At 63.2% G+C, this 43,281-nt stretch carries 46 protein-coding genes, 3 tRNA genes and 1 pseudogene; 27 read left to right on the top strand and 23 right to left on the bottom strand.

The genetic code is table 11. The annotated features are described in order from the left end of the window. Positions 1-150: 150 nt before the first annotated feature. The gene (locus tag DQG18_RS15320) at positions 151-447 is read left to right on the top strand and encodes a hypothetical protein (protein ID WP_116655120.1); all 297 of its coding nucleotides are present in this window, start codon (positions 151-153) and stop codon (positions 445-447) included. 199 nt (positions 448-646) lie between these two features. On the opposite strand, the gene DQG18_RS15315 is transcribed toward DQG18_RS15320, so the two are convergent. The 3 genes from DQG18_RS15315 to DQG18_RS15305 form a co-directional block, all read right to left on the bottom strand. Next, a complete protein-coding gene (locus DQG18_RS15315; RefSeq protein WP_116655119.1) occupies positions 647-946 on the bottom strand; it encodes a hypothetical protein in 300 nt (99 codons plus the stop codon). 98 nt (positions 947-1,044) lie between these two features. Continuing rightward, positions 1,045-1,665 (bottom strand): hypothetical protein, encoded by a 621-nt coding sequence (locus DQG18_RS15310; RefSeq protein ID WP_116655118.1) that lies wholly within the window; start codon positions 1,663-1,665, stop codon positions 1,045-1,047. Next, positions 1,662-2,045: a hypothetical protein gene (locus DQG18_RS15305; protein WP_116655117.1), complete on the bottom strand. Its 384-nt coding sequence runs from the start codon at positions 2,043-2,045 to the stop codon at positions 1,662-1,664. The genes DQG18_RS15310 and DQG18_RS15305 overlap by 4 nt, the downstream gene beginning before the upstream one ends. Before the next feature lie 179 nt (positions 2,046-2,224). On the opposite strand from DQG18_RS15305, the gene DQG18_RS15300 reads away from it, so the two are divergent. Both DQG18_RS15300 and DQG18_RS15295 read left to right on the top strand, forming a co-directional pair. Beyond that, positions 2,225-4,414, top strand: coding sequence for a sensor histidine kinase (locus DQG18_RS15300; protein ID WP_116655116.1), 2,190 nt, complete (start codon positions 2,225-2,227; stop codon positions 4,412-4,414). Beyond that, on the top strand, positions 4,414-5,061 hold the full coding sequence (locus DQG18_RS15295) for a response regulator (RefSeq protein WP_116655115.1): 648 nt from the start codon (positions 4,414-4,416) through the stop codon (positions 5,059-5,061). The genes DQG18_RS15300 and DQG18_RS15295 overlap by 1 nt, the downstream gene beginning before the upstream one ends. 90 nt (positions 5,062-5,151) lie before the next feature. On the opposite strand, the gene DQG18_RS15290 is transcribed toward DQG18_RS15295, so the two are convergent. Together DQG18_RS15290 and DQG18_RS15285 are read right to left on the bottom strand one after the other, a co-directional pair. Then, positions 5,152-5,397, bottom strand: coding sequence for an EF-hand domain-containing protein (locus DQG18_RS15290; RefSeq protein ID WP_116655114.1), 246 nt, complete (start codon positions 5,395-5,397; stop codon positions 5,152-5,154). 186 nt (positions 5,398-5,583) lie between these two features. Further along, positions 5,584-5,901: a hypothetical protein gene (locus tag DQG18_RS15285; RefSeq protein ID WP_116655113.1), complete on the bottom strand. Its 318-nt coding sequence runs from the start codon at positions 5,899-5,901 to the stop codon at positions 5,584-5,586. Between the two features lie 201 nt (positions 5,902-6,102). Between DQG18_RS15285 and DQG18_RS15280 the strand changes: the two genes are divergently transcribed. Beyond that, positions 6,103-6,858: an SDR family NAD(P)-dependent oxidoreductase gene (locus DQG18_RS15280; protein WP_116655112.1), complete on the top strand. Its 756-nt coding sequence runs from the start codon at positions 6,103-6,105 to the stop codon at positions 6,856-6,858. 110 nt (positions 6,859-6,968) lie between these two features. After that, entirely contained in the window at positions 6,969-7,151 is a 183-nt protein-coding gene (locus DQG18_RS15275) for a CsbD family protein (protein ID WP_116655111.1), read from the top strand. A 536-nt stretch (positions 7,152-7,687) separates the two neighbouring features. On the opposite strand, the gene DQG18_RS15270 is transcribed toward DQG18_RS15275, so the two are convergent. After that, complete coding sequence (locus DQG18_RS15270) at positions 7,688-8,218, bottom strand: gluconokinase (protein ID WP_245958499.1); 531 nt, start codon at positions 8,216-8,218, stop codon at positions 7,688-7,690. A gap of 180 nt (positions 8,219-8,398) precedes the next feature. Here DQG18_RS15270 and gndA point away from each other — a divergent pair, with 180 nt between their 5' ends. Next, a complete protein-coding gene (gndA, locus tag DQG18_RS15265; RefSeq protein WP_116655109.1) occupies positions 8,399-9,811 on the top strand; it encodes an NADP-dependent phosphogluconate dehydrogenase in 1,413 nt (470 codons plus the stop codon). Between the two features lie 15 nt (positions 9,812-9,826). Here gndA and DQG18_RS15260 read toward each other — a convergent pair whose 3' ends face one another. The 3 genes from DQG18_RS15260 to DQG18_RS15250 all read right to left on the bottom strand — a co-directional run bounded on the left by DQG18_RS15260 (position 9,827) and on the right by DQG18_RS15250 (position 12,756). After that, positions 9,827-11,200 carry a TCR/Tet family MFS transporter gene (locus DQG18_RS15260; protein ID WP_157970204.1) on the bottom strand — a complete coding sequence of 458 codons (1,374 nt, stop codon included), beginning with the start codon at positions 11,198-11,200 and terminating at the stop codon, positions 9,827-9,829. A 116-nt stretch (positions 11,201-11,316) separates the two neighbouring features. Beyond that, entirely contained in the window at positions 11,317-12,495 is a 1,179-nt protein-coding gene (locus DQG18_RS15255) for an FAD-dependent oxidoreductase (RefSeq protein ID WP_116655107.1), read from the bottom strand. 15 nt (positions 12,496-12,510) lie between these two features. Beyond that, positions 12,511-12,756, bottom strand: a complete 246-nt coding sequence (locus tag DQG18_RS15250; RefSeq protein WP_116655124.1) for a zinc-finger domain-containing protein — start codon at positions 12,754-12,756, stop codon at positions 12,511-12,513. Positions 12,757-13,085: 329 nt separating this feature from the next. Between DQG18_RS15250 and DQG18_RS15245 the strand changes: the two genes are divergently transcribed. From DQG18_RS15245 to DQG18_RS15235, 3 genes are all read left to right on the top strand, one after another. Beyond that, positions 13,086-13,844 carry an alpha/beta fold hydrolase gene (locus DQG18_RS15245; protein WP_116655106.1) on the top strand — a complete coding sequence of 253 codons (759 nt, stop codon included), beginning with the start codon at positions 13,086-13,088 and terminating at the stop codon, positions 13,842-13,844. 99 nt (positions 13,845-13,943) lie between these two features. Beyond that, complete coding sequence (gene cysE / locus DQG18_RS15240) at positions 13,944-14,765, top strand: serine O-acetyltransferase (protein WP_116655105.1); 822 nt, start codon at positions 13,944-13,946, stop codon at positions 14,763-14,765. Positions 14,766-14,939: 174 nt separating this feature from the next. Further along, positions 14,940-15,158 (top strand): DUF3126 family protein, encoded by a 219-nt coding sequence (locus DQG18_RS15235; protein WP_116655123.1) that lies wholly within the window; start codon positions 14,940-14,942, stop codon positions 15,156-15,158. 160 nt (positions 15,159-15,318) lie between these two features. On the opposite strand, the gene DQG18_RS15230 is transcribed toward DQG18_RS15235, so the two are convergent. Continuing rightward, entirely contained in the window at positions 15,319-15,993 is a 675-nt protein-coding gene (locus DQG18_RS15230; protein ID WP_116655104.1) for a hypothetical protein, read from the bottom strand. Between the two features lie 139 nt (positions 15,994-16,132). On the opposite strand from DQG18_RS15230, the gene DQG18_RS15225 reads away from it, so the two are divergent. Continuing rightward, positions 16,133-16,459 (top strand): DUF6949 family protein, encoded by a 327-nt coding sequence (locus DQG18_RS15225; RefSeq protein ID WP_116655103.1) that lies wholly within the window; start codon positions 16,133-16,135, stop codon positions 16,457-16,459. Between the two features lie 76 nt (positions 16,460-16,535). Here DQG18_RS15225 and DQG18_RS15220 read toward each other — a convergent pair whose 3' ends face one another. Both DQG18_RS15220 and DQG18_RS15215 read right to left on the bottom strand, forming a co-directional pair. Beyond that, positions 16,536-17,159 carry a transglutaminase-like cysteine peptidase gene (locus DQG18_RS15220; protein ID WP_116655102.1) on the bottom strand — a complete coding sequence of 208 codons (624 nt, stop codon included), beginning with the start codon at positions 17,157-17,159 and terminating at the stop codon, positions 16,536-16,538. A gap of 200 nt (positions 17,160-17,359) precedes the next feature. Beyond that, positions 17,360-17,743, bottom strand: a pseudogene (locus DQG18_RS15215) (cell wall hydrolase); the annotation flags it as partial. A 260-nt stretch (positions 17,744-18,003) separates the two neighbouring features. Here DQG18_RS15215 and DQG18_RS15210 point away from each other — a divergent pair. Next, positions 18,004-18,810, top strand: coding sequence for a CPBP family intramembrane glutamic endopeptidase (locus tag DQG18_RS15210; protein ID WP_157970203.1), 807 nt, complete (start codon positions 18,004-18,006; stop codon positions 18,808-18,810). 223 nt (positions 18,811-19,033) lie between these two features. Here the strand turns inward: DQG18_RS15210 and DQG18_RS15205 are convergent, their stop codons facing one another. Then, entirely contained in the window at positions 19,034-19,666 is a 633-nt protein-coding gene (locus DQG18_RS15205; RefSeq protein WP_425454230.1) for a PilZ domain-containing protein, read from the bottom strand. Between the two features lie 108 nt (positions 19,667-19,774). Next, entirely contained in the window at positions 19,775-20,425 is a 651-nt protein-coding gene (locus DQG18_RS15200; protein ID WP_116655099.1) for a PAS domain-containing protein, read from the bottom strand. Between the two features lie 188 nt (positions 20,426-20,613). Here DQG18_RS15200 and DQG18_RS15195 point away from each other — a divergent pair, with 188 nt between their 5' ends. Continuing rightward, positions 20,614-21,363: a rhomboid family intramembrane serine protease gene (locus DQG18_RS15195; protein ID WP_116655098.1), complete on the top strand. Its 750-nt coding sequence runs from the start codon at positions 20,614-20,616 to the stop codon at positions 21,361-21,363. Here the strand turns inward: DQG18_RS15195 and hisI are convergent. Both hisI and folE read right to left on the bottom strand, forming a co-directional pair. Continuing rightward, positions 21,354-21,800, bottom strand: a complete 447-nt coding sequence (gene hisI, locus DQG18_RS15190; protein ID WP_116655097.1) for a phosphoribosyl-AMP cyclohydrolase — start codon at positions 21,798-21,800, stop codon at positions 21,354-21,356. The two genes, DQG18_RS15195 and hisI, sit on opposite strands and share 10 nt — an antisense overlap. A 207-nt stretch (positions 21,801-22,007) precedes the next feature. After that, on the bottom strand, positions 22,008-22,637 hold the full coding sequence (gene folE / locus DQG18_RS15185) for a GTP cyclohydrolase I FolE (RefSeq protein ID WP_116655096.1): 630 nt from the start codon (positions 22,635-22,637) through the stop codon (positions 22,008-22,010). A 194-nt stretch (positions 22,638-22,831) separates the two neighbouring features. On the opposite strand from folE, the gene DQG18_RS15180 reads away from it, so the two are divergent. The 3 genes from DQG18_RS15180 (at position 22,832) to thrS (ending at position 25,713) form a co-directional block, all read left to right on the top strand. Further along, complete coding sequence (locus tag DQG18_RS15180) at positions 22,832-23,260, top strand: iron-sulfur cluster assembly scaffold protein (protein WP_116655095.1); 429 nt, start codon at positions 22,832-22,834, stop codon at positions 23,258-23,260. Then, positions 23,260-23,571 (top strand): membrane protein insertion efficiency factor YidD, encoded by a 312-nt coding sequence (gene yidD, locus DQG18_RS15175; protein ID WP_116655094.1) that lies wholly within the window; start codon positions 23,260-23,262, stop codon positions 23,569-23,571. The genes DQG18_RS15180 and yidD overlap by 1 nt, the downstream gene beginning before the upstream one ends. Before the next feature lie 171 nt (positions 23,572-23,742). Further along, positions 23,743-25,713, top strand: coding sequence for a threonine--tRNA ligase (gene thrS, locus DQG18_RS15170; protein WP_116655093.1), 1,971 nt, complete (start codon positions 23,743-23,745; stop codon positions 25,711-25,713). A 249-nt stretch (positions 25,714-25,962) separates the two neighbouring features. On the opposite strand, the gene DQG18_RS15165 is transcribed toward thrS, so the two are convergent. Further along, positions 25,963-26,979 carry a hypothetical protein gene (locus DQG18_RS15165; RefSeq protein WP_116655092.1) on the bottom strand — a complete coding sequence of 339 codons (1,017 nt, stop codon included), beginning with the start codon at positions 26,977-26,979 and terminating at the stop codon, positions 25,963-25,965. A gap of 121 nt (positions 26,980-27,100) precedes the next feature. Here DQG18_RS15165 and DQG18_RS15160 point away from each other — a divergent pair, with 121 nt between their 5' ends. From DQG18_RS15160 to DQG18_RS15150, 3 genes are all read left to right on the top strand, one after another. Then, a complete protein-coding gene (locus tag DQG18_RS15160; protein ID WP_116655091.1) occupies positions 27,101-27,691 on the top strand; it encodes a nitroreductase family protein in 591 nt (196 codons plus the stop codon). A gap of 314 nt (positions 27,692-28,005) precedes the next feature. Further along, positions 28,006-28,821, top strand: coding sequence for a transglycosylase SLT domain-containing protein (locus DQG18_RS15155; RefSeq protein ID WP_116655090.1), 816 nt, complete (start codon positions 28,006-28,008; stop codon positions 28,819-28,821). A 228-nt stretch (positions 28,822-29,049) separates the two neighbouring features. Continuing rightward, entirely contained in the window at positions 29,050-30,261 is a 1,212-nt protein-coding gene (locus DQG18_RS15150; RefSeq protein WP_116655089.1) for a DUF2336 domain-containing protein, read from the top strand. Between the two features lie 174 nt (positions 30,262-30,435). Here DQG18_RS15150 and DQG18_RS15145 read toward each other — a convergent pair whose 3' ends face one another. The 3 genes from DQG18_RS15145 to DQG18_RS15135 all read right to left on the bottom strand — a co-directional run bounded on the left by DQG18_RS15145 (position 30,436) and on the right by DQG18_RS15135 (position 32,630). After that, on the bottom strand, positions 30,436-31,212 hold the full coding sequence (locus DQG18_RS15145; RefSeq protein ID WP_116655088.1) for an NAD kinase: 777 nt from the start codon (positions 31,210-31,212) through the stop codon (positions 30,436-30,438). Between the two features lie 50 nt (positions 31,213-31,262). After that, positions 31,263-31,338 (bottom strand) — tRNA-Thr (locus DQG18_RS15140). A 53-nt stretch (positions 31,339-31,391) separates the two neighbouring features. Further along, positions 31,392-32,630, bottom strand: a complete 1,239-nt coding sequence (locus tag DQG18_RS15135) for an ROK family protein (protein WP_157970202.1) — start codon at positions 32,628-32,630, stop codon at positions 31,392-31,394. A 280-nt stretch (positions 32,631-32,910) separates the two neighbouring features. Between DQG18_RS15135 and xylF the strand changes: the two genes are divergently transcribed. The 3 genes from xylF to DQG18_RS15120 all read left to right on the top strand — a co-directional run bounded on the left by xylF (position 32,911) and on the right by DQG18_RS15120 (position 36,219). Continuing rightward, positions 32,911-33,951, top strand: a complete 1,041-nt coding sequence (xylF, locus tag DQG18_RS15130) for a D-xylose ABC transporter substrate-binding protein (RefSeq protein ID WP_116655086.1) — start codon at positions 32,911-32,913, stop codon at positions 33,949-33,951. 155 nt (positions 33,952-34,106) lie between these two features. Beyond that, on the top strand, positions 34,107-35,420 hold the full coding sequence (locus DQG18_RS15125) for a sugar ABC transporter permease (RefSeq protein ID WP_116655085.1): 1,314 nt from the start codon (positions 34,107-34,109) through the stop codon (positions 35,418-35,420). A gap of 13 nt (positions 35,421-35,433) precedes the next feature. Then, entirely contained in the window at positions 35,434-36,219 is a 786-nt protein-coding gene (locus tag DQG18_RS15120; RefSeq protein ID WP_116655084.1) for an ATP-binding cassette domain-containing protein, read from the top strand. Positions 36,220-36,226: 7 nt separating this feature from the next. Here DQG18_RS15120 and DQG18_RS15115 read toward each other — a convergent pair whose 3' ends face one another. Beyond that, the gene (locus tag DQG18_RS15115; RefSeq protein WP_245958498.1) at positions 36,227-36,622 is read right to left on the bottom strand and encodes a DUF4260 domain-containing protein; all 396 of its coding nucleotides are present in this window, start codon (positions 36,620-36,622) and stop codon (positions 36,227-36,229) included. Between the two features lie 266 nt (positions 36,623-36,888). On the opposite strand from DQG18_RS15115, the gene DQG18_RS15110 reads away from it, so the two are divergent. The 3 genes from DQG18_RS15110 (at position 36,889) to DQG18_RS15100 (ending at position 39,460) form a co-directional block, all read left to right on the top strand. Then, positions 36,889-38,016 (top strand): S-(hydroxymethyl)glutathione dehydrogenase/class III alcohol dehydrogenase, encoded by a 1,128-nt coding sequence (locus DQG18_RS15110; protein ID WP_116655082.1) that lies wholly within the window; start codon positions 36,889-36,891, stop codon positions 38,014-38,016. A 2-nt stretch (positions 38,017-38,018) separates the two neighbouring features. Continuing rightward, complete coding sequence (locus DQG18_RS15105) at positions 38,019-38,477, top strand: YaiI/YqxD family protein (protein WP_116655081.1); 459 nt, start codon at positions 38,019-38,021, stop codon at positions 38,475-38,477. Positions 38,478-38,605: 128 nt separating this feature from the next. Next, positions 38,606-39,460, top strand: a complete 855-nt coding sequence (locus tag DQG18_RS15100) for a polysaccharide deacetylase family protein (RefSeq protein WP_116655080.1) — start codon at positions 38,606-38,608, stop codon at positions 39,458-39,460. Positions 39,461-39,479: 19 nt separating this feature from the next. Here DQG18_RS15100 and rlmB read toward each other — a convergent pair whose 3' ends face one another. Beyond that, the gene (gene rlmB, locus DQG18_RS15095) at positions 39,480-40,232 is read right to left on the bottom strand and encodes a 23S rRNA (guanosine(2251)-2'-O)-methyltransferase RlmB (RefSeq protein WP_116655079.1); all 753 of its coding nucleotides are present in this window, start codon (positions 40,230-40,232) and stop codon (positions 39,480-39,482) included. Positions 40,233-40,409: 177 nt separating this feature from the next. Between rlmB and DQG18_RS15090 the strand changes: the two genes are divergently transcribed. The 3 genes from DQG18_RS15090 to DQG18_RS15080 all read left to right on the top strand — a co-directional run bounded on the left by DQG18_RS15090 (position 40,410) and on the right by DQG18_RS15080 (position 41,966). Further along, positions 40,410-40,494: transfer RNA gene (locus DQG18_RS15090), tRNA-Tyr, on the top strand. A 55-nt stretch (positions 40,495-40,549) separates the two neighbouring features. Continuing rightward, positions 40,550-40,623, top strand: a tRNA-Gly gene (locus tag DQG18_RS15085). Between the two features lie 446 nt (positions 40,624-41,069). Then, a complete protein-coding gene (locus DQG18_RS15080; RefSeq protein WP_245958497.1) occupies positions 41,070-41,966 on the top strand; it encodes an alpha/beta hydrolase in 897 nt (298 codons plus the stop codon). Positions 41,967-41,968: 2 nt separating this feature from the next. On the opposite strand, the gene DQG18_RS15075 is transcribed toward DQG18_RS15080, so the two are convergent. Beyond that, the gene (locus DQG18_RS15075; protein WP_116655078.1) at positions 41,969-43,144 is read right to left on the bottom strand and encodes a pyridoxal phosphate-dependent aminotransferase; all 1,176 of its coding nucleotides are present in this window, start codon (positions 43,142-43,144) and stop codon (positions 41,969-41,971) included. Positions 43,145-43,281 lie beyond the last annotated feature (137 nt).

Below are 43,281 nucleotides of genomic sequence, written 5' to 3'. Positions count from 1 at the left end.
CCTGAAGGGCGCGAACCAGTTGCCTTTGCTCATCGAAGGCGTCACATTCACCGACGGCGTAGCCACCAGCGTCGCCGAAAATCGCGCCGCTTGATCAGGCCGTATCACCCAAAATCCCGCATAGCTCTGCTGCGGGTTGCCTTCTTCGGTATGATTTTCGGCCTGCCGAGCGCCTATTCGTTCGGCTTCCCGGCGGCGGTCGCGGTCGGTGTGGTCATGGCGCTTTGGGACTGGCGGTTCCGGGTTCTCTCCTGGCTGGCTGTCGGCGGGGCAGCATTCGCCGTATGGCTTGTGCCGTTTCTTTTCTGGGGAGACCAATTTGCAGCCGATGGAATCAGGCTGAGCCGCACAAGCGGGATGCTCCCCGCCTACATCGGCGCCGCCATCGTCTGCACCTGGACCGCGCGTCGACTGTTCGGCTCGGTCAGGTCGTCAGATGGTAGATGAGGTAAATTGCTGCGCCGAACAACAGTGCGCCTGCCATCATGAATAAAGTCGTTCGGCGACCCTTTTCGAGTTCAACGCGCGTTGAGCGCGGGCGCGCCGATCCATTCGGGCCATTCCCGGGCCGGAAACAGGCCCGCCGCAATCGGCCCCTCAGACTCTGGCAACCTTTTTCCGAACGGTCATATGATGCGCCGAAACGTCATAGGCGCCAGCAATAGTTGTCTGCAGTGTTCCAGGTACCGCCGATGGCGCGGCATTGACTCTGGGTTGAAGCCGAACTCTGCATGAGGCCGGGGCTGCCGCCAGAGGGCTGGTTTGCCTGTTCGCTCGGCGATCCCTCGAACTGGCCCCAGAATCCGTCCCATCCAGCCTGCTGGCGGTCCACGAAGGCCTTGCGCCGGGCCATTTCCTCGGGATCGTTGAGAACGCTGTTTGCACAACCGGCGGTCAAAAGCGTTGCGCCAGTGAGCAGCGCCGAGATCAGGATACGTGGTGCCATTGGTCTCCTCCAATATGGACTTTGATCCATCTATCCGGGTTGCGGGCCATTTTCGCCCCCCTGTTCAGGGGGGGATCGATCCAGGTGTGTTCTGGAGATCACCACTCTACCCGGCTCGGTGGTGGATTGGCGTTGTGCAGCGTTGCAGGGTCCAGTGGCCGAGGGCCACCGGAACGGATGACCGGCCAGAGCATCGGCAGGTAGATCGCGGCGAGCGCCATGAAGGCCAGGATGGCAAGATATATCCGCCCCTGGGCGATCATCAGCCCCGCGCCACCGAGAATGATGGCGATAGCCAGCGCCGCCACGATGCAGGTTGCGATCCATTCGCTCCGGCCCGCTCCTGATTCAAGTATGGTGCCCGGGTTGGCTTTCTTCAGCCGCCGCGCCAGCGTGAAGGTCAGCGCACGGAAGGTAGCCTCACGCCGTTGGAGACGGCCCCAGGAGTGGCGTTCTTGCTTCGTCCAGCGCGGCCAGTAGCGGTCGCAGAGCTTGTGGACCCGGCCGGTTTTCTCGATCAGCACACAGCGCGCCGGCGCCCCTGTATCATCGGGCGGGTTGAGGCGCATGAATGCCATGTCCGCGAGTTGTGCCTGCCCTTCGTCGGCACCGATGCGCCAATGCAATGCGGCGCCCTCCAGCCAATAGGCACGACGCCTGTGGAACGGGCCGGGACGAAAGACATGGCCGTGTCGGCTCAGTTCGTGCGCATCGCTCATTGCATGCCGTCCGGTTGTCCCAGCCAGTCGAGGCCGTAAGCCATCTCGCAGTTCTCGATGAGATTGATGAGCGCCAGTGGACCGTCCTCATCTCCCGAAGCCAGGGTTTCCGCGAGAATATCCTGCATGAGCCTGAAGGTGAGCGTGTTGAACTGGTCGTCGGTTGCGCCCGCAAGCTCTGGTTCCGATTGGCGCGCCGCCTGATATACGATCGGTACGCGCCGCATGGCTTCGGCCTGATGCTCGGGATAGATCGTGCCCTGCAGCACAAAGGCGGCGGCGCAATCCATATGTTCCTCCAAGGTTTGTGCCGGGGCCGCCTGGGTGTACAGCATGCCGGAAAGCATGACGGCGGTTACCCCGATATGACGGATCGTCATCGGTGTCCTCCTGACAAAAGCCGTTGCGGTTTGAAAACTATTGGACGACCATCGCCTCTGATCCCCCCTATTCAGGGGGTCATCAAATTTTGGGCGCTTCTTAGGTTGCGGACAAAACGCGGTTAGAGTGCAACAGTCGGTGCCGCCGGATTCTCGTACAAAAGGGAGATGCGCTTCTGTTGACCCGCTTTACGCCCAATCTCCTGCTTTCCGCCGCCGTTGCGGTCAGCGTGATGCTGGCCGCGTTCATGGTCGGGTTGGCGATGGATCAGCGCTGGCTGGGATTGAGGCTGGCGATCGAACCCGGCCTCGCCATTCCCGTCGCTTTCGAAGGACTGTGGATCGATGGCGTCGAGCAGGGCAGCCCGGCGGTCGATCAGCCGGGCGCGGGGATACCGGCGTCCGTGGCTTCCCTTGTGGCAATCACCGGAATCGACGGAACCACGATCCGTATCGCTCCGGGCGATCTCATCGAGGAGCCCGATACGCTCGAAACCTATGCCGACATGCGGGCCTTTTTCGCGCGGCAGGGCGAGATCGCCGCGATCCTGCGGCAAGCGTCTGTCGCGGCAAGTGTCGCGTTTCTGGACGAGGTTCGGATCTATACGCTTTTCCCACAACGCCAGCGGCCCGTCGCATCGCTGCCGCCGGCCTTCTGGATGCAGATCGGGGTGGGGTTGGCCGGTTTCTGGATCGGGGCATGGATCTGGGGGCTGAGGCGTGGCGAATGGGCGGCGCGGTTCCTGGCCATCGCCGGTACCGGGCTCATGGTCTCGGCCTTCCCGGCTGCGGTCTATTCCACGCGGGAACTGGCGCTTCCGGGCGCGCTGTTTTCCACGCTTTCGGCCTTCAATCATATCGGTGCCCTCACCTTCGGGGCGGGCATGATCGGGCTTTTCCTCGTTTATCCGCGCAGGCTGGTTCCGGCGCGCTGGCTCGCGCTGCCGGTCGCTATCCTCGGTGTCTGGCAGGTCGTCGATATCCTGCAACTGGCTGGCGGGCCGGGTGTGGGCTTCCATCTCCCGGTCGTTCTTGCGATGCTCGCCATTACGGCTCTGGTCGCCATCCAGTATTGGGCCGCGCAGGGCAATCCGCGCGACCGCGCTGCGCTGACCTGGCTCGGCCTGGCGGTTATCGTCGGTGCGGGCGCCTTCGTTGCGACCGTCATCACGCCCAATCTGCTTGGATTCGGCGCCACCATCTCCCAGGGCGAGGCTTTCCTGTTTTTCCTGCTCGCCTATGTCGGCGTTGCGCTGGGGGTTGCGCGGTTCCGGCTTTTTCAGCTCGACGAATGGGCGTTTCGCATTCTTTTCTATGTCATCGGGGTGTTCCTGCTCCTCGGTCTCGATGCGCTCCTGATCGTCACCATCGTCGATGAACGTGCACCGGCCTTCGCACTATCGCTGCTGATCGTGGCGCTGACCTGGCTTCCCTTGCGCGATGTGCTGGCTCGCCTCGTGCTGCGCCGTGGCGAACCTGCGGACAGAAATCTGTTCCGGCAGGTGATGGATGTGGCGCTTACCCCTCCGGGGCGCGATCAGCATGCGCGCTGGCGCGCGCTGCTGGAAGAGGCGTTCCGACCGCTTTCCATAACCCGAAGCGGCAATATGACGATGCCGGGGCTTATCGATGACGGTCTGGCGCTGGCCGTGCCCGGTCCTGGAGGGCTGCCGGGCTATCGGCTGGACTACGCAGGCGGGGGGCGGAGGCTGTTTTCTCCGCGCGATGTCGATTTGGCCGCCGAGCTTTCCGCCATGCTCGCCAACGCGCTCGACAGCCGTGAAGCCTATGAAAAGGGTGTCGCCGAGGAGCGCGTGCGCATCGCCCGCGATATTCACGACAATATCGGCGTGCAACTGATGGGCGCACTCCATAGCAGGGACTACGGCCGCAAGGACCTGATGATCCGCGAGACGCTGACCGACCTGCGCGACATCGTGAACAATGCCTCCAGTCCCGATCTGTCGTTCGATGAGATGCTGGCCGATCTGCGTTCGCAAATTTCCGAGCATCTTTTCGCCGCCGGTGTGAAGATGGATTGGCGGGCGCAAAATGGAGCGTCGACAATATTGCCGCTTGCGACGGCGCATACATTGCGCTCGATCGTCCGCGAGGCGGTGCAGAACGCGCTCAAACATGCCGGCGCGACCTCGATCCGCATTGCCGTCACCCTCGACGACGGCGCTATCGCGGTCTCGGTGGCCGATGACGGCGAAGGTTTCGATCCCGATGCCGTTCGGGGTGGCAACGGCCTTGCCAACATGCGGGCTCGGGTGACAAGTCTGGGTGGCCGGTTTCATATTGAAAGCACGGCTGGCGGCACCCGCGTCGAGGCGCAGTTTCCAATCGATGCAGTACGGAAGAACTGATGACGAAGATACTTATTGTCGAGGATCTGAGCGAAACGCGCCGCTGGCTGACCGAGATCGTCTGTGCGGCGTTTCCCGATTGCGACATTCACGATGCGCCCAGCATGCGCGCCGGGATCGCCCAGGCCGCCGCGCGCGATTATGACGTGGCGCTGATCGACCTCGGCCTGCCTGACGGTTCGGGCCTCGACGTGTTGCGCAATCTGCGCCTGCTGCGCCCCGAAACGGTCTGCGTCGTCACCACGGTCATGGGCGATGATGCTTCCATAGTCGGCGCGTTGTCGGCCGGTGCGCAGGGCTATCTGCTCAAGGAGCAGCCTCAGGATCTGCTGATCCGCCAGCTCAAGCAGATGGCCGAAGGCATCCCCGCGCTTTCGCCCTCGGTGGCGCGCCGGATCATGGAGCATTTCCGCAGGACCGGCCCGGCCGCCCCGGACGACGATCTGACGGCACGCGAGCGCGAGGTGCTTGGGCTGATCGGGCGCGGCCTGCGCAATGGCGAGGTCGCCGGCACACTGGAGATCTCGGAAAACACCGTGGCGGGCTACATCAAGGGTATCTATCGCAAGCTTGGCATTTCCTCGCGCGCCGAAGCATCCTGGCATGCGGCAAGGCTTGGATTGAGCGAAAAATCTCCTGGACGATAGAAGAACGCACGCCTTTGCCCCCGGACATTGGGGTCGGCTGTCTTGGGGACACGATGCCGCCGTTCTGGCGGCATCGTGCCGTTGGAGGGCCTACTCGGCTGCAGGCGCTTCCAGGAGAGCTGTGAATTCTTCGCGCGAGAGCGCGCCGTCGCCATCGGCGTCCAGAAGCGTGAAGTCGTCCTGGGTGATGGCGGGAAGCGCCACCTGGAGTTCCTCAAAGCTCACGGCGCCGTCCATATTGGCGTCGAGCGTGTCGAAATCGACGGCGCCCTGCGCAAAGGCCGGTGCGGCGAGGGAAAGGCCCAGAAGGGTGGCAAGAGCTACAATCTTTTTCATGGGTTTCATGCTCCATGTCGAGTTTTTGAAAACGGCGGTGGAAGAAACCCTGCCGCCGACGGCAACGCGGCAAATCGCGAAACCGTGAGCGGAATGTGCTGGCGCTTTGGGGCGGCGGACGGGCGCCCAAAGGGCCTTATCACGAAAATTTGAAGGCATTTTCGCCCCCATTCGGCCCCTTTTCGATCAGGCCGCGGAAGCGGGGTGTGGTCTTGTTTCGGACTCTGGTTTCGTGATGGTCAGCTCACACAGCGGTTGCTGGATCAGATCGCGCAAGAGGCACAGCCCGCGCGTCCAGCGCGCCAGCAACAGCGGATCGGAGGGCGCGACATTACCCATCCGCGCGCAACTGACGATGGCGGCGGCCTCGTCGACCGGCAGGGCCATCACATTATGATAAAGCGTCAGGGCATCGGTGTGCGGGGCAAGCGCGGTTTCCACCTGCTGTTCCCGAAATGCCCAGACCAGCATCAACGCCAGTTCCTGACGCGAAAGCGTTCTCATGCCGTCCCTCCAACGATACGCCTCTCCTTAGGGGCAGTATGACACAGCCGGCGGTTAAGGAACGTTTCCGCGCCGTTACGCTTGCGTCTATGGCTAATGAAACTTTATCTCCGCGTCGGAGGTTGATCTCGGTCAACGTCGTCGGCGTGCGGATGCAAGATGGTCGAGGCACCAACTGCCAATTTCAAAAGGAGGCACGTCATGGCCGGGGAATATCAGGACAAGGTTGCGCTGGTGACGGGCGGAGGTTCGGGCATCGGGGCGGCCATAGCGCGCGAACTGGCGGCGGGCGGGGCGCGTGTCGTTGTGGCGGACCTCAATGTCGAGCACGCGCAAGCGGTGGCCGATGAGATCGCCGAAAAGGGCGGCACCGCCGCCGTTCATGAGATCGATGTCACCAATGCGGCGGCGGTGGAGGCGATGGTTGCCTTTACCGAACAGCAGTATGGGGGCCTCGATTGGGCGGTCAACAATGCGGGTATCGGCGGCGAGGCCAATCTGGTCGGCGATTACAGCATCGAGGGCTGGCACAAGGTGATCTCGGTCAACCTCGATTCCGTCTTTTACTGCACCCGCTACGAGATCGCTGCGATGTTGCGGCGGGGCGGCGGCTCCATCGTCAACATGGCCTCGATCCTGGGCACGAACGGCTTTGCCACGGCCGCTGCCTATGTCGCGGCCAAGCATGGCGTGGTGGGCCTGACGAAAACGGCGGCGGTCGAGTATTCGGCCAGGGGCATCCGCGTCAACGCGGTGGGCCCGGCCTTCATCAACACCCCCCTGATCGATGAGGGCCTCGATGACGCAACCCGGAAAATGCTCGTGGGACGCCATCCCATCGGGCGGTTGGGCGAGCCCGAGGAGGTGGCGGCCCTGACGGCGTTCCTCCTTTCGGACCGGGCCTCGTTCATCACCGGATCGTACCATCTCGTCGATGGCGCCTATTCGGCGCAGTAGACGCGCCGAATAGGGGAAACCACGATGTAGGGCAGAGCCCCGGAACCCGGCTTCGCCGTCCGGCGTTCTTCTGGCGAGCGGACAATCCCGTCCGTCATGCGAGGAACACCATGCACAAGGACGAAATAAAGGGCGCCGGCAACAAGGCCAAGGGCGCCGTCAAGGAAGCCGCCGGCAAGGCGACCGACAACAAGAAACTCCAGGCCGAAGGCAAGATGGACAAGGCCAAGGGCCACGTTCAGGACAAGGTCGGCAAAGCCAAGGACGCCGCCCGCGACGCGCTGAAGCATTAAGAGTGCCTAACAAAACCAGAGACGGCCACGACGCGCGCAATTTGTTCAGCCCGCAAGGCGCCGCGTGCAGCCGATACCAAGGTATCGGCAAACGCGGGAACGCAGCGGATGGACAAATTCCGCGCGCCGCAGGTGGGGTTTGGACGGCCGCCTGCCGTGTCCAGTCGCTTGGCGATACCCCCGGTATCGCCCGCGCGCCTGTCCTTGCATCCGACTCGTCCAAACCCCATCGTGACCATCTCTGGTTTTGTTAGGCACTCTAAAGCCGGCCTTCATCCATGATGGTGCGCCGTTCCGGGATTTTCCGGGGCGGCGTTTTTATGGGCGCGTATTGGCGGCGCCCGGCGTGGCTTGCTGGCATCGCAACACCCCTCATCCGACCTTTCGCTTCACGCGAAAGGCCACCTTCTCCCTCAAGGGGAGAAGGGTATCCGGGGCTCCTCGGCTCTTGAGCCCCCCTCTCCCCTTGAGGGAGAGGGGTTGGGGGTGAGGGGTGCTGCGATGCCCGCGCCAGAACGCCGGTCCACCGGTCTACCCTACTGCAAAAACCCCACCGCCTGCGTTACCAGATCGTCCACCGCATAGGCCACGTCGAGCGTGATGCCCAGTTCGTCGTCCTCGAACGGTTCGAGCGTTGCGAACTGGCTGTCGAGCAGGGCCGGGGGCATGAAATGGCCGGTGCGGTTGGCCTGGCGTTCGGCGATCAACTCCTTGTCGCCATGGAGCAGCACGAAGGCGATCGGCTCGCCCGCCTTGTCGATCAGGTGATCGCGATAGTCGCGGCGCAGCGCCGAGCAGGCGCAGACGACCCGGCCCTGCTTGTCGGCGGTGTTGCGCATGGCATCGGCGACGATTTCGAGCCAGGGCCAGCGGTCCGCGTCCTCAAGCGGGCTGCCGCCGCGCATCTTTTCCACATTGGCGCGGGGGTGGAGATTGTCGGCGTCGATGAAGGGAACGGCCAGCGCATCGGCCAGCCTTTCGCCGATGGTGGTCTTTCCGGCCCCCGAAACCCCCATCACGACGATGAGCCGGGCGGCCTTTGTTGTTGAACCCTTCATGTGCCGCATGGCTTCTCCCGGCCGTTGCAATCGATTACATCTTGATTCTATACCGCATTTCGGCGCCGAGAAAAGCTTCTCGTCCGAAGCGACAGGGAACTTTACATCGGGCACGGGACGATTGCACCGGGGCGTTTTGACCTTGTGCGCGGGCTGTGCGAAAACCTTGTTCCACTCTGGAGATCACAAATGACTCAGGCACATATCGGGCTGATCGGCCTTGGCGTTATGGGCGAAAATCTTGCGCTCAACATTGCGGATAACGGTTACAAGGTCGCGGTCTATAACCGCACGCCCGACAAGGTCGACGCGTTTCTGGCGTCAGCCGGGGATCTCTCGGACAATGTGATGGGGTCGGGCGATCTTGCCGCGTTCGTCGGCATGCTCAAGGCCCCGCGTTCGGTCATCATCATGGTCAAGGCGGGCGAGCCGGTCGATGCGGTGATCGCGCAGTTGAAGCCGCTGCTGGAAAAGGGCGATGTCATCATCGATGCGGGTAACGCCAATTACCACGATACGGTGCGCCGCTTTGCCGAACTCGACGGCACGGGGATCGGGTTCCTCGGCATCGGGGTGTCAGGGGGCGAGGAGGGCGCTCGACACGGGCCCTCGATCATGGTGGGCGGCTCGCAAGCCGAATGGAAGAACGCCGAGGCGGTGCTGACGGCGATCGCGGCCAAATTCAACGGGGAGCCCTGTTGCGCCTATCTCGGGACCGGGGGCGCGGGGCATTTCGTCAAGACGATCCACAACGGCATCGAATATGCCGACATGCAGATGATCGCCGAGATCTACGGGGTGATGCGCGACGGGCTTGGCATGTCCGCCGCCGAGTGCGCCAGGGTGTTTAAGGACTGGAACGCCGGGCCGCTCGATTCCTATCTCATCGAGATCACCGGGCACGTGCTCGAAGCAGTGGACGACAAGTCCGGCAAGCCGCTGGTCGAGGTCATTGTCGATTCGGCGGGCCAGAAGGGCACGGGCCGCTGGTCGGCCATCGAGGCGCTCAACCTTGGCGTTTCGGCCACCACCATCGAAGGCGCGGTCGCCGCGCGCTCCATCTCCTCGATGAAATCCGAGCGCGTCGAGGGCGAGCGGCTTTATGGCGCCGCGCCCAGGGGCAAGGCGACCATTTCGCTTGAGGCGCTGGAAAAGGCGCTTCTGGCCGGAAAGATCGCAGCTTATGCGCAAGGATTTGCCGTGATGGCCAAGGCGTCGGAAGAGAACGGCTGGAACCTGCCGCTCGATGTGATCGCCAAGATCTGGCGCGCAGGCTGCATCATCCGCTCGCGGTTTCTCGACCAGATTTCTCAGTCCTTTGCTTCAGGAAGCGCTGCGAACCTTCTGACCCAGCCGGCCTTTGTCGATCTGATGAAGGAGAGCAGCGGTGCTTTGCGTGCGGTGGTCGCCACCTGCGCGGTGAACGAACTCCCTTCGCCATGCCTTTCCTCGGCGCTCGCCTATTTCGATGGCTATCGGCAGGCGAATGGGACGACCAATCTCACGCAGGGCCAGCGCGATTTCTTCGGTGCGCACGGGTTCAAGCGGACGGACGGGGACGGCGATTTTCATCATAAATGGCCGAGCCTGGTCGAAAAATAGGCATCGGCTCATCCTCTACTGCCGTAAATCCGTTTTGCCGTTCCCATTCTCGTCGTTCCCGTTCCCATTGTCCGGCATATCCTCGGTATCGGGGCGGTTGAAGGCCTGGCCGCTGGGGAGGGGTGGGGGGACGAGGGGTTTTCCGGCTTTTTCTTCCGGGGTCTGCCAGATGGTGAAGCGCAGGGCCGCGAAGATGAAGAGCAGGGCGCTGCCCGCCACCATCAGCCCGGCGGCAAAGAAGGGCGCGCCGGGGAAATAGGTGGGCGCGGTTTCGGATGTGAAAAAGGAAAAGAGCTGGGTGGCGCCGACCGGGGCGATGATGGCGGTCAGCGAGTTGGTGGCGTTCACCGCGCCCTGCAATTCGCCCTGCTGGTTGGCCTTGACGTTGTTGGAGAGAAGCCCGGTGAGTGAGGGTGCCGCGACGGCGCTGAACGAGCCGACGACGAGGAAGAACCACAACCCCAGTTCGGTATCGATCAGCGACACCCCTATAAAGGCGAAGACCGCCAGCGCGAGGCCCGCCAGAATCGTTGCCGCAACGCCGAAATATCTGATCGCCGGGCCCACCAGTACCGCCTGGCTCAGCGCGAACAATATGCCAAATACGCCCAGCGAGCGCCCCACCTGGGAGGGCGACCAGTCGAACTGGCGGATGGTGTAGAAATTCCAGACGTTGGGATAGGTCTGGCCCGCCAGCGCGAACAGGAACAGCGCCCCGAGCAGCACCAGAACAATGGGCGTGTGCCGGAAGGCCAGAATCGCGCCGAACGGGTTGGCGCGCTTCAAATCGAAGCGGCGGCGGCGGAATTTCGAGAGACTTTCGGGCAGGACGAAAAAGCCGAAGACCACGTTTGTCGCGGCGAGCGTTGCGGCAAGGTAGAACGGCGCGCGCGGGCCGAACTCGCCCAGTTCGCCTCCGATCACCGGCCCCACGATCAGCCCCAGCCCGAACGCCGCCCCGATCAGCCCGAAGCGCTGCGAGCGCTTTTCCTTTGGCGTGATGTCGGCGACATAGGCGGTCGCCGTGCCCATCGCCGCGCCGCAAATGCCCGAGAGTACCCTCCCCACGAACAGCCACGCGAGGGTCGGCGCCCAGGCCATCAGAAAATAGTCGATCGAAAGCCCGACCAGCGACAGCAGCAAAACCGGCCGCCGCCCCCAACGGTCGGACAGATTGCCCAGGATAGGCGAAAACAGGAACTGCATCGAGGCATAGACAAAGACCAGATAGCCCCCGATCACCGCGGCATTGGCGACGTTGTCGCCGTCGGTCAATTCGAGGATCAGCCCCGGAAGGACAGGCAGGATGATTCCCAGCCCCACAATGTCGAGAAAGACAGTGATGAGGATGAAAACAAGGGTCAGCCGCGACTGGGGATTTACACGCATCAGGCTCTTTTTGGCGGTCAGTGCAGGGACGTCAGTTGGCATGTGGGAAAGGGATAACGCAAGCCCCGGAGCGGTTGTTCTGCGGAATATGGCGTTCGCGGTTGAAACCGCTTCCCTCATCCCTCCGGCTCATACCCGTAAAGCCAGTCCAGCCGCTCGAAATGTCCCTCCGGCCCCTGGGCGCGGATCACCATGTCGCGCGCTACCGAGGCGGGAAATCCCATATGGAAGATGCGGCCATTGTTGCGCGATACCGCCTGCACGCGCTTGACGCGTTCCTGCCGCAACGCCGCGTAGCGGGCGAGCGCCTCTTCGGGGTTCGATGCGGTGGCGAGCAGGGGGGCGAGCACGGTTGCGTCCTCGATGCCCATGGCCGCGCCCTGCGCCTGAAAGGGCAGCATGGCGTGGGCGGCGTCGCCGATGAGACCGACGGCGCCCTTGTGCCAGCGTTCGATTTCGACCGCCGCCAGTACCCATGGCGTCCAGCTTTTCCCTGCCGCCGCAAGAATGGCGGCGAGCCGCCGGTCTTTGGTGTTGCGGAGTGAAGGCTGGCCTTTTTCCAATGCATCGAGGTCGCGCTCACGCTCCTGGGTGAAAAGAGCGAGATTGACCGTCTGGCGATGGGGCAGGGGGTAGACGACGAGATGGTGCCGCGTGCCGAAAAGGACGCTGACGCGATCGAGGTTCACAATGCCTTCAAGGCTTTGCGGGGACACCAGCGCGCGCCATGCGACCTTGCCGGAATAGTCCGGGCGCATCCCGCCCATCCATTGCCTGCGTACGGCGGAATTGACCCCATCGGCGCCCACCAGCGCGAAGGGCCTTATCGTTCGCTGGCGGTGGCCGTTTTCGGTAAAGCTCACCACGGTCTTGCCGTTCCTTTCATCGAGCGCGAACCGTTCGACCCCGAAGAGGACCTCGATATTGGCGAATTTTTTCGCCGCCGCATACAGCACCCCCGCAAGATCGCCCCGGTGCATGACGGCATAGGGCGCGCCGAAGCGGTCGGCGATTTTCTCGCCCAGCATCAGGGTCTGGAGCGGATCGGGTGCATTGAAGGGGTAAAGATCGATGCCCTCGGGGGCAAAGCTTGCCGCCGCGACGGCATCGCCCAGACCGAGCGCGTCGAGGCATTTGCGGGCGTTGGAACTGATCTGCAGGCCCGCGCCGAATTCGGTGATCCCGGCGTTGCGCTCGATCACGGTCACCCGCACGCCGAACTTGGCGAGCGCCAGCGCAAGGGTCAGGCCGGAAATTCCGGCGCCGATGATGACGATGGATCGCGGTGCGCCCATTCTGGCGCTCGCGGGTCAGGCGGCTTCGGCGTTATAGATGGCGCTCGACGGATCGGCGGCGCCGTCGGGAAGGTTGGCGTCATAGACATAGAGCGTCGAGCAATAGGGGCAGACGATCTCCTCGTCCGCGCCCATATCGAGAAAGACATGCGGGTGATCGAGCGGCGGCATGGCGCCCACGCACTGGAATTCCTTGCTGCCGATAGTGATGCGGGCAAGGCCCTCGGTGTTGTGGAAGTGCGGGATGACGTGCTGTGCCATGATCGGAAAATCCATAGTGCCAGATTTGGGCGGACCATACCGGCTCACCGGCGCGATGACCAGAGGGCAGTTTTGGCGCTGCTCATCTGCGTTGGCGTTTGTCGTTTGGCTGGCATCGCTGCACCCCTCATCCGACCCGGCTTCGCCGGGCCACCTTCTCCCACAAGGGGAGAAGGGGACTCCTTGGATGTATCGGCTCTTGAGCCCCCCTCTCCCCCTGAGGGAGAGGGGTTGGGGGTGAGGGGTGCAGCGGTGCCTGCCGGGGCGTGGTTGGCCTCGTTGAAGTCCGCTGATAAAACAGGAAAAATCTAGAGTCGAAAGAATCCCTTATGCCCGTTTTTCAATCCGAAGGTTTCGAGCTTGCCTATGAGGTTTATGGCGATGGCCCGCCCATCGTCGCCGTGCACGGGTTCGGCTCGAACGGGATCGTCAACTGGGTTGCGACCGGCTGGGTCGAGACGCTGACCGAAGCGGGCTATCGAGTCATAACGCTAGACAATCGCGGGCACGGGAAGTCGGAAAAGCTCTATGAGGCCGAGCGTTACGATGCGCGGGAAATGGCGCGGGACGTTGCCAATCTCATCGATCATCTGGGGTACGAGCAGGCCGCGCTGATCGGGTATTCGATGGGTGCGCGGATTTCGGCATTCGTTGCTATCCAGAACCCCGAAAAGGTCGCCTGCGCGATTTTCGGAGGGCTGGGTGCCAACATGCCTACCCCCACGCTCGACAGCGACGAGATCATCGCCGCGCTTAACGCCGATTCGCTTGCCGAGGTCACTCACCCCACCGGGCGCCAGTTCCGCATTTTCGCCGACCATACCAAATCGGACCGCAAGGCGCTGGCCGCCTGCATGGCGGGATCGCGGACGCCCGTGCCGGTGGAAGAGCTCAGGGGGATCGCAGCGCCTGTTCTGGTCGCCGTGGGCAGCGAGGACAATGTGGGCGGGGCGCCTCAACCCCTTGCCGACATGTTGCCCCGGGGCGAGGCGCTGGTGATTGAGCGGCGCGACCACATGCGGGCGACCGGGGACCCGCAGTTCAAGAAGGGGGCGCTGGCGTTTCTGGCGCGCGTTTACCCGATCTGAGCCAAACGTGAAGTATAAATTCCATTGCAGCCTTTGTCGGGGGCAAGCATTTGCCCTATATGAAGGCTCAATGAGAACGCGCCGTTTTGGAGAGAACCGTTGACCAGCACCGCCACCAGGCCCGGCAAGCTCAAATCCGTCGATCCCGTGTGGGAGACGATCGTGGCCGAGGCACGCGACATCTGTCTCGCCGAGCCGGCGCTGGCTCAGATGGTGATGGCGTCGGTTCTCAACCACGATACGTTCGAGTCCGCGCTCGCCCACCGGCTTGCCGCGCGCCTCGACCACGCCGACGTCCCCGCCGACATCATCCGGCAAACTTTCGATGAAGTGGCCGCCGATTATCCTGAAATCGGGCAGAGCGCCCGCGCGGATCTCGCCGCGACCCTCGAGAGGGATCCGGCCTGCGACCGGGCCGCCGAGCCGTTGCTCTATTTCAAGGGCTATCAGGCCATCCAGGTCCACCGCTTCGCCCACGCGCTGTGGAAGGGCGGGCGCAAGGATTTCGCCTATTACCTGCAAAGCCGGTCGAGCCAGGTGTTCCAGGTGGATATCCATCCCGCCGCCTTGGTCGGCAAGGGCATCATGCTCGACCATGCGACCGGGTTCGTCGTGGGCGAGACCGCCGTGATCGGCGATCACTGCTCGATCCTTCATGCGGTAACGCTGGGCGGCACCGGCAAATCGGACGAGGACCGGCATCCCAAGATCGGCAATGGCGTGCTGATCGGGGCGGGGGCCAAGATCCTGGGCAATATCAGGATCGGGGAGTGCTCGCGGGTGGCGGCGGGCTCGGTGGTGCTCAAGGACGTGCCGCCGCGCACGACGGTTGCCGGGGTTCCGGCAAAGGTCGTGGGCGAGGCGGGCTGCAACCAGCCCGCAACGGTGATGGACCAGATCGTCATGGTGCCGCGCGACTGATCATATGCGTTTGATCCGTCCGGGGAAATCCGCCCCCCGCCATTGCGGTGGCCGGGCATGGCCGTTATGTCTCGGCCACACCGATTTGTTGTCGCGTCCGTTGGCGTGATCCCGCCGGCCCGGACCGTAATGCCGGTCCGCACCTTTACCTTAAACGCCTATTGGAGAAAGTTCGTGAAGCACGAGGAAATCATCAAGCTGCAGAAATACCTGCAGATGAAGTTCGCCAACCGCAATATCGACGTGCGCCCCCGTCCCAAACAGGACGACTCTGTCGAACTCTATATCGGCGAGGAATTCATCGGACTGATCTATGTTGACGACGACGAGGGCGAGCGCTCCTACATGGTCCAGATCTCGATCCTCGATATCGATCTCGACGAGGTGGGGTAGGCCGGCTCCATTCTGGCGGAGCGAACTTTTTCCTCCGTTCGCTTCCCCGGCGAAAGCCGGGGCCCATACTTCCTCATTCGCAGTCGTAGAGATTTTGCTTGGGTCCCGGCTTTCGCCGGGACAGCGAGGGCAGTGTTAAACTCGAATCATGGAGTTTTCGCTACTTCCTCAACCCTGCCAGCCAGCCCTCGACCGCCCCGTCGAACGCCCGCCAGTTATAGAGCACCGCTGGCTCGAAGGCGAAGACGGCTGTGTTGCGGTCGGACAATTGCACGGTGCGGATGCAGGTTTTCTGGGGGGTTCCCATGGCGATGGGTGTGGCGCATTTGGCAACGAATGGCGTTGCGCTCAGGGGATCGTACCAGACGGTTTCCCCGCTGGTTCCCGCATCATGGCCCAGCGGCTTGCCGACGAGGCCCGGCGGGCCCTGCAACTGGGCGTGGGCGAACTGGTGCAGATAGACGTTGTCAAGCAGGTTGGCGCTGGTGCGGGCGCGGCCGCGTGGCATGATGGTGATATCGACCGGGGTCAGCGCGCCATCGGCCGCGAGCGGCAGCACGAGGGCCATGTCGAGCCGGTCGGCAAAGCCGTCGCGCCGCTGGATGGGGTCGGAGATCAGGGCGGCGGGCACCATATAGTGCTGCGCGCCGATGGTGATGATGTGGGTTGCGGCCAGCGCGGGGTCGGCAGGTTTTTCACGCGCCGCATCTAGCCAGGCGCCCACCGCATAGGCGCCGCCCAGCCCCAGGATGGCAACGATCAGCCCGATGATCGCCAGGACATAGAGCGTTGCGCCGGTGTCGCCCGGTCGCCGGGAGGGGCTGGCTTGGCTCACCGCCGGTTTTCCACTTCAAATCCTCGAAATTAACCATGCCGCTCTTGCGCGGATGACAGCGAGTTTGGCGGCGGATATGCTTAATAATCCGTTAACGCATGGTCGGCGATTGCACGGCCCCTTGGCGAGCAGGTGCATCGTGTCAGAACTGGTCCTTGCCTTTTTCATCATCGGGGTCGGCCTGTGTTCGGCGGGGATGCTTACCCATCTCTATCAGGGCTTTTCGCGCCAGACGGCGGGCATGCGCGTTGCCGGGGCGACGGCGACCCGCAGTTTTCTCAATATCGTCATCACGTTTTTTTGCGGCCCCTACATCATGCTCCGGCTGGGCTGGCAGAGCGGGGAGGCGGGGGAGATCCCGGTCGTCAACGTATTGCTCGCCGCGTTTATTGCCTTTGCATGGAGCTTCGTGTCCGGGCTGATGATCCTTGGCACCTATGTCGCCGTGCTGCGCGCCATGATGTAAAAAAAGGAGCGCAGCTCTGATCTGATCAGGGCGTGCGCTCCGGAGTTTCGCCTGTCGGGGCGATTTCAGTCCGTCCTCAGTAACCCGCCGTTGCGGTCACGATGCTGTCGTCACGGGCGTCGATGATATCGACCCACTGGCCGGCATGGGCCTGGCTCTGGCGCTTGAGGAAGGTATAGGGCGTGTCGGTCCAGACCTTGATCAGCGCTTCCTGATTGTCGAGCACGAGATCGCCACGGTCGGTGCGCACCATCAGCACGGCATGGCCCTCGCCATTGGGCTGCATGACGACGGAAATCAGCAGCGTCGATGCGGGCCAGCCGCGTTCGATCAGCGCGGCGCGCTTGGCAAGGACGAAATCCTCGCAGTCGCCATAGCCGTTGGTGGGATAGGTCCAGAATTCGTCGACACCATAGATGTCGCGGTCCGAGACCGGTGTCACCGTGGTGTTGTAATGGTTGTTGACATCCTGCAGGTCGCGCCACAGGGCATCGGTGAGCGAAATGTTGGCGATCTGCTCGATGGGCTGGCACTCATAGGGGCGCCGTTCGCAGAACTCGGCATGACCGACCGGAATCGAAGTCTGGCTCCCGATCGATGCAAAGGCCGGATGGGCCTCGAAAGCATTGGCGGGCGCGGCTGCCCCCAGTGAAACAACAAGGGCGATAAGCCCGGAAATAAAGACGTTTGTTTTTTTCATTATCGTGATCTCCCCGACGGAAATCACGATAGGGGGCGGAAATTTCGCCCATTAGAAAATTACAACGCAGTTTTGAATCGAGTTTTATGTGCTTGATTTACTTGCTGTTAGGCATGAGCTTGCCTGACGCATCATCGGCTGGGGGCGTTTCGCCAAGACCCATGCCGGGGAGCAATACTTAAATTCGCGCGGTTTCCCTACCTCCGCTCATAAAAAGCGTTGCCGCCCGCGACCAGCACGTAGTGCATATTCCTGTAGGGGAATGTGAGCCCGGCGGTGTGGAAGAACATCGCGTTGCCCACGCCGGGGTGGCGTGCGCCGTTGAGTACCTGATGGGCGATATGCGCCGCGCGCTGCATGCTGCGCGCCTCGCTCATGGGCCGGGAGAGGACACCCGAAGCGAACTGGTTTTTCTGGCCGACCACACCGCAAACGTCGTTGGGGTAGCCCTTGGCGTACATCCGGTTCATCACGACCGTGCCCACGGCGAGCATGCCCTCTTCGCTCGAGCGGTTGGACTCGAAGTACATTACCCGCGTCATGCACTCGTGCGGGGTCCGCGCGCCGAACCAGCCCAGCGACAGGCATCCGGAAAGGGAAGTGAGGGCGATGAGCGCCGCCGCAAGCGCAGCGGCTTTCCGTAAGATACGCATGGCACAATCCATCCAGAATACGCGGACAGGCGTCGCCTCGGCCCAGCCCCCAGGGACCACGGCGATTTACTCGAACCTCACAATACCGCTCACGGGGTTAAGGGTTTGTTCACGCTGGAAGCCGTCCGGCCAGAGCATTGGCGAACGGGGGTTTGATGGTACTGTTCGCGCCGCCAAACCCTGAGGATAGAATGCCCCCGATCAAATCCCCCCTCATCCGCGTCGCCATCGTTTGGGCCGCCATGGTCGCGATCTGGCTGGCACTGCCCGCTCTGCGCAATCTGTTCTGGGGCATCGGTCCGGACGGCTATACCCTTGGCGGACATGTGCTGAGCGCCATTCTCGCCACCGTGCTGGCCGTGCCCATGGTGATCGCCGTGCGGCGCTGGCTGGATGGGGAGACCGTTGCGAGCCTCGGGTTCCGTCTCGAAGCCGCCGCCATCAAGCAGTTCCTGATTGGCGCCGCTGCATTCCTCGTGCCGTCCGCGCTTGGCTTTGCGGTTGTTCTCGGACTTGGCTGGACGGTCATCACTCCGATTGCATCATGGGGAGAAATCCTTGCCTTTATCCCGCTGCTCGTCCTGCTCGTCTTCATCTACGAAGCGTTGCCCGAGGAACTGGCGTTTCGCGGCTATATGCAGGTCAATCTGGAAACCCGGCTGGGCTATTGGGGTGCGATTCTAGCGCAAGCCGTGCTGTTTGCGCTGTGGGGCGCCGCGCTATGGACCATCGCGGCAGGCGCTGTCGCTTTCGACCGGCTGGCGATGTTCTTTTTCATGGCACTGGTGCTGGGCATCTTGCGCGGCACGACAGGCTCGGTCTGGACAACCATCGGTTTCCACGTGGCGTTCCAGACCGTGGCGCAATTGCTGCTCAACACCGGTCGTGGCCATTTTGCGATAGAGGGCGCGGACATGCTGCAACTCGTCGCGCTTGGCGTCGTGCCCTTCTCGCTGGCGGCGATCATTGTGGACTATCTCCACAAGCGCTGGCGCTGAAGCGGAAAAAAATAAGGATCGTCTCAGGTTCCGACCGAATCAAAAGATCTGCGTTCGGGGAGGCATCGTCTGGACCCCGGGAATGAATCCCGGGGTGACACGGGGGATGAGGTAGACTTGCGGAAGACACCGTTGTCATTCCGGCATTCATTGCCGAAAATCCAGCGCGATCCTGCCGGGATGATGAAAGTCGGCGTTTCCATCAAAACCTGGGATCAAACACTTAGTTCATCGAAAGGTTCTGCTGCACCACGGTCAGCATTTCCTGCACCGAGGCGAATTCGACCGCGATGCCGTCCTGGAAATGGCGCACGACGCGGGCCCGCATGCGGCCCAGCGTCACCGGGGTGCCGAGCGCCGGGCGGACGTCGATTTCGACGGCGGCGCCCGAGAGCGAGATATCGGTGATCTTGCAATTGTAGCGCCGTCCGTCCTCGAGCAGGATCGAGGAATGGCGCATGTCGGGCACGACGCGCTCGTGGCGGCGGTCTTCGGGGAGGTTGAGAAGGTCCTTGTTGGCCAGCCAGGTGAGCTGGGCAGCCAGCCTGTCGCGCTTGCGCGAGGAGGAGACGAGCTCCATCACAAAGCCTCCCTCCATCAGTTCGGTGATCGTTCCTTCGACGCGGCCCAGGTGATCGAGATAGATGATGATCCGCTCGCCGGGGTTTCCCGAAACGGGCGCGATGACGCGCGCGTCGCCGGGCGACATCTCGATGATCTGGCACGGGAACTCGCGCCGGTCGGCCAGCATGTAACGGCCAAGCACCGACACGCGGACGCTCTGGTAGTACGGCTCTTCGGCAGCCGTGCTCACAGCCTGACGGCGGACGTCCATAGCCAGGTCATGGTCGAGCATCCAGTTTACCCCGCTCCCGTTGTTTCGGATTTGAACCGAACAATAGAGCGGTTTGCGTTAATGGATGGTAATCCGGGGTGGCTGGACTTGGGGAAAAATTGAGTGAAATCAGGCTTTCCCGCCGTCGATCACCGCCAGATGCGCATAGCGGCGGGCGGCGGTGCCGGCGATGGTGACGGGCATGGGGGGTGTCGTGCCGTTGATCATGGCGCCGATGCCGTCGTAAACGCTCGCCGAGAACTCGCGGCCCGACGCGGTGTCGTGGTCGTCCGGCCATATGAGCCGCAGGCCGGTGATCCGCTGCTCGACCACCGGGTGGATGCCCAGCCAGTAGGGCGTATCGAGCGCGGTCATGCCGCCCATGATGCGGTTGGTCGTCACCCCGTTGTGGCGCAAGGGGAAAAGGGCGGTCTCGAAACTGGTCTTGTCGCCGCGGTCAGATTTCGCCTCGAAGGTGACGAGCGCCACGGCGTGGTCCTCGGTCACGGCACGGATCAGCGTATCCAGGGCGTCCCGGTCCTTGCCGGTCCACAGCGATGCGAAGGGACGGGCCTTGAGTTCGCGGCAATAGGTCGAGCACAGGTGCGAGCCCGCGAGGCGGAAGTTGAAATCGAGCCCATCTTCGGATTCGAGGATGAACGTATAGGCAAGCGCCTCGCGAATCCGCGTGGGATCGATGTCGCGCCGCTCGGGAGTCGAGCGCGCGCCACGGATTTCGTTCCAATACGCATAAAGCGTTCTTGTGCTCGACTGTTGCATGTGGCCTAACGTACCTTGTATTGGCAGTCCGCACCCTCGGGCCGGTCCGCCGAAACTGACCCACCAACACTCGCAAAAAGGCACGGGAAAATCGCCCTTAAACAATTATTAAGGTTAATTTCCACGGTCCGATTGTGGATAGGTCCGCCCGGTTCCCATAACCCGCTGCCAGCTATGGATAATCTTTGATGCGCGAGAACGTTCCCAACGGGGAAGGCGGTGGACGCCAGCCGATTTTCATGGCTCCCGGAGCGGTTTCGGCGCTGGCCGGGGTGCTGGTTGCGATCCACCTTGGGGCGAGCCTGATTCTCGATGTCAACGGGCTGGGTAACTTGCGGATATGGTTCGGTTTTATCCCCTTCCGCCTCTCGGCGCCCGACCTTTTGCCGGGCGGTGTGATCCCGCTCGTCTGGAGCGGTTTCACCCACGCGCTGCTGCATGTCGATTTCACGCACCTGCTGGTCAACACGGCGTGGCTTCTGGTCTTTGGAACGCCGGTCGCGCGGCGCTATGGCGCCGGGCCGTTCCTTGCCGTCTTCTTTTTCGGCGCGCTGGCCGGTGCGCTGCTGCTGACCGCCGTCCAGTTCGCTTTCGTTAACCAGTTCAGCGTGCTGATCGGGGCCTCGGGCGGGGTCTCGGCGCTGACCGGCGCGGCCATGCGCTTCATCTTTCAGCCGGTGGTGGTGGGCAGGAATCCCGAAACCGGCGAGCCGATGATTCTGGGGCGGCACACCGCAACGCTCGGCCAGCTCTTTTCCAATCAGCGCAGCCGTGCCTTCATCATTTTCTGGGTGGGGCTGAACCTTCTGATCCCGCTTGCGCCTCTCTTCACCGGCGTTTCGGTGCCCATCGCGTGGGAGGCCCATCTTGGCGGGTTCATCGCCGGACTGCTGATGCCCTCGCTGTTCGATGCGCGGGGGCGGCGCGATCAGCGATAGACTTTTTGAGGGTCGAACAGGGTGGGAACGCCCGCATCGGCCAGCACCGGCTTGCCGTCCTCGAGCTCGACCTTGCGGTAAAAGCAGCTTTTCTTGCCCGTGTGGCAGGCTGCCCCGTGGCCCTGCTGGCTGACGACCAGCACCACCGCGTCCTGATCGCAATCGGTGCGCATTTCGACCAGTCGCTGCAATTCGCCCGACGTCTCGCCCTTTTTCCACAGCGCCTTGCGCGAGCGCGACCAATAGGTGGCATAGCCCGAGCGCAGGGTCTCGGCGATGGCATCGGCATTCATATGCGCCACCATCAGCACCTCGCCTGACGCCGCATCGAGCGTGACGGCGGTCACAAGGCCGTTGGCGTCGAACTTCGGGGCGAAGATGTTGCCGGTTTCAAGCTCGGATGTGGAGAGGGTTTTGGGGTCGGGGAACCGGGTCATGGTGTGATCTCAGATTTGCTCGACATTTACGCGCTTGGCCGGCACCGTAGCACCCCTCACCCCCAACCCCTCTCCCTCAAGGGGAGAGGGGGCTCAAGAGCCGAGGTGCCCCGGTTACCCTTCTCCCCTTGAGGGAGAAGGTGGCCGGAGCGAAGCGGAGGTCGGATGAGGGGTGCAGCGATGCCAGCCAGCACCGCCGGACGTCGATTACCGCCCCGCGCGAATCAACGCAAAAAAGCGGTCCTGCTCCTGCCTGTCTTCGGCGAAAACGCCGGTAAAGCGATGGGTGAGGGTCGAGGAGCCGTGCTTTCTGATGCCGCGCATGGACATGCACATGTGCTCGGCTTCCAGCATCACCGCCGCGCCGCGCGGGTTGATCGCCTCGTTGATGGCCTCGATGATCTGGGCCGTGAGGTTTTCCTGCGTCTGGAGGCGCTTGGCGAAAACGTCGGTCACCCGCGCCAGCTTGGAAAGCCCCACCACCCCGTCATGGGGCAGATAGGCGATATGCGCCTTGCCCACGAAGGGCACCATGTGGTGCTCGCAATGGGAATTGAAGGGGATGTCGCGCACCAGCACGATGTCGTCATAGCCGCCGACTTCGGAGAACGTCGTCTGCAGGATCTCGGCGGCGTCTTCCTCGTAGCCGGCGTAAAATTCGCGGTAGGCATCGGCGACGCGCCGGGGCGTATCGATCAGGCCCTCGCGGTTTGGGTCGTCGCCTGCCCAGGCGATCAGCGTGCGCACCGCGGCTTCCGCTTCCTCGCGGCTGGGGCGCTGGAGCATCCGTTCGAGCGCCGTCGCGGCGGCGGCCTTGGGCTTGGCGTTCACATCCATATTGGTTCGTCCCTCTTGCAACGGCACGGGCTGGACAAGGGGTCCATACGCCGAAGGGTGACGCTCCGTTCATATTGGTTTTGCAGGTCGGAGCGAGGCCTCTTATATAGTCGGGAAGACGGGTTCGACAAGAAAACAGATTGGCCGGAAACGTCGAACGATAGTCTTATTTTACTTTCGGGCCCTGTGGCGCAATGAACTTTTCCGATCTCTACAGCCAGAAGATTCTGGAAATCGCGGGCGCGGCGCGCCAGATGCCCCGGCTGGAAAGCCCGGATGGCACGGCGCGCAAGGTGTCGCGCATCTGTGGCTCGGCCATTGAAGTGGACCTCGTTCTCGATGATGGAAAGGTCACAGCCTATGGCGCGGACGTTTCGGCCTGCGCGCTGGGGCAGACGAGCGCTGCCATCGTTGCCAGCCATATCATCGGCGCAACGCCAGAAGAATTGCGGACCCTGCGCGAGACGATGACCGCGATGCTCAAGGCGGACGGCCCGCCGCCAACGGGCCGCTGGGACGATCTCAAATATCTCGAACCCGTGCGTGGCTACCCCGCCCGCCAAGCCTCGACCCTTCTGGTGTTCGAGGCCGTGGTCGGGGCGCTGGAGCAGGCGGGGGCCTGATGAAATCCTTCTGGGCGATCGTCGACCTACCCTTCAAATGGACCGCCTATGTCCTGATCCAGTTCTACCGCTACACCTTTTCGGCCATCGTGGGGCGCACTTGCCGCCACGCCCCGAGCTGTTCGGAATTCACCCGCGATGCGATCCTCAGGCACGGATTCTGGCCCGGCGGCTGGATGGGCGCCGCCCGCATCTGGCGCTGCCGCCCGGGCGGGACGCATGGCTACGATCCGGTGCCCGAGGCAAAGCCGGAACGGGCGCGCTGGTATCTGCCCTGGCGCTATGGGCGGTGGCGGGGCGGGGAGCTTTGAAGGATCGTTGGGCCAACGCTTCTCTCCTTCGCCTTCCATCACTTTCCTTCGTCGTGGCCGGGCTTGACCCGGCCATCTGATCCACCAGACAACGCAGGGCTGGAAATCTCCCCGTTTCGTGCTAATCAAACCCGCCTTCGCCAATAGTGGCGGCTATCCATGGAGACTACGATGATCAAGGTGACGTTCCCCGACGGTGCAGTGCGTGATTACGCAGCGGGCACCACCGGGACCACCATCGTCGAAGGCATCTCCAAATCGCTGGCGAAAAAGACCGTCGCCATGCGTTGGAACGGCGAGCTTGCCGACCTCTCCGATACGCTGGACGCCGATGGCAGGATCGAGTTCGTGCTGCGCGACGACGAAGCCGCGCTCGAACTTATCCGGCACGACGCCGCCCACGTACTCGCCGAGGCAGTGCAGGAGCTTTGGCCCGATACGCAGGTCACCATCGGCCCGGTGATCGAGAACGGCTTTTACTACGATTTTTACCGCGCCGAGCCCTTTTCGGAGGACGATCTGCGGGCCATCGAAAAGAAGATGGCGGAGATCGTCGATCGCGGCGCGGCCTTCACCAAGGAAGTCTGGAGCCGGGATGAGGCCAAAAAGGTGTTCGCCGCCAGGGGCGAGCACTTCAAGGTCGAACTGGTCGATGCCATCCCCGAGGACCAGCAGGTCAAGATCTATAAACAGGGCCAGTGGTTCGATCTCTGCCGTGGCCCGCATATGCGCACGACTAAAGACGTGGGGAAGGCCTTCAAGCTCACCAAGGTGGCCGGCGCCTATTGGCGCGGGGATTCCGACCGCGAGGTGCTGAGCCGCATCTACGGCACGGCCTGGGCGAGCAAGGAACAGCTCGACGCCTATATCACGATGATCGAGGAGGCCGAAAAGCGCGATCACCGCAAGATCGGGCAGGAGATGGACCTCTACCACTTCCAGCCCGAGGCGCAGGGGTCGGTGTTCTGGCATCCCAAGGGTTTTGTCATCTACAACCAGATGGAAGCCTATATCCGCCGTCGTCTGAACGAAGCCGGATACAAGGAAATCAAGACCCCGCAGCTTCTCGACAACAAGCTTTGGGAAAAATCCGGTCACTGGGGCAAGTTCCGCGAAAACATGTTCGTGGTGCCCGACGAAACGCCCTCAACGGAAGGCGATCAGCCGATCGTTTCAGCCGATGCCAACCTTCTGGCGCTGAAACCCATGAACTGCCCCGCGCACGTTCAGGTGTTCAACCAGGGAATCAAGTCTTACCGCGATCTACCTCTGCGGCTTGCCGAATTTGGCTGCTGCCACCGCAACGAGGCGCATGGTGCGCTGCACGGTCTGATGCGCGTTCGGCAGATGACGCAGGACGATGCGCACATCTTCTGCCGGGTGGACCAGATCCAATCCGAGACGGAAAAATTCTGCGCGCTGCTCGATTCCGTTTACGAGGACATGGGCTTCACGGAAGTCAAAATCCTCCTCGCCACCCGGCCTGAAGTCCGCGCGGGCGAAGACAGCGTCTGGGATCTGGCCGAAAGGAGCCTCGGCGATGCGCTGGGCGCGACGGGCCGTGATTTCGAGATCGCCGAAGGCGAGGGCGCATTCTATGGCCCCAAGCTCGAATTCCACTTGAAGGACGCCATTGGCCGTTCGTGGCAGTGCGGCACGTTGCAGCTCGATTTCGTGATGCCCGAGCGGCTGGAAGCCTCCTACGTGGCCGAGGACGGCTCGCGCCAGCGCCCCGTCATGCTGCACCGCGCCATCCTCGGCTCGCTCGAACGCTTCATCGGCATGATGATCGAAAGCTATGCGGGCCGCATGCCGCTGTGGCTAGCCCCGGTGCAGGTGGTGGTCGCGACCATCGTTTCGGACGCGGACGATTACGCCCGCGATGTCGTGGCGCAGCTTCAGGCCAAGGGCATCCGCGCCGAACTCGATATCCGCAACGAGTCGATCAACTACAAGGTGCGCGAGCACTCGGTGGGCCGCGTCCCCTTCATTTTCGTCGCGGGCCGCCGCGAAGCCGAGGAAAAGACCGTCTCGATCCGGCGGCTGGGCTCGCAGGGGCAAACGGTCAGTGCGCTCGATGAGGCGATTTCACTGGTGGCCGCCGATGCGACCGCGCCGGATTTGAAGCGCAAGGCGGGGTGAGAGATCATCCCAGGTGCTGCATCGTACCACTGGCAGTCCCCTACGCTCCGTAACACCCTCCCCTTGATGGGGAGGGCTGGGGAGGGGTGGCCCACCGGGCAATCCGCCCCCGCAGCAAGTCGTGTTAGAATTACTCCTTCGTCTACCTCGCGAATGCAACCGGAAATGGCTCCCGGCAAAAAATAACTGAACGAATTGAACGAAAATCGTTTTCCCGTTCAATTATCCCGGATCAGGATCGGCTGCGTATCAATACACAGCCGTCAGGATTTCGATCTCGCGCGCCGAGCCGGGGCGTATCTCGAATTCGCGGTTGTAGACGTTCTCGCCGAGCTTGGCCAAAGCCAGGTATTCGCCCTCGGCCAGCACCGTGGCGGGGAAGGCGCCGATGTCGGTGAAGATGGTTTCGCCGCCCGAGGTCTTGATGGTCCATTCGACGTCGGCGATGGCCTCGCCGCCCTCTTCGGAGACGAGCTTGAGCGTCACCTGAGCGGCCTTGTGATAAAGGGTCGCTTCGGTGATCTGGCCGGGCTCCACCCGCAGTTCCGAGCGGATGACGGCGTTGATCGGGCCGAAGCGCGAGACGATTGAATAGACCCCGGCGTTGAGATGCACCAGTTCGCCCGGCGGCACGTTCTCGGCGATGGTCATGCGCCCGTTAGGCCCGTCCGAAAAGATGTCGAAGCGCAGCATTCCGGGGGGTATGGCGATGTCCCCGGCGATCAGCGCGTCGAGCTTGAGCGCCCCCACCTCGAAGATCACCGTGCGGTTGTTGGGGCCGGGTTCGATGAAGATCGTGTCGGTCGCCTGCGCGCGCCCGAAGGCGACGTGGAGCATGTATTCGCCCGGTGGCAGGCTGAACGCTGCCGTTGCGTCCTCGGATTTGGCGACCATGGCCAACTCGCCCGTGGCGTCGGTGCGCGAATCGAAGATGCGCCAAACAAGACCCTCGGGGATGAACGGCCCGTCCGGCGAAATGCGGGCGGAAAGGGCGAGAGGCTGCGGATCGGTGACGCCGGAAAAACGGGTGCGGGAATCGAGGTCTTCCTCGAATTCCCCGCCATCGATCACGATGCCCTGAGGCAGCCCGTCCCCGTCGAACGGGTTTTCGATATCGAATTCATCGCCCTCGCTCGCCGTGCCGCCGAGATGGGCGGGGCGGGGCGGCGGCACCGGCGCGACACCCTCGCCGCCCGCATCCTGCCCCATCGCGGGCACCGGGCCGCAGATTGCTAGGATCACCGCCAGCACTTTGATTAACCGCATTGGCCTAACCGAACTCCGCCTGATATGGGCAACGATATGCTGCGCCAAGGCGATTCCTATTTATCAATTCGGGAAAAGCTGTGTCATAAGCGCGACAATCGAGCAAGTTCGGAGCCTTGTCATGACCGTCAACGCCGCCCTTCGCGATTATCTCAATTCCCGCCGTACGGTAACCGCGCCGTTCCTCGGCGAGCCCGGTCCTGGCCGCGATGCGCTCCATGAGATGCTGACCATCGCCAGCCGTGTGCCGGATCACGGCAAGCTGGCGCCATGGCGGTTCGTCGTTTTCGAGGGGGAGGCGCGGGAAAAGGCCGGCCAGATGCTGGCGAACCTCGTTGCGGCGCGCGAACCGGACGCGGGCGAGGACCGGCTCGAAGCCGAGCGCACGCGGTTCCTGCCCGCGCCGCTGACCGTCGGGGTTATCAGCACCGCCGCCCCGCACCCGAAAATTCCCGAATTCGAGCAGTTGCTGGCGGCGGGCAATGCCTGTCTCAACCTCTGCCACGCGGCCAATGCACTGGGCTTTGCCGCCCATTGGGTCACGCGCTGGTTTGCCTATGACGAAGAGGCGGCGGCGATTCTGGGCGCGCAGCCGGGAGAGCGCTTCGTGGGCTTTGTCCATATAGGCACGCCGCAAACCCGGCTCGAGGAGCGCGACAGGCCTGATGTCGAGGCCAAAACCACGTATTGGGCGCACCCTAAGAGTGCCTAACAGAACCAGAGATGGCCACGATGGGGTTCGGACGAGTCGGATGCAAGGACAGGCGTGCAGGCGATACCGGGGGTATCGCCAAGCGGCTGGACACGGCAGGCGGCCGTCCAAACCCCACCTGCGGCGCGCGCAATTTGTCCATCCGCTGCGTTCCCGCGCTTGCCGATACCTTGGTATCGGCTGCACGCGGCGCCTTGCGGGCTGGACAAATTGCGCGCGTCGTGGCCGTCTCTGGTTCTGTTAGGCACTCTTAACGCGCGGTTAACCTCTGGTAGCATTTTATTAACCATGAGGATTCCAGCGAGTCGGGCCCCATGGCGTCACCCATATCGAACATTCCCGCGCCCATAGCCTACGCCATCGACAGGGCGGGGCAGCGCAGCGGCGTCGATTTCGACTATCTGGTGCAGACCGCCATCCGCGAAAGCAGCCTCAACCCCGCTGCCCGCGCTTCGACATCCTCGGCGACGGGGCTTTTCCAGTTCATCGAGAGCACGTGGTTCGAGGTGATGAAGGACGAGGGGCCCCGGCTCGGCTATCAGGATTTTGCCGATCACATCGAGGAGCAGAACGGGGAATTTTTCGTCCGCAACCCGATGGTGCGCCAGCAGATTCTCGACCTGCGCAAGAACCCGGAGGTCGCTTCCGATCTGGCGGCGGCTTTTACCCGGCGCAACGGGGATTACCTGCAGCAGAAATTCGGACGGATGCCGAGCCCCGGTGAACTCTATATCGCCCATTTCCTCGGTGCGCGGGGGGCGGAACGGTTTTTCGATGCGGGGCTCCGCCAGCCCGATGCCAGCGCAGCCGCTCTTTTTCCACGCGCGGCGGAGGCCAACCGGCCGATCTTTTACGACAATGGCCGCCCGCGCACGGTGCGCGAAGTCTATCAGGTGCTGGTAGCGCGCCACCACAACCAGCCCGCCCCCCCCAGCGCGGGATTCAGCGCCCAGCAATACGCCAGCCAGCCGCCGCTGCCCTCGCGGATCGAACTCGACAACCAGCCACTGATCCCGCCGGGGGTCTCGTTCACCTCGTTGTTCTCGACGCAAATCGAGGGCGCCTCCGGCTCCCCCGTCGAGGCGCCCCAGCCGAGGACGCTGTTCAGCGGGTTTTATTCCGGGGAATAAGGCGGCATCGCTGGCCCCCTCATCCGACCTTTCGCTTCGCGAAAGCCCACCTTCTCCCACAAGGGGAGAAGGGTGATCCTGCGGATGTTTCGGCTTTCGAGCCCCCCTCTCCCCTTGTGGGAGAGGGGTTGGGGGTGAGGGGGCAGCGGTGCTGGCCAAGCACTCGGATTTTATGGTGAACCAATCCTTAAACCTTCGCGCCTAGATTTGCTCCGATGAGTACCGGGGATGCGTATGGTCGCCTATCAGCGTTATGTTCAGCTTTCACAGTCAGCCGACAGCGAGGAGCGGGGGCAGGCGGCGCATCTGGCGGCGCTGGCCTATCTCGACCATCGCGGGCCCGCCGATGAACAGGCCGCGCTTTATGCCGCGCTCATAAATTTTCTCGACGATGCCTCGGTGCGCGTGCGCGCGGCGCTGGCCTATGGGCTCTTGCACTCCGGGCATGCCCCGCGTCCGATCATGCTGTCGCTGGCGCAGGATGCGCCGGTCATTTCGCGGGCCGTGGTGCAGTATTCCCCCGTCCTGCTCGATGCCGACCTCATGGGCATCATCCGTTCGGGCGACCCCGACATGCTGGCGGTGATGACCATGCGGCCCACGCTTTCGGTCCGGGTCGCGCTGGCGCTTTTGCGGGTCGGCTCGCCCGATCTTTGCGTGAGGGTTCTTGCGCGCACGGACCTTTCGTATCCGACCGATGATCTGATGGTGCTCGCCGAACAGTGGGGCGAGGATGCAAGGGTGCGGGGGGCGCTGCTCAAGCGCAAGGATCTGCCGGGGCTGGCCCGGCTCTATCTCGTCGAAAGGGTGCGCGAGGCGTTGAGTTCCATCCGCATCGTCAAGGGCGCGGTCCATCCGCGCCGCCTCGCGCGGCTGATGCGCGATGCGTGCGATGCCGCCGCCGCAACGATCGGGGAGCGCGAGGCGGGCCGGGGACGCGGGGCGTATATCGCCGCTATGGCCGATGCCGGCCAGATCAATTCCCGGCTGATGCTGCACGCCTTGGTGCACGGGCAGGTGCTGTTCTTTGCCGATTGCCTTGCCCACCTCTCCGCCACGCCGCGCGCCAAGATTTTCACGCTGCTCGACAACGGCTCGCGGTCCGCGCTCAATGCGGTGTTCGCCAAAAGCGGCTTTTCGCCCGCCCTGCGCAATCTGCTGGCCCGGCTGGTTTTCCACGCCCGCGCCGCCGATCTCGCCGACGATCTGGCGGCGCGCCATTTCGTCGTTTCGCTGCTGATCGAGGAACTTATCGCCGAGCATGGCGGCGACATTCCGCCGGCGCTCGACGAGGCGTTTGCCTATCTCAACGAACAAAACATCGTGCTGGCCCGCGCCGCCGCACGCGGGGTGATGCCCGCCTTCGCGGCAGAGGCGCCGGAGGTGGAGATGGTGCCTGACCTCGGCGGCGGGGAGACGCTGGCGTTGCCGGCGGCCTGAAGCTCGGACAACAGTGCTTGCTACAGGCTCCGCTGCACCCCTCATCCGACCTCCGCTTCGCTCCGGCCACCTTCTCCCGCAAGGGGAGAAGGGTATCCGTGGATATCTCGGCTTATGAGCCCCCCTCTCCCCTTGAGGGAGAGGGGTTGGGGGTGAGGGGTGCAGCGATGCCTGCTAATACCGGAACTGTTCGATCAGAACCCGCTCATCGAGGCTATGCCCCGGATCGAACAATAGCGTTACCGCATGCCGCCGGTCCTCGTGGACGTTGACCTCGATGACATTGGTGAATTCCACATTGTCGGCCACCGCGCTCACCGGGCGTTTTTCGGCCTCGCGGATGAGGAAGGTGATCGAGGCGCGGTTGGAGAGGATCGCGCCGCGCCAGCGGCGGGGGCGGAAGGGGGAGATGGGGGTCAGGGCCAGCAAGGGCGCGGTGATCGGCAGGATGGGGCCGTGCGCCGAGAGGTTGTAGGCGGTCGAGCCGGCGGGGGTGGCGACGATGACGCCGTCGCAGGTCAGTTCCTCGAGCCGGACGTCGCCGTCGATCCTGATCTCGATCTTGGCGGCCTGATAGGTCGAGCGGAAGAGGGACACCTCGTTAAGCGCCAGCGCTTCGCGGACCGTTCCGTCGGCGTCCCTGACGCGCATGGTGAGAGGATGGATGGTCGTGGGCATGGCGGCGCGCAAGCGAACGTCGAGCGCATCGACGCCATATTCGTTCATGAGGAACCCGACCGAGCCGAAATTCATCCCGTAAACCGGGACGCCACGGTCCATGACCTTGTGCAGCGTTTCGAGCATCAGCCCGTCACCGCCGAGCGCCACGACGATCGAAGCGCCGTCGAGGCCCGCATCGCCATAGCGCGCCACAAGCGCCTCGCGGGCTTCCACGGCTGCCGGGGAAGGGCTGGCGACGAAGGCCACTTTGCCGTCAGTATAAAGGGCCATGGCTCCGCCTCCCCGAAAACGCCGAAATCGATGCGTAAGGGCATTGAGAATGGTGCCGGCAGCAGGACTTGAACCCGCGACCCTCTGATTACAAATCAGATGCTCTACCAACTGAGCTATACCGGCGCGCGGGTCTGATAGCACCGCTCGTCGGGCGGGACAAGCGTGGTTTGCGGCGCTTATTCGGCAACCTGCGCGATGGCGGGCTGGTTCATGGCGGCAAAGACGGTGCGGTCGAGGTCGGTCAGGGCCTTCATGGTGAGGCCGCGATAGATCGGCTCGCTCGCCTCTGCCACCAGCGTTACCGGCGGCAGGCCCCTGAGTTCGCCCATCAGCGAGGCGGTGGCGCCTTCCGTGATGCCGGGCTGCATGAGGTCGTAGGCGGCGGTGCCAGGCCCCAGTATGACGATCTGGTCGAGGTTGAAGATCGACATCAGGCGGTTGAGGCCGTACCCGATGGCGCTCCCGGCGAGGTTGAAGGCGTGTAGCGCGTTGCGGTCTCCCATGCGGGCGCGGCTGACGATCTGCCGGAAATCATCGGGAGGTACGGCCTGGGCGGGCGGGGTATGGCGCGGTACCGAATAGGCTGAGCGCAGGATGCCGTAATCGGCGGCATAGGCCTCGATGCAGCCTACCGCGCCGCAGCGACAGAGCGCGCCATCGGGAACGTGGATCATGTGGCCGAATTCGGTGCCGATGTCGCTGCCTATCCGGTCGGTATCGGCAAAGGTCAGCCCCATGCCGACCGTCGAGCCGATGAAGACCGTGGCGATGGTCTTTCCGGCCAGTTCCGGCTCGAGCCAGCGCATGCCGTCCGCCATCAGGCGGCCGCGCTTGTAGAGCTTCACCGACAGCCCGAACTGGTCCTGCAAGGGCGTTACGATATCCACCCCGGCCAGATGGGCGATAGGGGACCATTTCATCCCCGTCTCCTCGGAGGACAGAATGCCCTGGACGGAAATGGCCACGATCAGCAGCCGGTCGGCGGCGTTGGCGTTGCGCGCATATATGAGCTGGATGCGCTCGGCGAGGAAATGGGGGGCGGAAGTCTCGGCGAATGTCGCCGGGGTGATCGCGCTTTCGATGCGGTCCACAAGGATGCCGGCGTAATCGAGCAGCGAAATCCGGCAGCGGGTGACATCGAGTTCGACAAGCAGGGTAAAGGCGGCCTTGCGGTTGTGGGCAAGCTTGACGCTGGGGCGGCCACGGACCCTGCTTTCACCGGCCGTACTCTCGAGATCGACGAGCACGCCCTGGCTTACGAATTCAGAGGCGATGGCGGTGAGGGTTGCATTGGACAACCCGGTATCAGCCGCGATCTGGGAACGGGACAGCGGGCCGGCACGCCGCAAGGCGCCGAGAATCAGGTCCCGGTTCTGTCGCCGGATCATCTCGGTGTCCGCAACACCGCGCGCCAAATCGTTCTCCTTTTTGGCCCGTTCCGGCCCATCGTTTCCATAAGGCGCCACGGCGCGCCGGGCCAGCCTCAAACCTTGAAGGCCGGCCGATTTCCGGGCGCGCGTGCCATTAACCTCACACGGGATGTTGACATAGAGATTTCAGCGTGCCAATTATTTTTTCGAGTATTGAAATAATACTCTTGGCGTAGAGCGGAGGATGCATGCGCCAGTTGGAGGTAGACCCCTTTTCATCACAGACCGGCGTTCCCGATCTCGGGGACGTGGAGGAGGAAACATTATGAAGAAATTTGCTGCGGTCCTGCTTGGCACGACCGTTCTTTTCGCTGGCGTGGGCGCTGCCGTTGCGCAGGAACTCACGGTCGGCGTGTCGTGGTCGAACTTCCAGGAAGAACGCTGGAAGACCGACGAAGCCGCAATCGTCGCGGCGCTCGAAGCGGCCGGCGCGCGCTATATCTCGGCAGACGCGCAGTCTTCGGCCGCCAAGCAACTGACCGACGTCGAAAGCCTGATCGCGCAGGGAGCCGATGCCCTGATCGTTCTCGCCCAGGATTCCGACGCCATCGGCCCGGCCATCGCCGCCGCCGTTGCGGAAGGCATTCCGGTGGTCGGCTATGACCGGCTCATCGAGAACGCCGAAGCATTTTACCTGACCTTCGACAACAAGGGCGTGGGCCGCCTTCAGGCCGAGGCCGTCTACGCGGTTCAGCCGACCGGCAACTACGTCTTCATCAAGGGTTCGGGTGCCGATCCCAATGCGGACTTCCTGCATGAAGGCCAACTCGAAGTGCTGCAGGCCGCGATCGACGCGGGCGATATCGTCAATGTCGGGGAAGCCTATACCGATGGCTGGCTACCTGAGAATGCGCAGCGCAACATGGAGCAATTCCTGACCGCCAACGACAATAATGTCGATGCGGTGGTGGCCTCCAATGACGGCACCGCCGGCGGCGCGATCGCGGCGCTGGCCGCCCAGGGGCTTGCCGGTTCGGTTCCCGTATCGGGGCAGGACGGCGACCATGCCGCGCTCAACCGCGTTGCACTCGGTACACAGACCGTCTCGGTCTGGAAGGACGCCCGCGAACTTGGCGCCAAGGCCGTGGAGATCGCGCTTGACCTTGCCGGTGGTACGGCGCTCGACGCCATCCCCGGTGCCGTCAAGTTCGATGGCGGCCCCAATGGGGTTTCCATGAACTCGTTCTTCCTGTCCCCGGTTCCGATCACCCGCGACAATCTCGATATCGTCATCGATGCGGGTTGGGTGAGCAAGGACGTGGTCTGCCAGGGTGTGGCCGCGGGCACAGTTGCGGCCTGCGACTGATCCGGCCGATCCGATCATTCGGAGGGTGCCGCGGCGCTTGCCGCCGCGGCACCCTGCCTGATAAAAATACTGACTTCATCGAACTGCCGTTCCGTTCCCGCGCGCTGAGGCCGATCGCGGCATCACCGGGGCACGGTTTGCGCTAGGAGAGGCAAATGGCAGAGCAGAACGCCACGGCGAACTCGGCACACTCACTCACCATCGAAGGCAATCCGGTACGGAAATTCCTGACGGCGACCGAAATCGATACAAGGCTGCTCGGAATGGTCGGCGCGTTGCTGCTGATCTGGATCGGCTTTCATTTTCTGTCGGGCGGGCTGTTCATCACGCCCCGCAACCTGTGGAACCTGTCGGTACAGACCGCATCGGTCGCCGTGATGGCGACGGGCATGGTGCTGGTTATCGTCACCCGCAACATCGACCTTTCGGTGGGTGCGGTGCTGGGCACCCTCGCCATGCTGATGGGGGTGATGCAGGCGGAAATCCTGCCACCAATACTTGGTTTCGGACACCCGGCGATATGGGTGTTGACGCTTGCATTCGGGCTGTTCGTGGGCCTTCTGATCGGGCTGTTGCAAGGCACGATCATCGCCTATTTGCGCGTGCCCGCCTTCATCGTGACGCTGGGTGGCTTTCTCATCTGGCGCGGCACGGCGTGGTGGATCACTTCGGGCCGCACCGTTGCGCCGCTCGATTCGACCTTCCAGCTCATGGGCGGGGGGCCGATGGGTTCCATCGGCGCGACGGCGAGCTGGATCGTTGCCGCATTCGCCTGCGCAGGCGTCATCATCTATCTTGCCTATGCGCGGCGGCAGCGCCGGCGCTTCAGTTTCCCGCAGCGGCCCATGTGGGCGGAGGGCGTTCTCGCCGCCATCGGATGCGGAGTGACACTGGCCGCGGTCGCCGTGTTCAATGCCTATCCCTGGCCGGTGCGGATCGCGGCCAATTATGCCCAGGCGCAAGGCATGGAAGTGCCCGAAGGCGGTCTGTTCATCTCGCACGGCATCGCCGTTCCGGTGCTCATGGCGGTCATGGTGGGGCTGATCATGACCTTCATCGCCATGCGCACCCGATTCGGGCGCTACGTGTTTGCCATCGGCGGCAACCCCGAGGCGGCTGAACTGGCGGGCATCAATACCCGCTGGGTCACCGTCAAGGTCTATATGCTGATGGGCGCACTCTGCGCCATCGCCGCCTCGATCTCCTCCGCCCGGCTCAATGCGGCGACCAACGCCATGGGTACGCTCGACGAGCTTTACGTGATCGCCGCCGCGGTGATCGGGGGGACCTCGCTTTCGGGCGGTGTCGGCACCGTGGTCGGCGCGATGATCGGCGCGCTGGTCATGCAATCGCTGCAATCGGGCATGGTGCTGATGGGGCTGGACAGCCCGCTCCAGAGCATCGTCGTGGGTATTGTTCTTGTCTTTGCGGTGTGGCTGGACACGCTCTACCGCAACCGGGCCAACTGAGGGTTTGACCAGTATGTCTCAAGTTGCAGTAAAACCGCTCGTGGAGCTCGAGGATATTTCGATCGCCTTTGGCGGTATCAAGGCCGTGGACCGCGCTTCGATCGACCTTTATCCCGGTGAAGTGGTCGGCCTGCTCGGCCATAACGGGGCGGGCAAATCGACGCTCATCAAGATCCTTTCGGGGGCCTATCGCCGGGATGCGGGCGAAATCCGCATCGACGGACAGCCCGCGACGATTAACAACCCGCGCGACGCCAAGGCCTACGGGATCGAGACGATCTACCAGACTCTTGCCGTTGCCGACAACGTGGATGCGGCGGCGAACCTGTTCCTCGGGCGCGAGTTGACCACCGCCATCGGCACGCTCGACGATGTGGCGATGGAAGCCAAGGCGCGCGAGGTGATGGGGCGGCTCAACCCCAACTTCCGCCGCTTCAAGGAGCCGGTAAAGGCGCTTTCGGGCGGGCAGCGGCAATCGGTGGCGATCGCCCGCGCGATTCTGTTCAACGCGCGTATCCTGATCATGGACGAGCCGACCGCCGCGCTTGGGCCGCAGGAAACCCAGCAGGTCGCCGATCTCATCAAGCAGCTCAAATCCGAAGGCATCGGCATTTTTCTCATCAGCCACGATATCCATGACGTGTTCGATCTGGCGGATCGGGTGTGCGTGATGAAGAATGGGCAGGTGGTCGGGACGGCAAAGACCTCGGACGTCACCAAGGACGAGGTGCTGGGCATGATCATCATGGGCAAATGCCCGCCGGGCGCGATTCCCGGACCGGGGGCGATGCGGGTCTGAGCGCGGCTCAGGATTGCTTTCCGATCCGGCCCAGATGCGTGATGGCAAAGCCTTCTGGCGATTTCAGGCCGTAGCCCAGCATTCGGTCGAATCCCGAATGCGCAAGCCAGAGCGCTCCGAGAGCCGCAAGCAACGGGATTGGCAGGATCAGGCCGATTGCAAACAAGGCCGTACCGAAAGCATAGATATGGACGGCGTTATAGCAAAGCGCGCCTATCCTCGGTCCAAGCAGATAGCCCAGGAAAGTGAGATCCGGCGCGAAAAAAATCAGGATTGCGCCCCACCACGGCATCGTGCCGTTCGCATGCCAGAAGAGCGCGAGACCGGCCGCAAAGATGATGAAGCCTTCCACGCGCTGCCAAAGGACGGCTCGAGCCATGATCGGTTCCCCGTTTTGCTGCACCTGTTCTACCGAAAGAGTGAACGGGCAGCAATTGGCTGACGCGGCGGTTCTTTGCAGGCATCGCTGGCCCCCTCACCCCCAACCCCTCTCCCTCAAGGGGAGAGGGGGGCGGAATAGGTGGCGCCACGGTTACCCCTCTCTCCTTGTGGGAGAAGGTGGCCCGGCGAAGCCGGGTCGGATGAGGGGGCCAGCGATGCGGGCTTCTTTCGCTTGATGCCATTGTTCGCCTTGTGCCAAGCTCCCTCGAAACGAGTCAGGAGACGGCAATGAAAACACGCGCGGCGGTGGCCTTTGAGGCGGGTAAACCCCTGGAGATCGTCGAGGTCGATCTTGAGGGCCCCAAGGCGGGCGAGGTTCTGGTCGAAATCAAGGCAACGGGCATTTGCCATACCGACGAGTTCACGCTATCGGGCGCCGATCCCGAAGGGCTGTTTCCCGCCATTCTGGGCCATGAGGGCGCGGGCGTGGTGGTCGAGGTCGGGGCGGGGGTCACGAGTGTTGCGCCAGGCGATCACGTCATCCCGCTCTATACACCCGAATGCCGCGAGTGCCCATCGTGCCTCTCACGCAAGACGAATTTGTGTACCGCCATCCGTGCCACGCAGGGGCAGGGACTGATGCCTGACGGCACCAGCCGGTTCTCCTACAAGGGCAAGCCAATCTTCCACTATATGGGCTGCTCGACCTTCTCGAACTATACGGTCCTGCCCGAGATCGCGGTGGCCAGGATTGATCCGGCGGCGGCCTTCGACAAGGTCTGTTATGTCGGGTGCGGGGTTACCACCGGCGTTGGCGCGGTCATCAACACGGCCAAGGTCGAGCAGGGGGCGACGGCGGCGGTGTTCGGGCTGGGCGGGATCGGGCTCAACGTCATCCAGGGGCTCAAGATGGCCGGAGCCGACATGATCATCGGCGTCGACATCAACAACGACAAGAAGGCGTGGGGCGAGCGGTTCGGGATGACCCATTTCGTCAATCCGCGCGAGATCGATGGTGATATCGTTTCCCACCTCGTCAACATGACAAAGCGTGGCGCGGACCAGATTGGGGGATGCGACTACACCTTCGATTGCACGGGCAACGTCACTGTGATGCGGCAGGCGCTCGAAGCGAGCCATCGCGGCTGGGGCAAATCCGTCATCATCGGGGTGGCCGGGGCGGGGCAGGAAATTTCGACCCGTCCGTTCCAGCTCGTCACCGGCCGGCAATGGCTGGGCACGGCGTTCGGCGGCGCGCGCGGGCGCACCGATGTACCGAAAATCGTCGACTGGTACATGTCGGGCAAGATCGAGATCGACCCGATGATCACCCACACCCTGCGGCTCGAGGACATCAACACCGGGTTCGATCTGATGCACAAGGGCGAATCGATCCGGAGCGTGGTGATCTTCTGACCGTGACGGCCCCGCACATTTATGTCGATGCCGACGCCTGTCCGGTCAAGGACGAGGTGTTGCGCGTTGCCGAACGGCACGGGATCGTCGTGACGATGGTCGCCAATTTCGGGTTGCGGCCATCGCGCGACCCGATGGTGAGGCACGTGATGGTGCCGCAGGGCGCCGATGCGGCGGACGACTGGATCGCCGAGCACGCCACCGAAAACGACATCGTCATCACCGCCGATATTCCGCTGGCGCGGCGGGCGCTGGAGAAGGGCGCGCAGGTGCTCGGGCCGACGGGCAGGCCGTTCACCGAGCATTCCATCGGCATGGCGCTGGCTATGCGCGAGCTCAACCAGCATTTGCGCGAAACGGGCGAGAGCAAGGGCTATAACGCCAGTTTCACGGGTCGCGACCGCTCGCAGTTCCTGCAGGCGCTCGATGAGGCGGTGCAGCGGGCGGGGCGTAATAAGTAACTGTTTGTTAAGGATAATATTTGGTTAGCGGAACCAGTTGTTAACCATAATCGCCAAGAGTGCGGGCATCGATACTCTCCCCCGCTCGAGGCGTTCCAGTGCTACGAATTTTATGCGTTTGTCTTGCGATGGCGGGGCTTTTGGCGGGGTGTGCCAAACCGCCCCAGTCCCAGTCTTCCCAAAATCTTTCCGCTTATAGCCAGTCCACCGATGCGCTGGAGACCGCAGCCGTCGACGGCAGGCTGCGCATAGAGGCCGTGACCGGCCAGCCGATGCCGCCCCGGCTCAATGGGGCGCTGGCGGGACGCACGCTGACGGTTGCGTCCAGTACCCAACTCGTCCTGCGGCCCGGTGAGGTGGTGCTGACGTTCGATGACGGCCCGCGGCCCGGAAAGACCGAGGCGGTTCTCGATGCGCTGGATACCCATGGGGTCAAGGCGACCTTCCTGATGCTCGGGGCGGCCGCCCAGCGCCATCCGGAACTGGCGCGGGCGGTCGCGCAGCGGGGACACGCGATCGGTTCCCATACGTTCTCGCATACCGATCTCACGACGCTGTCCCATTCCGAAGCGATGGCCGAAATCCAGCGCGGGCACGAGGCCGTGGGGCAGGCGCTCGCCGGATCGGGCCATCTGCCCTCCCGCTTTTTCCGCTTCCCCTATCTGGCGCAGAGCAACATCATCCGCACCAGCGCCGTCGATGGGCATCTGGTCATTCTCGACGTGGATATCGATTCCAAGGATTATTATCGTGAATCGGCGCGGGCCGTGCTCAACCGCACGCTGGAGCGGCTGGACCGGCAGGGGCAGGGGATCGTTCTCTTCCACGATATCCACGCCCGCACCATCGCGATGCTGCCCGAATTCCTCGATGAACTGCACGCGCGCGGCTACAAGGTTGTCACCCTGCGCTCCTCAGGCGGCAGCGCGTTCGATACCCCGCTCATTACGGCGCGGACGCAAGGCATTTCAGCCGCATTGTAATCGGCATCTCAAAACGACCTCAACCCGCCGTCGCCGCAAAGAGCGCGATGGCGGCGGCGTTGGAGACGTTGAGGGATTTGATGGGGCCGGGCATGTCGAGCCGGACCATTTCATCGCAGAGCGAGCGGGTTTTCTGTCGCAGGCCCTTGCCTTCGGCCCCGAGGACGATCGCCAGTTTCTGGCCGGACGGGCGGGGTCTGAGCAGGCCTTCGGCTTCGGAATCAAAGCCGAGGCACAAGAGCCCGCGCGTCTTGAGCGTTTCGAGCGCATCGCCCAGATTGCGCACTTCGATGAGCGGGATCATGTCGAGTGCGCCCGAGGCCGATTTGGCAAGAACTCCCGTTTCACGCGGCGCGTAGCGGGCGGTGGTGATAACCGCATCGGCGCCAAAGGCGCAGGCCGTCCTCAGGATGGCGCCGACATTATGCGGGTCGGTCACCTGATCGAGCACGACGACCAGATCGAGGGTGTCGATTTCGTCGAGCCCGAAGCGGTCGACCGGGTCGACCTCGAGGGCGACGCCCTGATGCACGGCATCGGAGCCCAGGAGCTTATCGAGATCGCGCGGGGTTCGTTCCTCGATCCTCAAATCGGGCAGGGGGCCGTTCTCGCGCAGGCGATTGAGCCCGTTGGGCGTTGCCAGCAGTACACGGCGCTTGCGGCGCGGATTGTCGAGCGCGGCGCGCACGGTATGGAGCCCGTAAAGATAAACGGGCTCGTCTTCGGGCCTTGTTTGCGGACGCGGTTTGGGTGGAAACCTGTTCTTGCTCATGGAAAGTGGCGTAGCCTTTCGGCTTGTGGGTGGCAAGCGGCAAGACAGGATGGTCCGGGTACCGAATTCCTCGAGATAGCTGTTGACAGAACGGAGCCAGACCACCATAAACCGGGCCGTGGCGCGGATCGGAAACGGTTTCGCGCCACAACCTCGCTTCGCCAATCGCGATATTGGGGAGGGGTGGGAGAGTGGTTAAATCCATCAGACTGTAAATCTGACGCCTTAGGCTACGCTGGTTCGAATCCAGCCCCCTCCACCATTTCACGCTTGCCCAAGGGGCATTGCACCGGCAAACTGGCAAGCGTTGCCCCCGGGCGGGTGTAGCTCAATGGTAGAGCAGAAGCCTTCCAAGCTTACGACGAGGGTTCGATTCCCTTCACCCGCTCCATTTTCTTCTTGTACGGCCCGGAGACATAGGCAAGAGATTGTGCTTGGAGCAGGTCTTGGTGTTTGACGGAATCGTCGGGGTTCCCGCGATTGCGGCGGGTTCGGTCTGGAATCCGGGAATAAATCCTGGGATGACAAGCGGGAATGGGGCAGGCATCGGCCAAAAAGCCCCCAATGTCATTCCGAGACTCGTTTCGGGAATCCAGTGCAACCCAACCCCAACCGGTATGCCCTTTCCATCAAAACCTGACACGCTCTGGGCGTCTGATCCCGGGTTTTCCGGTGCAGGTTCTTTTTTGTGAATGAAAGGGAAGCGCCATGGCCAAACGGGCCACGGATGCTTGCGGCGGAACCGGTGCGGATTAGGTCAAAAATTGGTCGCCTTTGGAGGGCAGAAGGCGGAGCGAAGCTGGCCTGATACAACCTTTTTTACGGCAAGACCTGCACATGAAGTTTTCGCGTCGCTCTTTTCTCGGTTCGATGGGGGCGTTGACGTTCGGGGGCATGATGCTGCCCGCGAGCGTTTTCGCCGTTTCCCTGATGGATCCCTTCAACGTCCCGACCGCCATGGATTCGGGCGCGGTCAAGCTGGGGGATGGCATTCCCTATGCGGGCGGGCCACGCGGGCTGCTCGATGTCTATGTGCCGCGGAATCCCAAAGGCAATGCGCCGGTGTTGCAGTTCATTTATGGCGGGGGCTGGAACCGGGGCGAGCGCGGCGATTACGATTTCGTGGGGCACGCCTTTGCCTCGCGCGGGTTCGTGACGGTGATCGGGGACTATCGCCTCGTTCCGGAGGTGACCTATCCGGCCTTCCTTTACGATGCGGCGGTGCAGTCCAAATGGATCGAGGACAATATCGGCGCCTATGGCGGAGACGCCAACAAGCTGTTTCTCGCCGGTCATTCGGCGGGTGCGTATAATGCGGTGATGCTGGGGCTCGATCCGGCGTTCTTTCGTGAGACGGGGGTTTCACTCAAGATCCGCGGCATCGCGGGGCTGGCGGGGCCATACGATTTTTATCCCTTTGAATATAACGAGGTGCGCGATGCTTTCGGGCAGGCGTCGAATCCCGAGGGCACACAGCCGGTGCGGCTGGTGACGAAAGATGCCCCGCCCATGTTCCTTGCCTCAGGGCTGGGCGATCCGATCGTGAGGCCCGTCAATACCGAACTGCTGGCGGCGCGGCTGCGCCAGCATGACGTGCCGGTCGACGAGCGTTATTACGAGGGCATCGGGCATATGGAGATCGTCACCTCGATCGGCGCCATGCTGCGCTGGCGCGCGCCGGTGCTGGACGATACCGTCAACTTCTTTGCCAGCCTCGGGGCGCTCGACGCCTGATTTCAGGCGCCATCGAGAAACGTCGCGAGTCTTTCCAGCCCCATGGTGATCCGCTCGGGCCGCGCCGCGTAGCACCAGCGCAGCCAGCCTTCGCCTTCCGGGCCGAACGCGCTGCCCGGTGCAAGGCCCAGCCCATGGCCGGCGACCAGCGTTCTTGCCACCGCCATGTCGTCGGGCAGTCCGTCGATGCGGAAGAAGGCGTACATGGCGCCGTCGGCGCGCGGGACCTCGATGCGGCCAAGTGCTGTCAGTCCATCCAGCAGGAGATCGCGCGACCGCGCCAGATTGGCCTTGAGGGCCCGGACTGCCTCCTCCCCGCGCGGGTCGGTGAGCGCGGCGATCCCCCCCGCCTGAACGAAAGCCGGAGCACAGGAGGTGTTGTATTCGATGACCTTGGGCACATCGGGCATCATGGCCTGGGGCAGGGTGAGCCAGCCCAGCCGCCAGCCGGTCATGCGCCAGGCCTTGGAGAACGAATTGACGGCGATCAGCCGGTCTTCGGGTTCGGCGATGGCGAGCATGGACGGGGCGGCATCGGCGCCGTCATAAACGAGCCGTTCGTAAACCTCATCGCTCATCAGCCATATGCCGTGCTTGCGGCAATGGTCGAGGATGGCGCGCTGGGCGGCGGCGTCCAGCGTGAAACCGGTGGGGTTGTTGGGGGCGTTGAGGATCAGGAGGCGCGTGTCGGGGGTCAGCGTATCGACGAGCCTTTGGACATCGAGTGTCCAGCGCCCGTTTTCGACCACCAGCGGATGGCGCACGACATCGGCGCCGACGAGGCGCGGGCCTTCGGCGATGTTGGGCCAGATGGGGGTTACGACCACTACGCGGTCGCCGGGGGAAACGACGAGCTGGTTGGCGATCATCAGTGCCGAGACGCCCGAGCCGGTCACGGCGATGCGGTCCGGCGTCACCGCGATGCCGTGGAGGCGGGAGGCGTAGGCGGCGATCGCTTCGCGGAGTTCGGGCAATCCGAGATTCTGGGTGTAAAAGGTCCGGCTTTCGGCCAGCGCCTGCCGGGCGGTCTCGCGGATGAAATCGGGCGTCGGCAGGTCGCTCTCCCCGAACCAGAAGGGCAGGATGTCCTCGCGCCCTATCGCGGCGTTGGCGATGTCGCGGATGCGCGAGGAGGACAGCGCCGAGACTTCGGGCCGGGCCGTTGCAGGGTGCGTCATGATCAGCCTCGGAGCTATGCGGGATTTTGGGTGATACGGCCTGATCAAGCGGCGCGATTTTCGGCGACGCTGGTGGCTACGCCGTCGGTGAATGTGACGCCTTCGATGAGCAAAGGCAACTGGTTCGCGCCCTTCAG

This window comes from Pelagibacterium sediminicola (assembly GCF_003390885.1).
Lineage (GTDB): Bacteria > Pseudomonadota > Alphaproteobacteria > Rhizobiales > Devosiaceae > Pelagibacterium > Pelagibacterium sediminicola.
This window is presented reverse-complemented; position numbering and strand designations above follow the sequence as displayed.

Bases quoted from the DNA above. Each gene is read 5' to 3' on its own strand.
- DQG18_RS15200 (WP_116655099.1), bottom strand. From the start codon at position 20,425: ATGCAACAGTCGAGCACAAGAACGCTTTATGCGTATTGGAACGAAATC.
- DQG18_RS15150 (WP_116655089.1), top strand. From the start codon at position 29,050: ATGCGTATGGTCGCCTATCAGCGTTATGTTCAGCTTTCACAGTCAGCC.
- DQG18_RS15315 (WP_116655119.1), bottom strand. From the start codon at position 946: ATGGCACCACGTATCCTGATCTCGGCGCTGCTCACTGGCGCAACGCTT.
- yidD (WP_116655094.1), top strand. From the start codon at position 23,260: ATGAAATCCTTCTGGGCGATCGTCGACCTACCCTTCAAATGGACCGCC.
- DQG18_RS15155 (WP_116655090.1), top strand. From the start codon at position 28,006: ATGGCGTCACCCATATCGAACATTCCCGCGCCCATAGCCTACGCCATC.
- thrS (WP_116655093.1), top strand. From the start codon at position 23,743: ATGATCAAGGTGACGTTCCCCGACGGTGCAGTGCGTGATTACGCAGCG.
- DQG18_RS15295 (WP_116655115.1), top strand. From the start codon at position 4,414: ATGACGAAGATACTTATTGTCGAGGATCTGAGCGAAACGCGCCGCTGG.
- xylF (WP_116655086.1), top strand. From the start codon at position 32,911: ATGAAGAAATTTGCTGCGGTCCTGCTTGGCACGACCGTTCTTTTCGCT.
- DQG18_RS15180 (WP_116655095.1), top strand. From the start codon at position 22,832: ATGAACTTTTCCGATCTCTACAGCCAGAAGATTCTGGAAATCGCGGGC.
- DQG18_RS15125 (WP_116655085.1), top strand. From the start codon at position 34,107: ATGGCAGAGCAGAACGCCACGGCGAACTCGGCACACTCACTCACCATC.
- DQG18_RS15305 (WP_116655117.1), bottom strand. From the start codon at position 2,045: ATGACGATCCGTCATATCGGGGTAACCGCCGTCATGCTTTCCGGCATG.
- gndA (WP_116655109.1), top strand. From the start codon at position 8,399: ATGACTCAGGCACATATCGGGCTGATCGGCCTTGGCGTTATGGGCGAA.
- DQG18_RS15275 (WP_116655111.1), top strand. From the start codon at position 6,969: ATGCACAAGGACGAAATAAAGGGCGCCGGCAACAAGGCCAAGGGCGCC.
- DQG18_RS15205 (WP_425454230.1), bottom strand. From the start codon at position 19,666: ATGCTCGACCATGACCTGGCTATGGACGTCCGCCGTCAGGCTGTGAGC.
- rlmB (WP_116655079.1), bottom strand. From the start codon at position 40,232: ATGAGCAAGAACAGGTTTCCACCCAAACCGCGTCCGCAAACAAGGCCC.
- DQG18_RS15220 (WP_116655102.1), bottom strand. From the start codon at position 17,159: ATGAAAAAAACAAACGTCTTTATTTCCGGGCTTATCGCCCTTGTTGTT.
- DQG18_RS15320 (WP_116655120.1), top strand. From the start codon at position 151: ATGATTTTCGGCCTGCCGAGCGCCTATTCGTTCGGCTTCCCGGCGGCG.
- DQG18_RS15255 (WP_116655107.1), bottom strand. From the start codon at position 12,495: ATGGGCGCACCGCGATCCATCGTCATCATCGGCGCCGGAATTTCCGGC.
- DQG18_RS15145 (WP_116655088.1), bottom strand. From the start codon at position 31,212: ATGGCCCTTTATACTGACGGCAAAGTGGCCTTCGTCGCCAGCCCTTCC.
- DQG18_RS15280 (WP_116655112.1), top strand. From the start codon at position 6,103: ATGGCCGGGGAATATCAGGACAAGGTTGCGCTGGTGACGGGCGGAGGT.
- hisI (WP_116655097.1), bottom strand. From the start codon at position 21,800: ATGACCCGGTTCCCCGACCCCAAAACCCTCTCCACATCCGAGCTTGAA.
- DQG18_RS15160 (WP_116655091.1), top strand. From the start codon at position 27,101: ATGACCGTCAACGCCGCCCTTCGCGATTATCTCAATTCCCGCCGTACG.
- DQG18_RS15165 (WP_116655092.1), bottom strand. From the start codon at position 26,979: ATGCGGTTAATCAAAGTGCTGGCGGTGATCCTAGCAATCTGCGGCCCG.
- DQG18_RS15120 (WP_116655084.1), top strand. From the start codon at position 35,434: ATGTCTCAAGTTGCAGTAAAACCGCTCGTGGAGCTCGAGGATATTTCG.
- DQG18_RS15210 (WP_157970203.1), top strand. From the start codon at position 18,004: ATGCCCCCGATCAAATCCCCCCTCATCCGCGTCGCCATCGTTTGGGCC.
- DQG18_RS15245 (WP_116655106.1), top strand. From the start codon at position 13,086: ATGCCCGTTTTTCAATCCGAAGGTTTCGAGCTTGCCTATGAGGTTTAT.
- DQG18_RS15260 (WP_157970204.1), bottom strand. From the start codon at position 11,200: ATGCGTGTAAATCCCCAGTCGCGGCTGACCCTTGTTTTCATCCTCATC.
- DQG18_RS15285 (WP_116655113.1), bottom strand. From the start codon at position 5,901: ATGAGAACGCTTTCGCGTCAGGAACTGGCGTTGATGCTGGTCTGGGCA.
- DQG18_RS15100 (WP_116655080.1), top strand. From the start codon at position 38,606: ATGGCGGGGCTTTTGGCGGGGTGTGCCAAACCGCCCCAGTCCCAGTCT.
- DQG18_RS15290 (WP_116655114.1), bottom strand. From the start codon at position 5,397: ATGAAAAAGATTGTAGCTCTTGCCACCCTTCTGGGCCTTTCCCTCGCC.
- DQG18_RS15195 (WP_116655098.1), top strand. From the start codon at position 20,614: ATGCGCGAGAACGTTCCCAACGGGGAAGGCGGTGGACGCCAGCCGATT.
- DQG18_RS15250 (WP_116655124.1), bottom strand. From the start codon at position 12,756: ATGGCACAGCACGTCATCCCGCACTTCCACAACACCGAGGGCCTTGCC.
- DQG18_RS15110 (WP_116655082.1), top strand. From the start codon at position 36,889: ATGAAAACACGCGCGGCGGTGGCCTTTGAGGCGGGTAAACCCCTGGAG.
- DQG18_RS15075 (WP_116655078.1), bottom strand. From the start codon at position 43,144: ATGACGCACCCTGCAACGGCCCGGCCCGAAGTCTCGGCGCTGTCCTCC.
- folE (WP_116655096.1), bottom strand. From the start codon at position 22,637: ATGGATGTGAACGCCAAGCCCAAGGCCGCCGCCGCGACGGCGCTCGAA.
- DQG18_RS15080 (WP_245958497.1), top strand. From the start codon at position 41,070: ATGAAGTTTTCGCGTCGCTCTTTTCTCGGTTCGATGGGGGCGTTGACG.
- DQG18_RS15310 (WP_116655118.1), bottom strand. From the start codon at position 1,665: ATGAGCGATGCGCACGAACTGAGCCGACACGGCCATGTCTTTCGTCCC.
- DQG18_RS15270 (WP_245958499.1), bottom strand. From the start codon at position 8,218: ATGCGGCACATGAAGGGTTCAACAACAAAGGCCGCCCGGCTCATCGTC.